The 55,520-nt window shown below is 74.2% G+C and carries 55 protein-coding genes (2 of these 55 cut by a window edge); 22 read left to right on the top strand and 33 right to left on the bottom strand.

All coding sequences use genetic code 11. The annotated features are described in order from the left end of the window. Together ACWEPX_RS21695 and ACWEPX_RS21690 are read left to right on the top strand one after the other, a co-directional pair. A protein-coding gene (locus ACWEPX_RS21695) for a hypothetical protein (protein ID WP_451899026.1) crosses the window boundary here: on the top strand, positions 1-393 show its 3' portion. It extends 150 nt beyond the left edge of the window; 393 of the gene's 543 nt are visible here — the last part of the coding sequence; the start codon falls outside the window, past its left edge; the stop codon is at positions 391-393. Positions 394-451: 58 nt separating this feature from the next. Continuing rightward, complete coding sequence (locus ACWEPX_RS21690; protein WP_451899025.1) at positions 452-1,045, top strand: DUF4232 domain-containing protein; 594 nt, start codon at positions 452-454, stop codon at positions 1,043-1,045. On the opposite strand, the gene ACWEPX_RS21685 is transcribed toward ACWEPX_RS21690, so the two are convergent. The 12 genes from ACWEPX_RS21685 to ACWEPX_RS21630 form a co-directional block, all read right to left on the bottom strand. Beyond that, positions 1,042-1,662, bottom strand: coding sequence for a trimeric intracellular cation channel family protein (locus ACWEPX_RS21685; protein WP_451899024.1), 621 nt, complete (start codon positions 1,660-1,662; stop codon positions 1,042-1,044). The two genes, ACWEPX_RS21690 and ACWEPX_RS21685, sit on opposite strands and share 4 nt — an antisense overlap. Further along, complete coding sequence (locus tag ACWEPX_RS21680; protein WP_451899023.1) at positions 1,659-1,982, bottom strand: cation:proton antiporter; 324 nt, start codon at positions 1,980-1,982, stop codon at positions 1,659-1,661. The genes ACWEPX_RS21685 and ACWEPX_RS21680 overlap by 4 nt, the downstream gene beginning before the upstream one ends. After that, on the bottom strand, positions 1,979-2,248 hold the full coding sequence (locus ACWEPX_RS21675) for a monovalent cation/H+ antiporter complex subunit F (RefSeq protein WP_451899022.1): 270 nt from the start codon (positions 2,246-2,248) through the stop codon (positions 1,979-1,981). Before ACWEPX_RS21675 ends, ACWEPX_RS21680 begins: the two co-directional genes overlap by 4 nt. A gap of 5 nt (positions 2,249-2,253) precedes the next feature. After that, on the bottom strand, positions 2,254-2,742 hold the full coding sequence (locus ACWEPX_RS21670) for a Na+/H+ antiporter subunit E (RefSeq protein ID WP_451899021.1): 489 nt from the start codon (positions 2,740-2,742) through the stop codon (positions 2,254-2,256). Between the two features lie 14 nt (positions 2,743-2,756). Beyond that, the gene (locus tag ACWEPX_RS21665; RefSeq protein ID WP_451899020.1) at positions 2,757-4,139 is read right to left on the bottom strand and encodes a complex I subunit 5 family protein; all 1,383 of its coding nucleotides are present in this window, start codon (positions 4,137-4,139) and stop codon (positions 2,757-2,759) included. Continuing rightward, positions 4,139-4,573, bottom strand: a complete 435-nt coding sequence (locus ACWEPX_RS21660) for a sodium:proton antiporter (RefSeq protein ID WP_451899019.1) — start codon at positions 4,571-4,573, stop codon at positions 4,139-4,141. The genes ACWEPX_RS21665 and ACWEPX_RS21660 overlap by 1 nt, the downstream gene beginning before the upstream one ends. Then, on the bottom strand, positions 4,570-5,031 hold the full coding sequence (locus ACWEPX_RS21655; protein ID WP_451899018.1) for an MnhB domain-containing protein: 462 nt from the start codon (positions 5,029-5,031) through the stop codon (positions 4,570-4,572). The genes ACWEPX_RS21660 and ACWEPX_RS21655 overlap by 4 nt, the downstream gene beginning before the upstream one ends. Beyond that, complete coding sequence (gene mbhE, locus ACWEPX_RS21650) at positions 5,028-7,298, bottom strand: hydrogen gas-evolving membrane-bound hydrogenase subunit E (protein WP_451899017.1); 2,271 nt, start codon at positions 7,296-7,298, stop codon at positions 5,028-5,030. Before mbhE ends, ACWEPX_RS21655 begins: the two co-directional genes overlap by 4 nt. A gap of 352 nt (positions 7,299-7,650) precedes the next feature. Further along, the gene (locus ACWEPX_RS21645) at positions 7,651-7,794 is read right to left on the bottom strand and encodes a hypothetical protein (RefSeq protein ID WP_451899016.1); all 144 of its coding nucleotides are present in this window, start codon (positions 7,792-7,794) and stop codon (positions 7,651-7,653) included. A 442-nt stretch (positions 7,795-8,236) separates the two neighbouring features. Next, the gene (locus ACWEPX_RS21640; protein ID WP_451899015.1) at positions 8,237-9,430 is read right to left on the bottom strand and encodes a Cmx/CmrA family chloramphenicol efflux MFS transporter; all 1,194 of its coding nucleotides are present in this window, start codon (positions 9,428-9,430) and stop codon (positions 8,237-8,239) included. Positions 9,431-9,724: 294 nt separating this feature from the next. Beyond that, positions 9,725-10,543 carry a lipase family protein gene (locus tag ACWEPX_RS21635; protein ID WP_451899014.1) on the bottom strand — a complete coding sequence of 273 codons (819 nt, stop codon included), beginning with the start codon at positions 10,541-10,543 and terminating at the stop codon, positions 9,725-9,727. Positions 10,544-10,649: 106 nt separating this feature from the next. Next, on the bottom strand, positions 10,650-11,150 hold the full coding sequence (locus ACWEPX_RS21630) for a MarR family winged helix-turn-helix transcriptional regulator (protein WP_451899013.1): 501 nt from the start codon (positions 11,148-11,150) through the stop codon (positions 10,650-10,652). A gap of 87 nt (positions 11,151-11,237) precedes the next feature. Here ACWEPX_RS21630 and ACWEPX_RS21625 point away from each other — a divergent pair, with 87 nt between their 5' ends. After that, the gene (locus ACWEPX_RS21625; protein ID WP_451899012.1) at positions 11,238-12,119 is read left to right on the top strand and encodes an EamA family transporter; all 882 of its coding nucleotides are present in this window, start codon (positions 11,238-11,240) and stop codon (positions 12,117-12,119) included. After that, positions 12,116-12,982 (top strand): SDR family oxidoreductase, encoded by an 867-nt coding sequence (locus ACWEPX_RS21620; protein WP_451899011.1) that lies wholly within the window; start codon positions 12,116-12,118, stop codon positions 12,980-12,982. The genes ACWEPX_RS21625 and ACWEPX_RS21620 overlap by 4 nt, the downstream gene beginning before the upstream one ends. A 7-nt stretch (positions 12,983-12,989) precedes the next feature. On the opposite strand, the gene ACWEPX_RS21615 is transcribed toward ACWEPX_RS21620, so the two are convergent. From ACWEPX_RS21615 to ACWEPX_RS21605, 3 genes are all read right to left on the bottom strand, one after another. Then, positions 12,990-13,454 carry an SRPBCC family protein gene (locus ACWEPX_RS21615; protein WP_451899010.1) on the bottom strand — a complete coding sequence of 155 codons (465 nt, stop codon included), beginning with the start codon at positions 13,452-13,454 and terminating at the stop codon, positions 12,990-12,992. Next, positions 13,451-13,789, bottom strand: coding sequence for an ArsR/SmtB family transcription factor (locus ACWEPX_RS21610; protein WP_451899009.1), 339 nt, complete (start codon positions 13,787-13,789; stop codon positions 13,451-13,453). Before ACWEPX_RS21610 ends, ACWEPX_RS21615 begins: the two co-directional genes overlap by 4 nt. A 373-nt stretch (positions 13,790-14,162) precedes the next feature. Beyond that, positions 14,163-14,735 (bottom strand): EF-hand domain-containing protein, encoded by a 573-nt coding sequence (locus ACWEPX_RS21605; RefSeq protein WP_451899008.1) that lies wholly within the window; start codon positions 14,733-14,735, stop codon positions 14,163-14,165. A gap of 118 nt (positions 14,736-14,853) precedes the next feature. On the opposite strand from ACWEPX_RS21605, the gene ACWEPX_RS21600 reads away from it, so the two are divergent. The 7 genes from ACWEPX_RS21600 (at position 14,854) to ACWEPX_RS21570 (ending at position 23,493) form a co-directional block, all read left to right on the top strand. After that, on the top strand, positions 14,854-15,390 hold the full coding sequence (locus tag ACWEPX_RS21600) for a hypothetical protein (protein ID WP_451899007.1): 537 nt from the start codon (positions 14,854-14,856) through the stop codon (positions 15,388-15,390). A 194-nt stretch (positions 15,391-15,584) separates the two neighbouring features. Next, complete coding sequence (locus ACWEPX_RS21595) at positions 15,585-16,367, top strand: lysyl endopeptidase (RefSeq protein WP_451899006.1); 783 nt, start codon at positions 15,585-15,587, stop codon at positions 16,365-16,367. 90 nt (positions 16,368-16,457) lie between these two features. Continuing rightward, a complete protein-coding gene (locus ACWEPX_RS21590) occupies positions 16,458-17,201 on the top strand; it encodes an AfsR/SARP family transcriptional regulator (RefSeq protein WP_451899005.1) in 744 nt (247 codons plus the stop codon). 84 nt (positions 17,202-17,285) lie between these two features. Beyond that, positions 17,286-17,474, top strand: a complete 189-nt coding sequence (locus tag ACWEPX_RS21585; protein ID WP_451899004.1) for a DUF6229 family protein — start codon at positions 17,286-17,288, stop codon at positions 17,472-17,474. 7 nt (positions 17,475-17,481) lie between these two features. Next, positions 17,482-20,307 (top strand): type 2 lanthipeptide synthetase LanM family protein, encoded by a 2,826-nt coding sequence (locus ACWEPX_RS21580; RefSeq protein ID WP_451899003.1) that lies wholly within the window; start codon positions 17,482-17,484, stop codon positions 20,305-20,307. Beyond that, on the top strand, positions 20,304-22,163 hold the full coding sequence (locus tag ACWEPX_RS21575; RefSeq protein WP_451899002.1) for an ABC transporter ATP-binding protein: 1,860 nt from the start codon (positions 20,304-20,306) through the stop codon (positions 22,161-22,163). Before ACWEPX_RS21580 ends, ACWEPX_RS21575 begins: the two co-directional genes overlap by 4 nt. After that, positions 22,156-23,493: an FAD-binding oxidoreductase gene (locus tag ACWEPX_RS21570; protein ID WP_451899001.1), complete on the top strand. Its 1,338-nt coding sequence runs from the start codon at positions 22,156-22,158 to the stop codon at positions 23,491-23,493. The genes ACWEPX_RS21575 and ACWEPX_RS21570 overlap by 8 nt, the downstream gene beginning before the upstream one ends. Here the strand turns inward: ACWEPX_RS21570 and ACWEPX_RS21565 are convergent. Both ACWEPX_RS21565 and ACWEPX_RS21560 read right to left on the bottom strand, forming a co-directional pair. Beyond that, entirely contained in the window at positions 23,490-24,179 is a 690-nt protein-coding gene (locus ACWEPX_RS21565; RefSeq protein WP_451899000.1) for a response regulator transcription factor, read from the bottom strand. The two genes, ACWEPX_RS21570 and ACWEPX_RS21565, sit on opposite strands and share 4 nt — an antisense overlap. Next, positions 24,176-25,384: a sensor histidine kinase gene (locus ACWEPX_RS21560; RefSeq protein ID WP_451898999.1), complete on the bottom strand. Its 1,209-nt coding sequence runs from the start codon at positions 25,382-25,384 to the stop codon at positions 24,176-24,178. The genes ACWEPX_RS21565 and ACWEPX_RS21560 overlap by 4 nt, the downstream gene beginning before the upstream one ends. A gap of 171 nt (positions 25,385-25,555) precedes the next feature. Between ACWEPX_RS21560 and ACWEPX_RS21555 the strand changes: the two genes are divergently transcribed. Then, positions 25,556-26,644, top strand: a complete 1,089-nt coding sequence (locus ACWEPX_RS21555; RefSeq protein ID WP_451898998.1) for a UDP-N-acetylglucosamine 2-epimerase — start codon at positions 25,556-25,558, stop codon at positions 26,642-26,644. A gap of 7 nt (positions 26,645-26,651) precedes the next feature. On the opposite strand, the gene ACWEPX_RS21550 is transcribed toward ACWEPX_RS21555, so the two are convergent. Beyond that, positions 26,652-27,080: a nuclear transport factor 2 family protein gene (locus tag ACWEPX_RS21550; RefSeq protein ID WP_451898997.1), complete on the bottom strand. Its 429-nt coding sequence runs from the start codon at positions 27,078-27,080 to the stop codon at positions 26,652-26,654. Between the two features lie 245 nt (positions 27,081-27,325). Between ACWEPX_RS21550 and ACWEPX_RS21545 the strand changes: the two genes are divergently transcribed. Further along, a complete protein-coding gene (locus ACWEPX_RS21545) occupies positions 27,326-28,582 on the top strand; it encodes an NAD(P)/FAD-dependent oxidoreductase (protein WP_451898996.1) in 1,257 nt (418 codons plus the stop codon). Here the strand turns inward: ACWEPX_RS21545 and ACWEPX_RS21540 are convergent. After that, positions 28,560-29,147 carry a protein NO VEIN domain-containing protein gene (locus ACWEPX_RS21540; RefSeq protein WP_451898995.1) on the bottom strand — a complete coding sequence of 196 codons (588 nt, stop codon included), beginning with the start codon at positions 29,145-29,147 and terminating at the stop codon, positions 28,560-28,562. The genes ACWEPX_RS21545 and ACWEPX_RS21540 overlap by 23 nt on opposite strands. Positions 29,148-29,378: 231 nt before the next feature. On the opposite strand from ACWEPX_RS21540, the gene ACWEPX_RS21535 reads away from it, so the two are divergent. After that, positions 29,379-30,914, top strand: coding sequence for an amidase (locus tag ACWEPX_RS21535; RefSeq protein WP_451898994.1), 1,536 nt, complete (start codon positions 29,379-29,381; stop codon positions 30,912-30,914). On the opposite strand, the gene ACWEPX_RS21530 is transcribed toward ACWEPX_RS21535, so the two are convergent. Continuing rightward, positions 30,911-31,054 carry a hypothetical protein gene (locus ACWEPX_RS21530; RefSeq protein ID WP_451898993.1) on the bottom strand — a complete coding sequence of 48 codons (144 nt, stop codon included), beginning with the start codon at positions 31,052-31,054 and terminating at the stop codon, positions 30,911-30,913. The genes ACWEPX_RS21535 and ACWEPX_RS21530 overlap by 4 nt on opposite strands. Before the next feature lie 154 nt (positions 31,055-31,208). Between ACWEPX_RS21530 and ACWEPX_RS21525 the strand changes: the two genes are divergently transcribed. Then, complete coding sequence (locus ACWEPX_RS21525) at positions 31,209-31,760, top strand: carboxymuconolactone decarboxylase family protein (RefSeq protein ID WP_451898992.1); 552 nt, start codon at positions 31,209-31,211, stop codon at positions 31,758-31,760. Beyond that, positions 31,757-32,080, top strand: a complete 324-nt coding sequence (locus tag ACWEPX_RS21520) for a hypothetical protein (protein ID WP_451898991.1) — start codon at positions 31,757-31,759, stop codon at positions 32,078-32,080. Before ACWEPX_RS21525 ends, ACWEPX_RS21520 begins: the two co-directional genes overlap by 4 nt. A 4-nt stretch (positions 32,081-32,084) precedes the next feature. Here the strand turns inward: ACWEPX_RS21520 and ACWEPX_RS21515 are convergent, their stop codons facing one another. Together ACWEPX_RS21515 and ACWEPX_RS21510 are read right to left on the bottom strand one after the other, a co-directional pair. Further along, positions 32,085-32,573, bottom strand: a complete 489-nt coding sequence (locus ACWEPX_RS21515; protein WP_451898990.1) for a beta-class carbonic anhydrase — start codon at positions 32,571-32,573, stop codon at positions 32,085-32,087. 67 nt (positions 32,574-32,640) lie between these two features. Then, positions 32,641-33,219: a TetR/AcrR family transcriptional regulator gene (locus tag ACWEPX_RS21510; protein ID WP_451898989.1), complete on the bottom strand. Its 579-nt coding sequence runs from the start codon at positions 33,217-33,219 to the stop codon at positions 32,641-32,643. 77 nt (positions 33,220-33,296) lie between these two features. Here ACWEPX_RS21510 and ACWEPX_RS21505 point away from each other — a divergent pair, with 77 nt between their 5' ends. Continuing rightward, on the top strand, positions 33,297-33,611 hold the full coding sequence (locus ACWEPX_RS21505) for a DMT family transporter (protein WP_451898988.1): 315 nt from the start codon (positions 33,297-33,299) through the stop codon (positions 33,609-33,611). Further along, positions 33,611-33,958 (top strand): DMT family transporter, encoded by a 348-nt coding sequence (locus ACWEPX_RS21500; RefSeq protein WP_451898987.1) that lies wholly within the window; start codon positions 33,611-33,613, stop codon positions 33,956-33,958. The genes ACWEPX_RS21505 and ACWEPX_RS21500 overlap by 1 nt, the downstream gene beginning before the upstream one ends. An 877-nt stretch (positions 33,959-34,835) precedes the next feature. Here ACWEPX_RS21500 and ACWEPX_RS21495 read toward each other — a convergent pair. From ACWEPX_RS21495 to ACWEPX_RS21485, 3 genes are read right to left on the bottom strand one after another with little or no spacing between them, the layout of a single operon-like run. Further along, positions 34,836-36,242, bottom strand: coding sequence for a sensor histidine kinase (locus ACWEPX_RS21495; RefSeq protein WP_451898986.1), 1,407 nt, complete (start codon positions 36,240-36,242; stop codon positions 34,836-34,838). Beyond that, a complete protein-coding gene (locus ACWEPX_RS21490) occupies positions 36,239-36,925 on the bottom strand; it encodes a response regulator (protein WP_451898985.1) in 687 nt (228 codons plus the stop codon). Before ACWEPX_RS21490 ends, ACWEPX_RS21495 begins: the two co-directional genes overlap by 4 nt. A 38-nt stretch (positions 36,926-36,963) precedes the next feature. After that, the gene (locus ACWEPX_RS21485; protein ID WP_451898984.1) at positions 36,964-37,518 is read right to left on the bottom strand and encodes a D-alanyl-D-alanine carboxypeptidase family protein; all 555 of its coding nucleotides are present in this window, start codon (positions 37,516-37,518) and stop codon (positions 36,964-36,966) included. Positions 37,519-37,704: 186 nt separating this feature from the next. On the opposite strand from ACWEPX_RS21485, the gene ACWEPX_RS21480 reads away from it, so the two are divergent. Continuing rightward, a complete protein-coding gene (locus ACWEPX_RS21480) occupies positions 37,705-39,447 on the top strand; it encodes a hypothetical protein (RefSeq protein ID WP_451898983.1) in 1,743 nt (580 codons plus the stop codon). Here the strand turns inward: ACWEPX_RS21480 and ACWEPX_RS21475 are convergent. The 8 genes from ACWEPX_RS21475 to ACWEPX_RS21440 all read right to left on the bottom strand — a co-directional run bounded on the left by ACWEPX_RS21475 (position 39,413) and on the right by ACWEPX_RS21440 (position 47,645). Continuing rightward, positions 39,413-40,855: a phytoene desaturase family protein gene (locus tag ACWEPX_RS21475; RefSeq protein WP_451898982.1), complete on the bottom strand. Its 1,443-nt coding sequence runs from the start codon at positions 40,853-40,855 to the stop codon at positions 39,413-39,415. The genes ACWEPX_RS21480 and ACWEPX_RS21475 overlap by 35 nt on opposite strands. Before the next feature lie 3 nt (positions 40,856-40,858). Next, on the bottom strand, positions 40,859-42,580 hold the full coding sequence (locus ACWEPX_RS21470; RefSeq protein ID WP_451898981.1) for an ABC transporter ATP-binding protein: 1,722 nt from the start codon (positions 42,578-42,580) through the stop codon (positions 40,859-40,861). After that, the gene (locus ACWEPX_RS21465; protein ID WP_451898980.1) at positions 42,573-43,328 is read right to left on the bottom strand and encodes a class I SAM-dependent methyltransferase; all 756 of its coding nucleotides are present in this window, start codon (positions 43,326-43,328) and stop codon (positions 42,573-42,575) included. Before ACWEPX_RS21465 ends, ACWEPX_RS21470 begins: the two co-directional genes overlap by 8 nt. Then, positions 43,325-43,876, bottom strand: a complete 552-nt coding sequence (locus ACWEPX_RS21460; protein ID WP_451898979.1) for a hypothetical protein — start codon at positions 43,874-43,876, stop codon at positions 43,325-43,327. Before ACWEPX_RS21460 ends, ACWEPX_RS21465 begins: the two co-directional genes overlap by 4 nt. Continuing rightward, entirely contained in the window at positions 43,857-45,674 is a 1,818-nt protein-coding gene (locus ACWEPX_RS21455) for an alpha/beta fold hydrolase (protein ID WP_451898978.1), read from the bottom strand. Before ACWEPX_RS21455 ends, ACWEPX_RS21460 begins: the two co-directional genes overlap by 20 nt. Before the next feature lie 57 nt (positions 45,675-45,731). Further along, positions 45,732-45,959 (bottom strand): hypothetical protein, encoded by a 228-nt coding sequence (locus ACWEPX_RS21450; RefSeq protein ID WP_451898977.1) that lies wholly within the window; start codon positions 45,957-45,959, stop codon positions 45,732-45,734. Positions 45,960-45,976: 17 nt separating this feature from the next. Beyond that, positions 45,977-46,195 carry a hypothetical protein gene (locus tag ACWEPX_RS21445; protein WP_451898976.1) on the bottom strand — a complete coding sequence of 73 codons (219 nt, stop codon included), beginning with the start codon at positions 46,193-46,195 and terminating at the stop codon, positions 45,977-45,979. A 667-nt stretch (positions 46,196-46,862) separates the two neighbouring features. Then, positions 46,863-47,645, bottom strand: coding sequence for an alpha/beta fold hydrolase (locus ACWEPX_RS21440; protein WP_451898975.1), 783 nt, complete (start codon positions 47,643-47,645; stop codon positions 46,863-46,865). A gap of 170 nt (positions 47,646-47,815) precedes the next feature. On the opposite strand from ACWEPX_RS21440, the gene ACWEPX_RS21435 reads away from it, so the two are divergent. The 3 genes in view from ACWEPX_RS21435 to ACWEPX_RS21425 are tightly spaced (each overlapping or abutting the next) and all read left to right on the top strand, a layout consistent with a single transcriptional unit that may run on beyond the window. Continuing rightward, entirely contained in the window at positions 47,816-49,156 is a 1,341-nt protein-coding gene (locus ACWEPX_RS21435) for a hypothetical protein (RefSeq protein WP_451898974.1), read from the top strand. After that, positions 49,153-51,273, top strand: a complete 2,121-nt coding sequence (locus tag ACWEPX_RS21430) for a CHAT domain-containing protein (RefSeq protein ID WP_451898973.1) — start codon at positions 49,153-49,155, stop codon at positions 51,271-51,273. The genes ACWEPX_RS21435 and ACWEPX_RS21430 overlap by 4 nt, the downstream gene beginning before the upstream one ends. Then, on the top strand, positions 51,270-55,520 hold the 5' portion of the coding sequence (locus tag ACWEPX_RS21425; protein WP_451898972.1) for a hypothetical protein. The gene runs 258 nt beyond the window's last position; 4,251 of the gene's 4,509 nt are visible here — the first part of the coding sequence; the start codon lies at positions 51,270-51,272; the stop codon falls past the right edge of the window. The genes ACWEPX_RS21430 and ACWEPX_RS21425 overlap by 4 nt, the downstream gene beginning before the upstream one ends.

Raw genomic sequence — 55,520 nt, 5'->3', positions numbered from 1 at the left:
GAGATCCTCATCCGCACCTTCCTGCGCGACCCGGTGAACGTGGTGGCCAAATCCGCCGTCGTCGCCTTCATCGACGCAGTAGCCCCCACCATGCCCGACCCGGCCGCCTTCCACCGCTGGGCCGCCGCCCTGACCCCGGAGCTGGCCCACCTCACGACACCGTCCGAACGCGACTTCGTCACCCGCCGCATCCACGACTGGACCATCTACCTGACAATCGCCGCGGGCGACGTCCCCTCCCCCGCGGAGCTGACCGCCACCACGGATTGGATGCAACGCATCCTGGCGACCGAATCCACCTCCCACCCGGTCCTCACCACGCTGGCGGAGTCGGGCAGCACCAAGAAGATCCGCAACATCGCCCAGAACCGCGCGCGGCAGCTCCCAGGCTGAGCTCACCTCGGTGGGACCACGTGAGGGGCTTGGAGCGGGGCGGTGCGGTGGGCGTGACATGCTCGGGTTGATGTGCGCAGCAGAGAGCCAGTTCCGTCGGTCGTCCTTTCGCCGCCTGGGTGGGGTGGTGTGCGGGGTCGTTGTGGTTGTGGGGTGTTCGAGTCCTGCGCCGGGGCCTACGCCGCCGCCGGGGCCGACGTCGACCGGGGTGGTCGAGGGGTGTCCGGAGTCCGGGGTGGAGATCACCGTCGGGCAGGTCGACACCGCCAGCGGGCTCAGGGCGGTGGGCGTTGTGCTGACCAATTGCGGTCAGGCGGACTACACGGTCAACGGCTACCCCGTCGTCCGGGTGCTCGATGGGGATCGGCGGCCGCTGGAGGTCACCGTGGGGAACGGGTCGCAGCCGGTGAGCTCGCCGGACAGCTATGACGCGCCGCCCGAGCCGGTGGTGGTGAAGGCCGGGGAGCACGTCACGGCGCGGGTGCTGTGGCGGAACACGGTGGATGACACGTCCGTCCCCGCCCTCACCGGGCAGTACCTGGAGATCGCCCCCGCGGCTGGCGAGGCCGCGCAGGTCGTCGCCGTGGATGGGGGGATCGATCTGGGGACCACGGGGCGGGTGGCGGTCAACGCCTGGGCGGATCGGGACTAGGGCGGTCGGGGGGCGTTGAGGCCGAGGGCAACGCCGAGGATGCGCAGGGCGAAGCAGGCCGCGGCGGCGGCCAAGGCGGCGGGAAGGCCGTAGATTCCCAGCTCGATCGCGCCGACGGTCAGGGCGGCGGCGAGCAGGGCCGGGATCGCGTAGAGGTCGCTGCGGAGCACGGTCGGGATCTGGCGGATGAGGACGTCGCGAAGGGTGCCGCCGCCGACCGCGGTCACCGCGCCCAGGATGATCGCGGGCGCGATGCCGAGGCCGTGCGCCACCGCCTTGGCCGCGCCCATCACGGCGAACACGCTCAGGCCCACCGCGTCCAGCACGGTGATCGGCGTCTCCAGCCTGCCCAGCCGCCTGCTCAGCGCGAACGCGATCAGCGCGCCGCCGACGCCCAGGGCCAGGTAGCGCCAGTCGCGGAAGGTGGCCGGGGGCACGTCGCCGATCAGCACGTCGCGCAGGACGCCGCCGCCCATCGCGGTGATCACCCCGAGGGTGACCACGCCGACGATGTCGAGCTGGGTGGAGCGCACCGCGGTCAGCGCCCCGTTGAGGCCGAAGGCGAAGGTGCCGATGAGGTCGAGGGCCAGCAGCAGCGGCGGCGCCCCGCCGCTCATCCCCCGTCCGCCCCGGTCCCGCCGTCGGCGGCGCGCTCGGCGCGGCGGTGGGCGGTGCGGGCGATCACGTGGCTGGACACCGGCGAGGTGAGCGCGACGAACACGATCGCCAGCCCGGCGAAGGTGATGATCGCCGGGTCCTCGGTGGCCACCGACGACGCCAGGACGGCTACCACGCCCGGCCCGGTGGCCAGGCCCTGCGCGTGGAGCTGGTGGTAGGTGTCGGGCAGCCGCAGGACGCCGACGAGGCTGACCGTCAGCAGCACCAGGCCGAGCAGGAGCAGCGCCCCGCCCACCACGTCGAGCACGACCGAGATCATCCGAACGGACCCCCCACGTCGAGGAACCGGATCGCCGCCAGGGTGGCGACGAAGGACAGCAGGGCCAGGGCCACCGCGGCGTCGAAGTAGTACGCCTCGCCGCGCAGGTAGCACAGCAGGGCCAGCAGCGAGATGACGATGGTGGCGAGCAGGTCGAGCGCGACGATGCGCTGGATGACGCCGCGGGCGCGCACCAGCACGAGGCCACCGGCCACCAGCAGCAGGGTGACCCAGAACAGGGCGGGGATGATGACCCAGGTGGGCATGGCCGTCAGGGGAAGACGCGGCGCTGGCGCCTGCGGTAGGAGTCGTGCTGGGCGGCGACCACGGCGTCGGGATCGGTCGCGTCGAGCACGTGCAGCAGCATCAGCCCCCGCTGCTCGTCGATGTCGACCACGACGGTGTCCGGCACTAATCCGACCCGCACCCCCCATGCCGCGGCCGAAGCGGGCGCGGAACTCGGTATCGGGACCTCGACCAGGCCCGCCCGGCTCGCGCCCGGCCCGATGAGGCTCGCTGCCGTGTGCCAGGTGCCGCGGGCCAGGTCCACCAGCGTGCCGCCGACCAGCGCGGGCACCCCGGCGAGCCTGCGCGGCACCGTGCCTGCGGGCAGCGGCCCGGTCCGGCGCACCCGCACGCCCGCCGTGGCGACCAGGGTGGCCAGGGCGAGCCCGACGAGGACGTCCGCCGGGTGCAGGCTGGTCAGCACCAGCAGGTACACCGCGGTGAGCGCGGCGATGCGGAGCAGCAGGGCGGCCATGCGAGCCTCCGTGGTCAGGTCGGGTCCTCCGCCAGCAGGGCGGTGACGGCGTGATCGGTCATGGCCAGCAGCGGCTCCGGCCACAGGCCCGCGGCGAGCACCAGCACGGCCAGCCCGGCGGTGAGCAGGCGCTGCGGCAGCGGGCTCGGCGCCTGGGCGACCAGGTCGTCCGGCCGCCAGAAGCGGCGCTGGTAGACCTGGAACAGGTAGACCAGGGAGAGCGCGCTGCCGACCACCAGCAGCACCACGAGCGTGGCGCTGCCCGCGGCGATCCCGGTGCGGAACAGTTCGAGCTTGCCGACGAACCCCGCGGCGGGCGGCACCCCGGCCACGCTGAGCGCGCCGATGGCGAACGCGCCCGCCACCAGCGCGCCGCGCACCCCGGATGCCAGGAACAGCAGCACCTTGTTCAGCGAGTTGACCACGCTGTAGAGCACCGCGGCGGCGACCCCGACCGGTCCGCCCACCCCGAGCGCGACCAGCACGTACCCGACTTGGCCGATGGCGGAGTAGGCCAGCATCTCGGCCACGTCGCCGCGCCCGACCGCCAGCACGCCGCCGTAGAGCATCGACGCGACGCCCAGGATGATGATCGCCACGCCCGCGAACCGCAGCTGCTCGGGGAACAGGCCCATGCCGAAGCGCAGCAGGCCGTAGGCGCCGATGTTCGCCACCGCCCCGGCGAGGATGGCCGCGACGGCGGGCCGGGCTCCCGCGTAGACGGTGGGCAGCCAGAAGTGGAAGGGGAACAGGCCGAGCTTGACGCTGAAGGCGATGAAGAAGCCGACGGCGATCATCATGGCCGCGTTCGGGTTGACCCCGCCCATGCGCTCGGCCACCTGCTGCATCGACAGCGCGCCGGTGACCCGGTAGGCGCCCGCGACGGCCAGCAGGAAGATGAACGACCCCAGGAGGTTGACCGCGGTGAACACCAGCGCGGCGCGGAGCTGGCGCGGCCTGCCCCCGTAGGCGCTGAGCGCGTAGGAGGCGGTCATGGCCAGCTCGAAGAAGACGTAGAACGAGAAGACGTCGGCGGTCACGAACAGCCCGGTCAGCCCCGCGCCGACGAGCACGACCAGGCCGGGGAAGGTGCGCGAGCGCACGCGCGCGATCGCCTCGTGGGCGGCGGCGGCCAGCAGCACGAAGGTCGAGAGCAGGGCGAAGGTGACGCTCAGCGCGTCGGCGCGCAGGTCGATGCCCACCCCGGCGGGCCAGCCGCCGGTGACGACGCGCTCGCTGCCCGCGGCCAGCACGTCGACGGCGAGCGCGGCCTGCGCCACCAGGCTGGCCGCGAGCGCGGCGACGGCAAGCCAGGCGACCACCCGCTTGCGCCCGTCGAGCGCGACGAGCAGCACCCCGGACGCCCAGGGCAGCAGCATGGCCAGCGACAGCAGCATCAGCGGCCCCGCTCGCCCGCGGGTTCGTCCGCGTCGTCGTCGGCCCGGGACTCGATCTCCTCGCGGTCGGCGGCGCGTTGCCGCTCCAGCCCGGCGTCGTGCTCGGCCTCGCTGGCGGCGATCTCGTCCTGCTCGGCGGTGCGGAAGACCACGATGGCCCGGCGCACCAGGGCGAGCAGCAGCGCCACCGTGGCCAGGCCGATGACCAGCGCCGTGAGCGCGAGCGCCTGCGGCAGCGGGTCGCTGACCACGTCGCCGGGGCGCACGGCGATCGCCGCCCGCCCGCGGCTCAGGCTCGCGGCGATGATGGTGATGACCGCCGACTGCGAGATCAGCATGATGCCCGCGACCATGCGGATCAGGTCGCGCTTGAGCAGCAGGTAGGCCCCGGAGCCGAACAGCACGGCCGCGGCCAGCGCGCAGGCGAGGTTCACCGCCGCCCCTCCCGCCCCGGCGTGCCGAACTGGTGCAGCAGCACCGTCAGCACGCCGACGACCAGCAGGAACACCCCGATGTCGAACAGCAGCGGGGTGAACAGCTCCAGCGTGCCGACCTTGACCACGGATTCGCCGGGGCCGGGCTTGTGCGACACCGGCGGGTCGCCGAGCACCAGGCCGAAGAACCCGCTGCCCAGCGACAGCAGCAGCCCGCTGACGGCCACCGCGGGCGCCCGGCGCAGGACCGGCAGCGTGGCCTCGGCCTCGGCGACGCCGAGCGCGACGTAGATCAGCGCGATCGCCAGGGCGACGATCACCCCGGCGGCGAACCCGTCGCCCACCTCGGCGTAGCCCTTGGCGATCAGCGCGGCGGCCATCATCAGGCTGGGGCCGGGCAGCAGCCGGGCGACCCCCCGCACCACGGCGGTGGGCGCGGTGTCGCCGCCCGGGGTCACCACAGCCGCCGCCGCATCAGCGTGGCCACGCCGACGACCGCGACCAGCAGCACGGTGATCTCCACCAGCGTGTCCAGGCCGCGGAAGTCGGCCACGATCACGGTGACCACGTCGGCGCCGTGGGCGTCGGGGGTCAGCCGGATCTCCTCCTCGGACACCGAGCTGGGCGCGGGCTGGGACAGGAACCCCCACACCGAGACGAAGATCGCCAGCCCGGCGACGCCCGCGGCGACCGGGTCGCGCCAGCGCTGGCGGGGGTGCTGGGGCTGCGCCCAGTCCCGCTCGGCGGGCGTCCTGGCCAGGGCGGCGACGAAGACCAGGGTGAGCATCGTCTCGACCACGACGGCCACCAGCGCCACGTCCGGCGCGCCGATCAGCGCGTACACCGCGGCCAGCGCGAAGCCGACCACCGACAGGGCGAGCACGACGACCAGCCGGTCGCGGGCCTGGGCGACCACCACGGTGGCCACGACGACCAGCCCCAGCAGCGGCAGGACCAGCCAGTCGGCCCCGGTGATCGCGCCCGCGAGGTAGGCGCCGACCGTCGGGGTGGTGAAGAACCCGACCCCGACCAGCACGCCCGCGGGCACCAGCACCGCGGCGATGCTGGTGCGCAGGTCGCGCACCTCCCGGTCGTGCAGGGCGGCCGAGGCGCGGTTGAGGCCGTGCATCGCCGCCTCGTAGGCCCGCCGCGGGCCGAACCGCTCGCCCAGCACGGCCACCGTCAGGGACAGCCGGTTGGTGACCGCGGGCAGGAGCAGCAGCAGTCCGCCGAGCGCCCACGCGGTTAGGGCGAGCAGGTTCTCCGGCCGGGCGTCGAGGTGGTAGGCGGGGGCGAGCGGGACCGGTCCCCCGGTCGAGGCGCTCGCGGCGTCCTCGGCCAGCCGCGCCAGCGGCTCCACGACGATGCCGCCGAGGACGGCGATCGCGGCCAGCACGACGATCGGGGCGACGAGCAGCACGGGCGTGCCGACCAGCGTCCCGCGCGGGCTGCCGAGGAACAGCCGCGCCCAGAACCGGGTGATGTAGGCGAAGGTGAGGGCAGCGGCGACGACGGCGAGCACCGTGGTCACCGGGCCGTGGCCGATGGCGGCGGTGAACAGCAGCTCGTCCTTGAAGAACCCGGCCGTCAGCGGCAGGGCGGCCAGCGTCGCCGCGGCCACCCCGGCGGTCGCGGCCAGCACCGGGGCGCGGCGGCCGAGCCCGCCCAGCCGGGACAGCCGGTCCTCCCCGGTGCCCATCGTCACCGCCCCGGCCGCCATGAACAGCGCGCTCTTGGCCACCCCGTGCACCAGCACGTAGAACGCGGCCGCGCCGTTGGCCTGGGCGCCGCCCATGCCGTAGAGCATGACCACGTAGCCGTACTGGGAGATCGTGGAGTAGGCGAGCACCTGCTTGAGCACGTCGCGCCGCAGGGCGAGCGCGCCGCCGACCACCACCGACAGCGCCCCGATGACCACCAGCCCGGTCAGCACGAGGTCGCTGCGCGCCAGCAGGGGGTGCACGCGCCCGATCACCAGCACGCCCGCGGCGACCATCGCCGCCGAGTGCAGGTAGGCCGACACCGGCGTGGGGGCCGCCATCGCCCTGGGCAGCCAGAAGTGCATCGGGACCTGGGCGCTCTTGGCCAGCGCCGCGACCGCCAGCGCCACCCCGGCCAGCGTGGTGGTCGTCGACGGCTGGGCGCGGGCCAGCAGCTCGGGGATGGCGAAGGTGCCGTGCTCGACGTAGAGCAGCACCGCGCCGACCAGCATGGCCACCGCGGCGACCACGGTGACCATCAGCGCCATGAGCGCGGCGCTGCGGGCGTCGCGCTCGGAGCGGTCGAAGCCGATGAGGAAGTAGGAGCAGACCGCGGTCAGGTCGAAGAACACGAAGACCAGCACCAGGTCCTGCGCGGTGGCCAGGCCGACCATGCCCGCGGCGAACAGCGCCATCCACGGCCAGAACCGCCGCCGCTCCCCCGCCGTGCGGCCCTGGTGGGCCAGGTGCAGCCGCAGGTAGCTGGTGGCGTAGGCGAAGACCAGCGCGCCGACGCCGGTGGCCAGCAGCCCGTAGAGCACGCCGATCCCGTCGACGGCGAAGCTCAGCCGCAGGTCGAGGCTCGGCGCCCACGGCAGCTCGACCGCCCCGCCGCCGACCAGCCAGGCGACCAGGCACCCGCCGAACCCCGCGAGCGCGGCCCCGCACGCGGCGAAGCCCGCCCAGTCCGCACTCGACCGCCGACCGGCTGCGGGCGCCGCCGCATCACCGCCACCGACGACCACAGGCCACTCCTCCGGCAGGAAGCAGACCTCACGGAAAGTACGTGATCCGGCCCGCCGACGCAGGTCATGCCGACCCCCGCCCGACCGGCCGCGCGATGGCGGCGGTAGACGCCCACGGGATCACAAGTCACCCGGTCGAGGCGTATTTCCAATGGTTCAGCAGTCGCGTTTGGACGGTGTGCGGGTCCACCTTGGATCACCTGATCGTGGATCTATCCGGCGGTCGATCACCGTGGGTGATCTGCACTCAGGCGACGGCGACCGCCTCCACGGCGGGCCCGCCGTGGAGGGTGCGGTCCAGATGCGCACGCAGTGCCGGGCCGACCTCCTCCGGCGTGGACACCACCGCACCTCACGCGCCTGCCGCGCGGGCCTCGGCGGCGAAGTCGGGCAACGGGTCGCCGCCGGGGTAGCCCGCCGCCTGGGCGTGCCCACCGGGGTAGAACTGGCCCACCTGGTTGGTTCCGGTGCTGTAGCGGCCGTTGGCGAAGACCACCGCCAGGTAGGGCGCCCCTGCGTGGCGCGCGGTCGACAGCGCAGCGCTGGGACGCCGAACCGGTAGAAGCCGTCGCCGATGGCGAGGACGACGTCGCGGCCCGAGTCGGCGAGCTTGGCCCCGACCGCGACCCCAGCCACTCGCCGACCCGCTCTGCGCGAAGTACGACCCGGGCCTGCTCGCCGGTGGTGGGCGCGCACCAGCAGCCCGGCCAGCTCGGCGATCGCCAGCGGGTCCGGGTGGTTGGGCGCGGGCAGGCCGAGCGGCCGCGCGTCGGGGAAGGGCCGCGGCTCGCACCCCGGCCATCACCACGTCACGGGGCAGGGTGAAAGCGCCCCGCCCGCGGACTCGCCGCGCGCCACCTGCTCGGCCACTGCTCACCACCAGGCCGGGTTGTCCTGGGTGGACAGCCGCCAGTTCCCACTTGGTGCTCGTCCTGACGTTAGGAATCGGCCATCCGCACGTCCGACGCACGATTCCGATGCGCGCCACGGGTGTTCCCGATGGTTCGGCGCGTGGCGGCGACCAGCAGCGCCAGTGCCACGAGCCCGGCGCTGACGAGCATCGGGGAGCGGAAGCCGCCGCCTGCCGCGATGGCGAGCCCGGCCAGCGCCGGACCCGCCGCCGCGCCGACGTTGAGCGCGGCGGTGGCGAAGCCGCCCGCGATGGTGGGGGCGCCGGTGGCGGCGTAGAGGGCCTGGGAGATCAGCGTGGAGCCGACGGCGAAGGACAGCGCCCCCTGGACGAACATGCACGCGAACGCCCACACCGGATGGCCCGCCACCGCGGCGAAGACGAGCCACCCGGCCAGCAGCGCGGGGCAGGCGACGGCCAGCAGCCGCGTCGGGCCGCGGTCGGCGAAGCGGGCGGCCGCGGTGACGCCCGCGAACGAGCCCAGGCCGAACAGCAGCACGGCCAGCGGCACCCAGCTCGACCCCACCCCGGCGACCTCGGTGACCACCGGGGCGAGGTAGGTGAAAGAAGCGAACGTTCCGCCGTTGACCAATGCCCCGAGCACCAGCACGACGATCACCCGCGGGGTCCGCAGCGCCCGCAGCTCACCCCGTGCGCTCGGCGCGGCCGGGTCGGGCGCGGTCGCGGGGACCGAGCGCAGGATCGCCACCACCGGCGGCACCGACAGGGCGGCGACTGCCCAGAACGCCGAGCGCCAGCCCCACAGCTCGCCCAGGTACGCGCCCGCGGGCACCCCTGCAATGCACGCGACGGTCACCCCGCCGACCAGCACGGCCGCCGCCCTCCCCTTGGCGTTGGGCCCCACCATGCCCGCCGCGGCCGCGATGCCGACCGCCAGGAACCCGGCATTGGCCAGCGCCGCAACGACCCGCGTGGCCACCAGTACCGGAAAGCTCCCAGTCAGCGCCCCGATGACGTGCATCAGCAGGAACGTGACGAGGCAGACTAGCAACGCTGCCCGCCGCGGCCACCGCATCCCCAGCACCGCCACCACCGGCGCCCCAACGACCATCCCGACGGCGAAGGCGGAGATCAACGCCCCCGCCGCGGGAACCGACACCCCCAACTCGACAGCGATGTCCGGCACCAACCCGGACAGCATGAACTCCGACATCCCCATCGCGAAGACCGCGAGGGCAAGAACGTACACAGCGAAAGGCACGAGAAGGCTCCTGAGACGCGCGGAAAGGCAGCGGTGATCCCCTCGGAGCGGCTCCGGGGGGTGCGAGGAACCTCAGCTGCGGTGGCGTGCCCGAACAGCGGGCAGGACTGCGTCAGCACCAACAGGGCGCGACCGCGGAGAACGCCACCGGAGAGGTCCGGTGGCTACCTATCAGAAGCCTCAGGACTAGACACGCCCCCACGCTACCGACCCCATGCGTGCACAGTCCAGCGAGCATCACCGGGCGAGCGGCTCGGGGCCTCAGTCCACGTCATCCCCGGCTGGGCGCGAACATCACTGGGCCAGTGGTTTGAGGGCGTTGATGTAGTTGTTGATGTAGTGGTCGCGGATGCCGTCGGAGGCGGGGGCGAAGGGGTCGGAGGTCATGCCCTTCGCGCGGTCGAACAAGGCGTTGACGACGGGCATGGTGTCGCGGACTCGGCCGTTGGCGTCGATGTGGTGCAGGGACTTGGTGTGGTGGAAGGCGGGGGCGGGTGGGACGAGGGGGACGATGTCGCTGTTGTTGACGAAGCGGTGGGTGCGGCCCTCGAAGGCGGTGTCGTGGGCCTCGGCGAGGCCTGCGTCGCAGACGCGGGGCTGGCCGAAGGTGTAGACGCCGTCGGCCAGCAGGCGGGGGTCCTCGAAGTACAGGTGCAGGGCGGCGAGGGCGGCCAGGGCACCACCGAGGCTGTGGCCGGTGAACCAGATCGTCTGGTCGTTGTCGCGCCACTCGATGACGTTGTCGCGGACCTTCGGGTAGATCGACTTCAGCGCCTCGGCGAAGCCGTAGTGGACGTACCCGTTGCCTGCCGGGCCCGGCCACGGCGGGGTGCTGGCGTCGGAGAGCCAGTCCTGGATTTTCTTGGGCTCGGTGCCCCGGAACCCGACCAGGATCATCCGGTCGGAGGCGGCGACGTAGGCCTGGGTGTCCTCCAGCGGGAACGGCGGCCGGAACGCGGTCTCGTGGTGGCGGACGCGGTCGAACCCCCACTCGCGGGCGGTGCGCTCGATCTCCTCCTGGCCCTTGTAGGCCAGGCGCGCGGCCTCGGCCATCCAGTACGCCTGGCGCAGGCTGTACCCGGTCGCTGTCTGGTCGAACGTCAACACGGGCATGGCGGCGTCCCTCCGGCAGGTGCGAATCCCGCACCAGACCTACCAGCCCGCCCGCGAAGCCGCTGGGCCCCGGCGCACCGATCACCCGACTGTGCGGTGTGGACCGTCAGTCGGCCGGGGCGTCGCCCAACCCGATGAGCAGGGTTCGGAGCAGGGCGGCGAGCTGGCGGCGCTCGTCGGCGGTCAGGCAGGACAGCGCCTCGTCCTCGTGGGCGACGTGGGCGTCCAGCACGTTCTCCACCGCGGTCCAGCCGCTCTCGGTGAGCGTGATGACGACGGTGCGGCGGTTGTCCGGGTCGGTCTCCCGGGTCACCAGGCCGCGGGCGACCAGGCGGTCGATGCGGTTGGTGATCGCGCCGGAGGTGACCATCGAGCTGGCCGACAGCGCGCCCGCGGTCAGCCGGTACGGCGGGCCGGAGCGGCGCAGGGTGCCGAGGATGTCGAACTCCCACAGCTGCAGGCCGTGGCGGGCGAAGTTCTCGGTCAGCCCGCGCTCCAGCAGCCTGCTCGCCCGCTGGATGCGCCCCACGACCCCCATCGGCTCGGCCGCGAGGTCGGGGCGCTCGGCGGCCCACTGGCGCAGCACCCGGTCGACGTGGTCGCCCATCCGCGTCCTCCTTCGCACCCGGTTGACGAGGGTAGCAACCACCCTTAAAGTCTTCGACGTTGAACAGTTCAATGTTGAGAGGTCTGCATGTCCCGCTCGCCCGCGGCGGCCGCCACCGCGATGGCCGCCGTCGCGCCCCTCAGCTGGGGCACGACCTACCTGGTCACCACCGAGTTCCTGCCGCCCGACCGGCCGCTGCTCTCCGCCGTCCTGCGCACGCTCCCGGCCGGGCTGGCGGTCCTGGCGCTCACCCGGGTGCTGCCGCGCGGCACGTGGTGGGGGCGCGCGGCCGTGTTGGGGGTGCTCAACATCGGCGCGTTCAACGCGCTGCTGTTCGTCGCCGCCTACCGGCTGCCCGGGGGCGTCGCGGCGACGCTCACCTCGACCCAGCCGCTGCTCGTCGCCGGGCTGGCGCTGGTGCTGCTGCGCGAGCGGCCGACGGCATGGCGGCTCGGCTGGGGCGTCGCGGGCGTGGTCGGGGTGGCCATGATGGTGCTGCGCGCGGAGGCTGGCTTCGACGCGCTGGGCATCCTCGCGGGCACGGCCGCCGCGGCGTCGATGGCCGCGGGCGTCGTGCTCACCAAGCGCTGGGGCAAGCCCGCGGGCGTCGGCCTGCTGCCGTTCACCGGGTGGCAGCTCACCGCGGGCGGCCTGCTGCTCGTCCCGTTCGCCGCCCTGGAAGGGCCCCTGCCCGCCTTCGACGCCGCCGCGATCGGCGGGTACCTGTGGCTGGCCGTCGTCGGCACGCTGGTGGCCTACGCGCTCTGGTTCCAGGGCGTCGGGCGGCTGCCGGTCACCGCGGTGTCCTTCCTCGCCCTGCTTTCCCCCGTCGTCGCCACGGTGCTCGGCTGGGTCGTGCTCGACCAGCCGCTGACCGCCCTGCAAACCGCCGGGTTCCTCCTGGCCCTGGCGTCCATCTGCGCCGCGCAGCTCACCCCGCGCGCACTCCTGAAGGGATCCGCCCGATGACCCGAACCCTGCTGATCACCGGGGCCACCGGCACCGCGTCGAGCGCGCTGCTGGCCGAGCTGGCCGGGACCGACCTCCACCTCCGGGCGATGGTGCGCGACCCGGCCGCCGTGGCGCTGCCGGCTGGCGTGGCCGTCGTGCGCGGCGACCTCGACGACCCGCGCTCACTCGCCGCGGCGTTCGACGGCGTGCACGACCTGTGGCTGCTGGTCCCGAACGGGCCGCGGGCGGCGGAGAACAGCATGAACGCGGTGTGGGCGGCGCGGCAGGCGGGTGTGCAGCGGGTGGTCCGGCTCTCGGCCGTCGGCGCCGCGCACGACGCCCCGACCCGCAGCGGCCGCCTGCACGCCCTCTCCGATGCCGAGCTGGCCGCCAGCGGCATGGCCTGGACGATCCTGCGTCCACATTGGTTCATGCAGAACCTGCTGCACGAGGCGCCAGGCATCGCCGCGCGCGGGGTGTTCGCCTCCAGCACGGCCGACGGCCGCATGGGCATGATCGATGTCCGGGACATCGCGCGGATGGCCGCCCGGGTGCTCACCGCCGATCCCGCGCGCCACCACGGCCGCATCTACACCCCGACCGGACCGCGCCCGGTGTCCTTCGCCGAGGTCGCCCGGCTGCTCACCGGGATCACCGGCAGGCAGGTCGACTACGTGCCGATCTCCGACGACGAGCAGCGCCGAACCCTGCTGTCCCACGGGACTCCGGAGTGGATCGCCGACATGCTGGTCGAGTACTCCCAGGCGTACGCGACCGGTTGGGGCGACTACACCACGACCGACTTCCTCGATGTCGTGGGCCATCCGCCGCGCGGCATCGAGGAATTCCTCCGCGACCACGCCGCCGCTTTCACCGCATGAGCCGGTGTCAGGCGAGGACCTCGTCCAGCCGCTCCATCGACTCGCGCAGGCCGTCCTCCATGCCGGTGGCGACCATCGCGTCCCGGGCCTCGACCGAGGTGCAGACCGACTTGGAGCGCAGGCGGGTGCGGTTGCCGTCGAGGGCCTCGAAGGTCATCATCTCCAGGCTGATCTCGTTCGGCGCGCCGTCGAACTCGAAGGTCTGCACGATCAGCTCGTCCTTGACGACGTTGTGGAAGACGCCGCGGAAGCCGTACTCGCCGTTGTCGTCGGACTGGATGTAGCGGTAGCTGCCGCCGGGCGTCGCGTCGAATTCGAGCACCTTGGTGGTCATGCCGCGCGGGCCGAGCCACCGCGGGACCAGCTCGGGGTCGGTCCACGCGCGGAACACCCGCTCACGCGGCGCGTCGAACTCCCGGACGACCTCGATGAACGGGGTGCCCGGCTGGGCGGTGATCGTGGTCTCGTTCATTGCTCCTCCATCGCTTCCAGTACGGCGTCGAGCCTGCGGTGCCGCCGCTCGACCTCCAGCCGGTAGGTGTCGATCCAGCTGGTCAGCTCCTCCAGCGCGGCCGCGTTCAGGTGGCACGGCCTGCGCTGGGCGTCCCGGCTGCGGGTGATCAGGCCCGCCGCCTCCAGCACCTGGAGGTGCCGGGAGACGGCCTGCTTGGTGATGTCGAACGGCTCGGCGAGCTCGTTCACCGTGGCGTCCCCGCGGGACAGCCGGGCGATCAACGCCCGCCGGACGGGATCGCCCAGCGCGGCGAACCCCCGGTCCAGCCGCTCGTCCACCTCGTCAGCCCCCATATGATCAACCATTCCCTTTATCAACCGTTGTGTTGACTATAGGGCGGCGGCCGGGCGGAGTCAACGGGGGCGGTCATGGTGGGGCGGCTGGGGGGCGGGGTTAACAGGTGGTCACGGCGGGCGGCTACTGGGCGAAGTCAACGGGTGGTCACGGCGGACGGCTGCGGGGCGCGGTCAACGGGTGATCTCGGTGGGCGCGGCTGGGCGCGGTCAACGGATGGTCACGGCAGGGGCGGCTGCTGGGGCGAAAGTCAACGATGGTCACGGCGGGGCGGCTGGGCGCCGTCAACGAATGGTCACGGCGGGGCGGCTGCGGGGCGCGGTCAACGGGGTGTTCACGGCGGGGCGGCGGCCGGGCTCGGTCAACGGGTGGTCATGGCTGGGGGGCCGCCTCGGGGTCGCCGAGCCACCAGTTGCCGGGGGACGCCGGGTCGGCGCTGGTCCAGTAGTCGATGGTGGCGCGGATGAACTCGGCGGGCGAGAGGTGCCCGTCGCCGTCGGTGTCGAGGTGGGTGAAGGCGGTCCGGGCGGCCTCCTCGGTCATGCCGGGGAAGTGGCCGTGCTGGAAGGCCAGGAACTCGCGGAAGGCCACCTGCCCGTCGGCGTCCACGTCGGCGATCTCCAGGAACGCCTCGGCCAGCGCGCCCAGCGTCGCCCGCGCGGCCTCGGGGTCGTCGGCGAGGGCGCTGGTCGATGCCACGAAGGCGTCCCGCGAGATCCCCGGCGCCCCCGGCTCGACGTGCGGCAGGTGCACCTCCCGCCAGATCCGCAGGTACCGGTCCACGATCCGCCGCTCCTGCTCCGACCCACCCGCCCACCCCAACGACGCCGCGACCCGCCGCCCCATCAGCACGTGGTCGTCCTCATCGATCCAGCCGTCCCCATCCGCATCCAACTGCTCGAACCCGCGGCGGATCTTGGCCAGGAGCAGCTCACCGGAAGTCATGCCCCGAGCATCGAGTGATCACCACCAACGGGACAACCCCGCTCACCGAATCGTGTCTCCTCCAACCGGCCCTCAGCGACTTGAGTCGTACCCCCATCGGGCCTTGCCGTCCTTGCCCATGAAGCACTTGGCGGGCCGCCCCTCCACATCCCAGGCGAGCGCCCCCACCGGCGAGCAGAAGGACCCGAACACGATCCCCGCGGGCTTCGGCGGCGCCGCTTTGGTGGTGGTCCTCGGCTGCGTCCGCGTGGTGGCGCGCGGCGGCGGTGGCGCGGGCTCCTTCGTGGTGACCGCAGGCTTCGGCGCAGGCCGCCCTGTCCCGACGACGACCCGCGTCGTCGGGATCGTGGTGGTGGTAGTCGTCGTGGTTGCTGTCGTTGTTGTCGTCGTGGGCGCGGTCGTGGTGGTCGTTGTCATCGTGACCGCGGTGGTGGGGCTGGGAGCCGAGGACGTGGGACGCCCGCCGACGCCGGTGCCGCAGGCCGACACCGCCAGCAGGGCGAGACCGGCGATGGACAGGCTCCGGAAGGTGAACGCAGGTGGCACGCTGAGAACATCTCCGCACCGCCGCAGGTGTTACAGCCGCGTGCACGCAATGCCATTCCCCGTACTCACCCACGAAGGGTCGCACATTCCGGTGGATTGCCCCATGTAGTGACTCCGGCCGCGGGGCGCGTGGCGATGTTGGGTGGGGTGGGTGACAGTGGGGCGACGCATGCAGATGGGAGGGCTGAGATGGAGACGGACGGGCGGGCGGCGGTTTATGTTGGTGGGCCGGTATATCCCGACGGCGACGGCGCGGGGGCTGAAGGTGTTGTGGCGGACTTGCGGCAGTCGGGGTTTGAGACCGTGATCCTGTGGAGCATCCACATCGCGGATGGGGCGGCGAGTGGGCCTCGGGAGGGGGATTTGGTCTACAACGACAAGCTCATCGTCTCGCAGGGGGAGTATGTCGGGGATCGACGGTGGCCTGAGCTGGTCAAGCAGTTGAAGACCGGGGCGGGGACGTCGGTCAAGCGGGTTGAGGTGTCCGTGGGGTCGTATTCGACCACCTATGATTCCGCGGATTGGGTGAAGATCAAGCGGCTGATCAACGAGAAGGACGGGGACCAGGAGAACTCCGTCCTCCACCGCAACTTCAAGGCCCTGTTCGACGTCCTCCAGCCCGACGCCATCAACAGCGACGATGAAACCTGCTACGACGTCGAATCGACGCTCAAGTTCGCGCAGATGGCCAAGCGGATCGGGTATCCGAAGTTCACCTTCGTCCCCTTCGAGCGGAAGGGCTACTGGGCGGACGTCAGGCTGTCCCTCGGCGACTACGTGGACCGCGTCTACCTCCAGTGCTACGCGGGCGGAGACGTCAACGCGAACAAGGAAGCGATCGACGAGTGGTCCGACGCCATGAGCGGCCTCCGGATCACCCCCGGACTGTGGTGCAGGCACGGCGACAAGTGCGCCGAGGACTGCTCCCCCACCGAGGTCCACGACCTGCTGACGAGCTGGCGCGGGGCCAAGATCGCGGGTGGGTTCATCTGGTACTACGACGACATCCGCAAGTGCGCGCGCACCGGCTTCACCGCCAAGGACTACGCCGAGGCCGTCACCAGGGCCACGGCTGACGCCATGTGACCGGAAGTGGCGAAAACTGCCTGTCCCTGAACGCTTTCCCGCACCCCGATGCTCTCCAGGCGAGAGGCCAGCGCGGCGTGGGGTGGTCGGATGGCGGTCCTGGTGCTGGGGCGACCGGTGGTGCAGGCGGGCGCGGTCGTGCGGCAGCCCGCCCGGCGGATGGCGCGGGTGTTGCTGGGGCTGCTGGCGGTGCGGGCCAACCGGGCGCTGCCGCTGGACTGGGTGATCGACGCGCTGTGGGCCGCGCGGCCGCCGCGGTCGGCGGCGGCGAACGTGCGGTCCCACCTGGCCGAGCTGCGGCGGGTCCTCACCGAGACCGACCCGGACGGGCCGGGCATCGCCACGACGCGGGACGGGTACGTGCTCGTCGCCGCGGTCGAGGGCATCGACCTGACGTGGTTCCGGCGGCTGGTCGCCGAGGGGCGCCAGCTGCGGGAGCGGGGCGCGGACGTCGAAGCCGCGCGATGCCTCGGGCGGGCCGTGCGGCTGTGGCGGGGGCCGGTGCTGGCGGGGGCGCCGATCCCGGAGGCCATCCGCCCGGACGTCACCGTGCTCGAGGAGCAGCGCCTCTGCGCCATAGAAGACCTCGTGGAGGTGCGGCTCGCGCTAGGCGGGCACGTCGAGCTGGTGCCCGTGCTGGCCGGGCTGGTGGTGGAGCACCCGCTGCGGGAGCGCCTGTGGCGGCACCTGGTCGCCGCGTTGGCCGCCTCCGGCAGGCGCACCGAGGCGGTGGCGGTGTACCGGCGGCTGGTGCGGGTGCTCGACGCCGAACTGGGCGTCGCGCCGAGTGCCTCGACGCAGCAGCTGTACGACGCGGTGCGAGGGCGTGGTTGACCACCGGAAGGCGGCGTCGTTGTGTGCGCTCCCGTATACGGCCCATTTCTACACTTCCCGGACTTGTCCAGGGAAGGAGTTCCGATGACCACCGCACTGCTCGACGGCGTAGAGGAACTGGTGGCCCGCTGGCGCGCGGGCCTCGACGCGGACAACCCGGCCGGGCCGGTGTTCGCCAGCGGCGAGTTCGCCGAGGGCGACATCGTGGCCTGCAACCCGCCCGGCAGCCGCTGCTCGGGCTGCTCGGCGTCCCGGCCCGCCGTCTGCTGCTGACCCGGCGATGACGGCCGCCGAGGTCGGCGAACTCGACCGGACCCTGGACTGGCTGACCGGCCCGGCTGCCGACCGGCTGGCCCACCGGCTGGCCGGGGTCGCCGGCCTCGGCGGCGCCGAGGCCGACGCGGTGCTGACCGCGACCCGCGCCGGGCTGGCGGAGGTGCTGCGGCGCAAGGTGGTCCGCGTCCTCGTGCTGGAGCTGAACGCCGCCCGGCTGACCGGCAGGCTGACCGCGGCGGACCCGCAGGCGCGGTGGGCGCAGTTCCTCGACCACGCCGCCGACCCGGCGTTCTGGCACGACCTCACCCGCCACTACCCCCACCTCATCTCCCGCCTGCGCACCTTGGTGGACAACCGGATTGAGGCCGTGCACACGATGGCGGCCCGCTTCGCCGCCGACCGCCCGCTGCTCGGCGACCTCCTCGGCGGCGACGTGGGCGCGCTATGCGCGGTGGAGTTCGGGGCCGGCGACAGCCACCGCGGCGGGCGCACCGTCAGCGTCGTCCGCTGCACCGGCGGGACCGTGGTCTACAAACCGCGGCCCATGCAGGTCGATCTGCGGCTCGCCGAGCTGCTGGCCCGCCTGGCCACCGACGAGCACCCGATCCGCGTGCCCCGCGCGCTGGCGCTGGCAGGCTACGGCTGGGCCGAGCACGTCGCCCACCGCCACTGCGCCGACGACGCCGAGCTGGCGGTGTTCTACCGCAACCTCGGGCACTGGCTGGCGGTCATGCGGCTGGTGTCCGGCACCGACCTGCACGCGGAGAACATCATCGCCTGCGGGCCGGTGCCGGTCGTCGTCGACTGCGAGAGCGTGTTCACGCGCCTGCCCCCGCACCCGCCGACCGGCGCTGGCGAGGCCACCGACCGGGTCGCCGAGCAGCTCAACCACACGGTGCTGCGGACCGGCCTGCTCCCCGGCCGCGGCGCTGGCCTCGGCTGGCGCGGGGTGGACGGCTCGGCGATGGGCGGGCTGCCCGGCGAGCAGCCGGACGTGGGCCTGCCCGACCTGGTGGGCGCGGGCACCGACACCGCGCGGGTGGCGATCGTGCCCGCCCAGCCGCCGCCGGCGCACAACCTGCCCAGCCCGCACCCGCGCCTGGCCCGGCACTGGCCCGCGGTGCTCGCGGGCTTCGACGAGATGGCCGGGCGCATCACCGCGCTGGACAAAGCAGGCGCGCTGGAGCCGCTGCTGGCGGCCTTCGCCGACTGCGTGGTCCGGGTCGTCGTGCGCGACACCGAGTCCTACACCGAGCTGGCCCGCCTGCTCTGGCACCCGGCGGGCCTGCACGACCAGCCCGCCGCCGAGCGCAAGGCCCGCGCGCTGCTCGCCCGGCACTCGATCAACACCCGCGGCCCCGGCGACCCGGACGTGCACGCGGCCGAGGTCGCGGAGCTGCTGGTCGGCGACATCCCGGTGTTCACCACCACCCCCGGCGACGGCACCCTGCGCACCCCGGGCGACCTGCGCTGCATGCCGCCGGAGGACCAGGTCGCGGTGGCGCTGCGCCGCTGGCGGACCGCGGACCTGGCGCTGGAGCGCCGGGTGACCCGGGCCGCGCTGGTCAGCGCCTACCTCAACCAGGGCTCGGAGCCGGACCTGCGGCAGATGCCGCCCGCGGACCCGGAGCTGTCCGAACTCGACAGCCGCAGGCGGGCGCTCGCGGCCGGGCTGATGCGCGAGCTGGCGGCCGAGGCCGTGCGCGGGGACGACGGCACGGCCACCTGGTTCGCCCCGATCCTCGACCGCGACGGCTGGCAGACCTCGCCGCTGACCCCGGACCTCTACGGCGGGACGCTGGGCGTGGCCGTGCTGCTCGCGGCGTACGGGCGGGAGGCAGCGGCCGGGCGGGCCGACCCGGTCGCCGGGGTGGCGGACCTGCTGGCCGGGACCGTGCGGACCGCGCGGCTGACCCAGCGGTGGTGGGCGGCGCAGGCCGAGCACACCCGCCGCAGGCCCGACCCGCCGGGCGGCTACATCGGGCTGGGCTCGCAGATCTGGTGCTGGCTGGCGCTGGACCGGCTGGGCGGGGACTGCGCCGCCGACGCGCTGTTCCTCGCCGAGCAGCTGCCGGCGGCGCTGGCGGCGAGCGAGTCGCCGGACATCGTCGTCGGCGCCGCGGGCGCGATCGTGCCGCTGCTGCACCTGGCCGCGCGCACCGGCGAGCAGCGCTGGCTGGACCTCGCCGTGCGCGCGGGCGACCAGCTGGCCGACGCGGCGGTGCTCGTCGGCGGCACGGCCCGCTGGCCAGCGCCGACCTGGCCCGCGGGCATCGGCGGGTTCGCCCACGGGGCCACCGGCATCGGGTGGGCGCTGGCCAAGCTGGCGGCGGCGACGGGCGAGCAGCGCTTCGCCGAGCTGGCCGGGGCCGCGGCGGCCTTCGAGGAGACCGGGTACGACCGCGGCCGCGAAGCCTGGATGGACCCGCGGGAGCCGGACACCGCGGCCGCCGCCTGGTGCCACGGGGCCGTCGGCGTCGGCCTGGCGGCGGCCGACGGGCTGGGCGGCCCGGACGTGCTGCGCCGCGCCGCGGTGTCGGCGCTGCGCGACGGGATGGGCTGGACGCACACGCTCTGCCACGGCGACACCGGCGTCTGGGAGCTGCTGAGCACCGCCATCGCCCGCGGTGTCCACATCGGACTCGACCGTCCGACCCTCGACGCCCTGGTGCTCGGCGGCCTGGAGACCCACGGCGTGACCACCGGGCTGGCCCGCGAGGTGTACTCCCCGAGCGTGCTGTCCGGGTCGGGCGGGGTGGCCTACCAGCTGCTGCGGATGCACCCGGAGTGCGACCTGCCCTCGGTCCTGCTGCTCGGCGCGGCCCGATGACCGGCGACGCCGACCCGCGCGAGGGCAACCTCGTCACCCCGCACTGGCAGCTCGACACCGCCGACACCCCGCGCCGGACCGTCCGCGGGCTCCCGGCGGCCACCTGGCCGGTGCTGAGGATGATCTGGGACGCCGCGCCGGGGGCGGCCGCCGCGATCGCCGCCATGCAGGTGGTGTCCGGGATGGCCGCGGCGTTCGGGCTGTTCGCCACGACCGGCGTGCTGACCGAGCTGCTGGCGGGCGGCCCCACCGCCGACCGGGTGCTCGCCGCGCTGCCCGAGCTGCTGCTCGTCGGCGGGGCGTTCGCGGTGCGCGGGACGATGGACGTGGGCGTCGGGCTGGCCAGGGCCCGGATCACCCCGTCGGTGCGGCGGCTGGCCGAGGAGCGGCTGTACGCGGCCAGCCTCGGCGCGGACCTCGCCGCCTTCGACGACGCCCGCTTCTACGACCGCATGCACCGGGCCCGCGACCGCGGCCTGTTCTTCATCGAGCGCGCGGCGGACAACCTGGTGGAGCTGATCGGCGCGCTGGCGGGCATCGCCGCCGCCGCGGGCAGCCTGGCCGCGCTGCACCCCGTCCTGCTGCCGGTGCTGCTGCTCGCGGTGCTCCCCGACGGCTGGGCGGTGCACCGCTCCGCGCGGCTGGCCTACGCCAGCGTCGGCCGCACGGTCGTGCTGGACCGGCGGGTGCAGATGGTGTCCGACCTGGCCACCGAGCGCGAGCCCGCCGCCGAGATCCGCGCCTACCAGGCCGAGCCGTTCGTGCTGCGGGAGTACCGGATCGCCGCGGACCCGCTGCGCGAGGAGGACGTGCGGCTGGGCACCGCGCAGGCGCGGGTGCGCGGGGTCGGGCGGGCATTCGCGGGCCTCGGCCTGGTCGCCACCTACGTGGTCCTCGGGCTGCTGGTGCGCGCCGACTGGGTGCCGCTGGCGGTGGCGGGCACGGCCGTCATCGCCATCCGGGTGGCGACGACCGCGCTGAACCGGCTGGTGCTCTCGGCCAACCAGCTGGTCGAACAGGGCATGTACGTCGCGGACTACCAGGAGTTCCTGGCCTCGGCCAGCAAGCAGGCCACCGGCGGGCCAGCGCCGACTCCGCACGGGGTGCAACTCGACCACGTCGTCTTCCACTACCCGGAGAGCACGCGCACCGCGATCGATGACGTCACGCTGACCATCGAGCCGGGCGAGACGGTCGCGCTGGTCGGGGAGAACGGCTCGGGCAAGACCACCCTGGCCAAGCTGATCGCCGGGCTCTACCCGCCCACCTCGGGGCGAGTCTGCTGGGGCGGGCACGACCTCGCGCACGCCGACCGGTCCCGCGTCGCCGACCAGGTGATGATGGTGCTGCAGGACCCGGTCCGCTGGCCGCACACCGCCCGGGTCAACGTCCGCGTCGGCCGCCACGACCGGCCCGACCCCGACGGCGCCGCCCTCGCCCGGGCGGCCGGGCAGGCCGGGGCCGACGAGGTGGTGGGCGCGCTGCCCGCGGGCTGGGAGACGCTGCTGTCCAAGCAGTTCCGCGGCGGGGTGGAGCTCTCCGGCGGCCAGTGGCAGCGCCTCGCCGTCGCCCGCGGGCTGTTCCGCGACGCGCCGCTGCTGATCTGGGACGAGCCCACCGCGCCGCTGGACGCCAAGGCCGAGTTCGCGGTGTACGAATCGCTGCGCGCGCTGGCCGCCGACCGCACGGTCGTGCTCATCACCCACCGCCTCGCCAGCGTCCGGCACGCCGACCGCATCCTGCTGCTGCACGAGGGCAGGCTGGTCGAGCAGGGCACGCACGCGGAGCTGATCGCGGCGGGCGGGCGGTACGCCGACCTCTACGCGCTGCAGAGCCGGATGTACGCCGATGCCTGACCTGATCTTCCCCGACGACCCGCGCTACGCGCTCTCCCGCACCCAGTTCATCGGACGACCGCGGGAGACCCTGCCGCGCGCGGTCGTCCGCTGCGCCGACACCGACGCCGTGGTCGAGGCCCTGGCATGGGCGCGGCGGGCGGGATGGCCGTTCGCGGTGCGCGGCGGCGGGCACAGCAACGCCTGCCACTCCAGCACCGACGGCCTGCTGATCGACCTCACCCCGCACGACGCCATCGAGGTGTCGGGGGAGTTCGCCACCGTCGGCGCGGGCGTGCGCGCCGGGGACCTGGCGGCCGCCCTCGGCGCCCGGGTGGTGCCGCTGGGGTCGTGCCCCTCGGTGGGGGTGGTCGGGGCGGCGCTGGGCGGCGGGTTCGGCAGCCACGGCAGGCTGCACGGGCTGACCTGCGACGCCCTGGTGTCCGCCGCGGTCGTGCTGGCCGACGGCCGGGTCGTGGACACCGCCGACGAGCCGGACCTGCTGTGGGCGCTGCGCGGGGCGGGCGGCGGCAACTTCGGCGTGGTGACCGCCGCGACCTTCCGGACCGCGCCCGCCGCGGCCCGGACCCACTTCCGCGTGGTGTGGCCGGTCCGGCACGCCGCCGCGCTGCTGCGGTGGTGGCAGCGCTGGGACGCCGACGACGCGGTGTCAGCGGAGATGGTGCTGCTGTGCCCGCAGTACCCCGACGAGGAGCCGACCGCCCTGCTCGTCGGCGCGGCCCCGGACCGGGCGGCCGTCGACGCCTTCCTCGCCGCGACCCCGGAGCCCGCGGAGGTGGAGATCGTCGACCTCTCCCCCGCCGACGCCGCCCGGCTGCGCGCGACCCCGTACGCCGCGGCCGCGCACGACCCCGCCAGCCTCCCGCTGACCAACGACCGCCCGGGCATGCACACCGCGAAGACAGAGTTCTTCGACCACCCGCTCCCCGACGAGGCCCTGGCCGCGCTGCTGGAGCACTTCACCGCCCGCCGCGAGTACGGCGAACTGCGCGAGATCGCGTTCACCCCGTGGCGGGGCGCGTACGCCCGCGTCCCGGGCGACGCCACCGCCTTCGCCCACCGCACACCCGCCTTCCTGGTCAAGCACACCGTCCTCGTCGGCCCGGTCGGCGCGGCGCGGCGCGGGCAGGACGCGCTGGCCTGGCTCGCCCGGAGCTGGGCGCTGACCCATCCGTGGGGCACGGGCGCGGTCTACCCCAACTTCCCCGACCCGGCCCTGCCCGACTGGCTCACCGCGTACTACGGCCCCAACGTCGACCGCCTGCGCGCGCTGAAGCGCCGCTACGACCCGGACAACGCCTTCCGCTTCGCCCAGTCCATCCCGCCCTAGCCGCGGGGTGGCTGGTCGGGCGCCAGGTGCAGCTGGTGGGCCAGCAGGGCGGCTTGGACGCGGTTGTCCAACTGCAGCTTCGACAGGGTCCGGGAGACGTAGGTCTTCACCGTCGACACGCTCATGAAGAGGCGTTCGGCGATCTCGGCGTTGTTCAGGCCGAGGCCGACCTGGCCGAGCACCTCCCGCTCCCGCTCGCTGAGCAGGTCGATGCGGTCGGCGGCGTCCGGGAACGCGGTGCGCGGCGCGACGGGCTCGCCGGTGATGCGCCGGAGCATCCGCTTGCTCAGCTCGGCGTTGAGCACCGAGGCCCCGCCGCGGACCGCGCGGACGGCGCTGATGAGGTCCTTCGGGCTGAGCTGCTTGAGCAGGAAGCCGTCCGCGCCCGCGGTCAGCGCCTCGATCATCAGCAGGTCGTCGTTGAAGGTGGTCAGGGCCAGGACGTAGGGCGGCTCCGGCTCCCGCTTCAGCGCCGCGGTCGCGGTCACCCCGTCGACCCTGGGCATGCGCAGGTCCATCAGCACGACGTCCGGGCGGTGCGCGCGGCACACGGAGACCGCCTCGGCGCCGTCGCCCGCCTCCCCCACCACCGCGATGTCGGGCGCGGACTCCAGGATCGAGCGGGTCCCCGCGCGGATGAGCGCCTGGTCGTCCACGACGACGACCCGGATCGGCTGGTCGGTCATCGGGCGGCCCCCTCGTCGTCGGGTCCGGCCAGGGGCAGCTCGGCGCGCAGGACGAAGACGTCCCCCTCCGGGCCCTCGGCGAGGCTGCCGCCCGCCCGCGCCACCTCGTCGGCCAGCAGCCGCAGGCCCCGGCCGGTGCCGGGCAGGGCGGGCCGCTCCGGCGGGGCCAGCGGGCTGGTCACCGCCACCTGCGCCATTCCGCCTGCGCAGGTGAGGCGGACCTCGACCTGCGACTCCCCCGCGTACCGCAGGGCGTTGGTCAGCCCCTCCCGGACGATCCGGTAGCACAGGTCCACCGCGTCGCCCTCGGCCGCGGCGCAGGCCGGGTCGGCCGCGTAGGCCACGTCCACCCCGAGCGAGCGGTAGTCCTGCACCAGGTCGGGGACGTCGTCGACGGCGAACCGGGTGGGGGCGGGCACCGGGCTGGGCCCGGCGAGGGTGTCGAGCACCTCGGCGAGCTGCGCGACGGCCTTCTGGCCGACCCCGACGATCAGCTCGGCGCGCTCCCGGATCGAGGCCGTCGCCGCGGCGTCCACGCTGATCGCGCCCGCCGTGGTCACCATCACGCTGACGTGGTGGCCCACGCCGTCGTGCATCATCGACGCCATCCGGGCTCGCGCGGTCAGGCTGCGCTCCCGCAGCGTGCTCTCCCGCAACCGCCGCTGCCGCTCGGCGGCCTGCGCGGCGTGGTGCTCGCGCTCGATGGACGCCTCCTCCAGGCTGTTCTTGGCCAGGCCCATGACGAACGGCGCCACCGCGGCGAGCGCCCAGTAGACCAGCCCGTTGATCCCGCCGCCGGGCAGCAGCCCGGTCTCGGGCTCGAACAGGTCGGCCGAGCTGCTCCTCCGCTCGATGATCGCCTGCTGCGCGGGCAGGGCCAGCAGCACGGCCATGCACACGACGGCGGGCGTCCAGCGCCGCCGCCGGGACAGGGAGAAGGTCATCACGTAGACCGGGTAGGGCAGCTCCGTCAGCACGAACGTGGCGCAGGCCACCACGACGGCCACCCAGTCGTGCGTGCGCCGCCACAGCGCGACGACCACCGCGCACACGCCCGCGACCACGGCGAACACGGGCGCGGAGGCCGGGGCCGCCCGGTACAGGCCGGACAGCAGGCCCACCGCCGCCGGACCGGCGATCACCACCGCCGCGATGGCGTTGCGCGAGCCGCGCCTGCGGAACAGGCGCTGCCAATGGTCGATCACCCATCCCATCGAAGCAGCTCGGCCAGGCCGGGGCGCTCGGACCACACCATCGGGTGGTGTCAACCGAGGTCTACACGCAGGGCCGAGCCGTCACCGCGGGTCCACGCGCGCGCCTGCCGGGGCCGGGTTCGCTGGAACCGTCAACCACCGACCCCCTGGAGGTCAACCCGCATGACCACGATCCCGCAGCAGCTCCGCTCCTCGGCCCCGGAGCCGCGCCCGGGCGGCGTGGCGACCGTGCTCGGGTCCCGACGCGAGGTGCTCGCCCTCGCCCCCGTCCTGTGCGAGCTGGGCGAGCTGGCCAAGCCGGTGCGCGTCGGGCGGCGCGACACCGACGGGCAGGACGGGCTCGCGGGCGCGCTGGAGCACCTGGAGCACCTGGAGCGGACCTTCGCCGCCGACCGCCCGGACGCCGTCCTCGTCCGGGGCGCGACCGGCACCGCCCTGGTGGGGGCGCTGGCCGCCCGCGCGTCCGGCATCCCGCTGGTCCACGTCGAGGCGGGCCTGCGCTGCGGCGACCCCGCCCACCCCGACGAGCACACCCGGGTGCTGCTCGACCGCGCCGCCGACGTGCTGTGCGCGCCGACCCCGACCAGCGTCGACAACCTGCGCGCCGACGGCCTCGGCAACCGGGAGATCCGGCTGACCGGGACCACCGCGGTGGAGTCGGTCGGCCACCGGCTCCTGCCGCTGCGCGAGCGGCTGGACCTAGTCCGCCGGTGGGGCCTCGAACCGGACGGCTACGTGCTGGCCACCATCGACCGCCCGGAGAACACCGACGACGCCAGCCTGCTCGCCATCACCGACCAGCTCTCCCGCATCGGCGACGCCGGGTACCCGGTCGTGCTGGCAGCGCGCCCGCAGACCCGGGCCGCGGCGATCCGCGTCGGCGTGCTGGGCTCGGGGATGAACCTGCGCGTGGTGAACCGGCTCTGGCACTCGGAGTTCCTCGCGCTGGCCAAGCACGCGGGGCTGCTGGTCTCCGACTCCAGCGCCGTGCAGGAGGAGGCGACCGTGCTGAAGCGGCCGATCCTGGTCGTGGGCGGCTCGACCGAGCGCCGGGAGGTGCTCGACGACTTCGGCAGCCTCGTCGGCCCGCGCGACGACCTCACCGGGATCGCCCTGGACTGGCTCGCCGACGGCGACGACCGCCGCGCCCGGCTCGCCACCCTCCCCTCCCCCTTCGGCGACGACCGCAGCTGCGTGCGCATCGCCGAGGCGGCGCGCCACGCCGTGCCCACCCAGCGCTGGGTCCACTGAGGACGGATCAGGCCAGGTCCCAGCCGGAGCGCATGGCGAAGGCGTCGACGTAGACGTCCTTGCGGGCGACCTTGCCCGCGGCGAAGCGGAGGACGTCCATCGCCTCGAACCGGGCGCGGCGCCCGGCCCTGCCGGTGAACCGGCCCAGGGGGAAGGGCTCGGCGAGGGTGGCGGTGATGGCGTACTCCACGACCGCGATGCCCTCGCGCACGTCGATGCGGATGGTGTCGGCGTGGTAGTCGGGCATCACGTGGAAGAACGCCGCGAACTGCGCGCGGACCGCCTCGGCGCCCGCGACCTCGGCGACGCCTTCCAGGTGCAGGTGGAACACCATGTCGTCGGTCTGCATCGCCATCAGGGCGGCGAGGTCGTGGTCGTTCCACGCGGCGCAGTAGCGGTCGACGACCGCTTCCAGGTCCGTGCCGGTCACCGTCATCGCGTGCTCCCATCGCGTCGGCTCGATGATCCAACCCTCCCAGCCGCTTTGCGCGCGCGGTAGTGATGATGCGGGGCAGCAATCAATTGGCTGCACGGGATTCCGCTGACCGCGCCTGCATTTGAGTGAATGTCGCCCGGCGATCGGCGCACGCTGATCCGGCGCTGACACCATCGGGGGTCCGCCCGCGGCAGCGGGGATGCCTTGTCCCATCCGCGGTTGGGTCGCCGAGGAGAGGTGGAGCGATGGCTGGGATCGGTGTAGCCGTGGTGGCCGGTGCGTCGATGGGCGGGTTGCTCGCCGCGGCCGCGGTGGAGCCCTTCTGCTCGCGCGTGCTGGTACTCGACCGGGACAGCCTGCCGGTGGGGCCGGTGGCGCGAAGAGCGGTCGGGCAGGCGCGGCACGCGCACGGGCTGCTCGCCACGAGCGTGGACGTGTTCGACGAGCTGCTGCCGGGGCTGAGCGAGGACATCGTCGCCCACGGCGGCCGCCGGGAGGACCTGTCGGCCGACGTGGCGTGGGTGGTCGGCGGGTACCCGCTCGCGGTCTCGCCGGGGTTCCTGCACGGGCTGTCGGTGAGCCGTCTGCTGATGGAGCAACGGCTGCGCGCGTGGGTGTCGGCCCTCCCGGGTGTCGAGGTGCGGCAAGGCGTTGCCGTGGACGGGCTTGAGGTCGAGGGCGGCCGGGTGCGGCGGGTGCGGGCGGGCGACCGGTGGGTGGACGCCGACCTCGTGGTCGACGCCACCGGCCGGGGTTCACGCCTGCCCGACTGGATCGCGGGCGCCGGGTACCCGCGCCCGCCGGAGGAGCGGATGCGGGTCGACCTCTACTACGTCAGCCGCACCTACACCCGCGAGCCCGACCGGATCGACAACTTCCTCATCGCCCCGACCCCCGCCGCCCCGCGCGCGGGCGCGCTGCTGTGGCTGGAGGGCAACCGCTGGATCGCGTCGCTGGCGGGCTACGGCACCCGCCCGCCGCTGGACGAGCCCGCCTTCCGCGACTTCGCCGCCACGCTCCCCGCGCCGCTCATCGCCGAGAACCTGGCCCCCAGGACGGCCATCGAGGGCCCGCACGTCTTCCACATCCCGGACAACCTGTGGCGGCGCTACGACCAGCTCACCACCTGGCCCGCCAATCTGGTGCCGCTCGGGGACAGCATCTGCGTCCTCAACCCGGTCTACGGCCAGGGCATCACCCTCGCCGCCCTCCAGGCCCGGCTCCTGCGCGCGCTGCTGTCCGACACCGCCGACGACCTCGCCGCCCGCTACTTCCCGCCCTGCGCCGACACCATCGGCAACGCCTGGTCCATCGTCACCACCGGCGACGCCGCCCTGCTCTCCCCGGCCACCCCGACCCCCGAAGCCCAGCACCAGGCCCGCTTCTTCCAGGCCGCCAGCACCGACCCCGCGCTGTCCCGCCTCTTCCTGGAGATCATCAACTTCAAGCAGCCCCCGACCCGCCTCGCCGACCCCGACGTCATCCACCGCTTGGCGAGCTGACCTTCTCGGTGCGGTACTGGTAGGAGATGGGCGTCAACCGCTCGGGCTCCACGCGCCAGGGGTGGTACACGTCGAGCACCCCACCCCTGGCGACCGGCGTCTCCCCGGAGCGGTCGAGCTCGATCCCGTGCACGACGATCAGCATGGTGTGCGGGTACTCGTCCGTCATCAACTCGACCTCCCGCCGGGTCAGCACAACCTCCTCCCCCGCCGACGTGGTCCCCTTGACCTCGACGAAGAGGTGCTCCTCACCCCGCGTCGCGTCGATGTCGTAGGACCGCGTCGCCCCGACGTCCTCGACATCCCAGCCCTGCCCGACGAGGTGCTCCCCCGCCACCTCCATCGCCCGCCGCTCCACCGCGGTCTTCTCCGCCGCCGTCAACCCCCGCCCCTGCCGTCGCGTGCGGCCAGCCGCGCGCTCGGCGTCGAGGACAGCGTCCATCACGTCCGGGTCTGGGGAGGCGCCCTCCGGCTCCGTGGTGACCATGACCGGGTTCATGGTGAACCGGGCTCCTGGAAGGGTGGCGAGGACAGCGCCGACGAAGGTGCTGCGGTGGCCGAGCACCGACGGATGTTCACCTCGACTCCGAACTCCGCGTTGAGCGCCACACCGTCGTCACGACGAACCTGCATGCGCCACAGGGTGGCACGGCTGGCCGACAAACCCCGTTCGGCCCCGTCTGGTGGTACTGGCGTCGGGGTGGCTGCACGAGAATCGGCCGGGCGTGGGAGGGAGGCCGGGATGGGCGGACGGCGGGTGTTGGGACTCGTGGCGAGTGCGCTCTGCCTGGCGGGGATGGAGGTTCCCGCCCACGCCGACGGCCGGGGTGATCAGGTCGCGCGGTGGGTGGTCGAGCTTGATGCCGGAGGGTTGGGGCGGCTGCTGGCCAGCGGGCGGGTCAGCTCGGTGGAGTTGGTGAAGGCGTACCTGGCGCGCATCGACGCCTACGAGCAGGCGTACGGCGACCAGCCCGGTGTCAACGCGGTGATCCGCGAGGACCCCACCGCCATCGCCGATGCCGCGCGGATGGATGCCGAGCGGCGGCGCGGGCACGTGCGCGGGCCGCTGCACGGCGTGCCCGTGCTGATCAAGGACAACTACGACACCGCCGACCTGCCGACCACCAACGGCTCCCTCGCCCTGCGGCGCTGGTGGGCGCCCGATGACGCCGAGCAGGTCGCGCGGCTGCGGGCGGCGGGCGCGGTCGTGGTCGCCAAGATGAACCTGCACGAGTTCGCCTCCGGGATCGAGACCGTCAGCTCGCTCGGCGGGCAGACCCGCAACCCCTACGACCAGAGCCGCCACCCCGGCGGCTCCAGCGGCGGCACGGCCGCGGGGATCGCGGCCGGGTTCGGCGCGGTCGGCCTCGGGTCGGACACCTGCGGATCGATCCGCAACCCCGCGGCGCACAACGGCCTCGTCGGGCTGCGGCCGACGCAGGGGCTCTCCAGCCGCGACGGCATCGCGCCCCTGTCGGACACCCAGGACGTGGGCGGACCGATCGCCAAGTCGGTCGCCGATGTCGCGCTGGTGCTCGACGCCACCGCGGGCTACGACCCGAAGGACCCGTCCACCGCCGCATCCATCGGCCGCATTCCCGCGACCTACACCGCCGCGCTGGACGACACCGCCCTCACCGGCGCCCGCATCGGCGTGCTCATCGACTACCTCGGCACATCACCGGTGACGACGGCGCTGATCCGCGCAGCAGCGGCGGACATGGCAGGGCAAGGCGCGACCGTCGTGGACCTGCCCGCCCAGCCCGCGCTGATGGCGGCCGTCGGCGCGTCCAGCGTCTACGCCGACGAGTTCGAGCGCGACCTCAACCGCTACCTCGCCGCGCCGGGCTCGCGCTTCCCCCGCCCGCTGGCGCGGCTGGAGCCCCCGGCCGACGTGGTGACGCTGGCCGACATCATCGCCAGCGGCCAGGTCGAGCCGGTCGTGATGGAGCGGATCAAGAGCAGGCGCGGGCGGCTGAGCGGGCCGCTGGACGAGTACCACGAGCGGCTGGCGCAGCGGGCCCGGGCGCAGCAGCTGCTAGGCGCGCTGCTGGCGGACAACGACCTCGACGCCCTCATCTACCCGACGGTCCAGCACCAGGCCGCGCGGATCGGGCAGCCGCAGCCGGGCGGCAGCACATGCGCCCTCGCGGCGAACACCGGGTTTCCGGCCCTCTCGGTCCCCGCGGGCTTCACCCCGGACGGGCTGCCCATCGGCGTGGAGCTGCTGGGCGCCCCGTTCAGCGAACCGGCGCTGCTGGGCCTGGGCCACGACTACGAGCAGGCGACCCACCACCGCAGGCCGCCTGCCAGCACACCGCCGCTGCGCTAGGGGGCGCTGCTCTCGGACTTGTCGGGCACGACGCCCCCCGTCGGCTCGGACGGGCCGGCGGAGCTGCCGGGCGTCCAGTCCGGGCCCAGGCGCGTGCGGCGCGGGTTGGCCACGCCTCGTCCGACGTCGATGCTGCTCATCATGCCTCCAGCGGGTATGTCCACCTCATGGTTACCGGCGCCGGGCGGTGGTCAAACGGTGAGGTGCGCCACCGCAGCACGAGGGGAGTTGTCCGGCCTGGGCCGTCGTCGCCAGGGTGTGACCAAGCCCCCTGACGAACGGAGCGGACCCCCGATGGCCCACATCGATCTGGGCGTGGACGAGAACACCTTCCCCGGCATCAACGGACCCATGCGGTTCCGTCCGGAGACGGCCAAGCCGCTTGAGGAGCTCGCCGAGGTCCTGCTGCGCCGCGAGCCGCACCCGCTGACCCCGGGCGAGCGCGAGCTGATCGCCACCTACGTCTCCGGCCGCAACGAGTGCACCTTCTGCTGCTCCTCCCACGCCGCCTTCGCCGCCGCCCAGCTCGACGAGGGCATGGCGCTGGTCGACCAGGTCCGCGCCGACCTCGACACCGCCCCGGTCTCGGCGAAGCTGCGCGCGCTGCTGCGCATCGCGGGCGCGGTGCAGGAGAGCGGCCGCAAGGTGACCACCGAGCTGGTCGAGGCCGCCCGCGCGGAGGGGGCGACCGACCTGGAGATCCACGACACCGTGCTCATCGCGGCGGCGTTCTGCATGTACAACCGCTACGTCGACGGCCTGGGCACCTTCGCCCCCCAGGACCCCGAGCGCTACGCGCAGGCGGCCGCGCGCATCGTCGAGCACGGCTACCTGGGCCTGGGGTGAGCGCGGTGCACTTCCACATCACCGCGGACGGCGTGGACCTGGTGGACCCCGAGGACGTCCGCGCATTCCACGCCGTCCGCGCTCCCGGCCTCACCGACGCCGAGTTCGCCGCTGCCACCCGCGGCGCTGGCCTCGGTGAACCGCTGCCCGGCGGCACCCACCTCATGGTCCCGGTCGAGACCATCCGCGCGCTGGCCGCGGGTCGCGTCGGCCCGACCTGGGCCGACGACCTCGCCGGGATGATCGCCTACGCCACGCGCAAGGGCTGGACCGACGAGTCGGGCAGCCGCATCCGCGCCCACGTGGAGCAGGCGGGCTGACCCCTCACACCACCTCGGTCAGCGCCCCGGTCGCCACGTCGAAGACGAACCCGCGGACGCTGTCCTTGCGCGGGATGAACGGGCTGGTCAGGATGCGCTGGAGCGACTGGCGGACGTCGGCCTCGATGTCGGTGAACGACTCCGCGGCCCACGCGGGCTTGATGCCGGTCTCCCGCTCGATCTCGGTGCGGAAGGCGTCGTCGGTGAAGGTGAGCATGCCGCAGTCGGTGTGGTGGATGAGGATGATCTCCTCGGTGCCCAGCAGCCGCTGGCTGATCGCCAGCGAGCGGATCTCGTCCTCGGTCACCACGCCCCCGGCGTTGCGGATGACGTGCGCGTCCCCCTCCTTCAGCCCGAGGGCGGCGTAGACGTTGATCCGCGCGTCCATGCACGCCACGACCGCCAGCCGCCGCGCGGGCGGCAGCGGCAGGGGCCCGGCGAACCCCTCGGCGTAGCGGGTGTTGTTGACCAGCAGTTCATCGGTGACCGTCATTGGCGACCTCCACGTCCCGGTGGAGCACCAGTTGATCGCTGCCCGCCCGCCAGGGCAAACCATTCCGCTATATGGGATGGCTTTCCATCGTCCGTTCGAGGTGGCCGTCCAAGACCCGAACGGCCCAGTCGACGGACTCCCCGTGGGTCCGGCGGACCAGGTGCAGGGCGAGGCCGTCCACCAAGGCGTGCAGGTGGTCGACGGTTAACTCGTCCCTGCGACCGAGAGTGTTCGCGGCCTGCACGCAGACATCCCGAACAACCGAGTTCACCGCGTCGAAGGGCGCGCGCAGGGCGGGGTCGGTCATCGCGGCCGTGCCCAGGGCCAGGAGGACCTCCATCTCCGTGCGCCTGCCGTCGTCCAGGGGGAGCAGCTCCATCAGCGCCGCCCTGGCCCACTGCCGCGCGCCGAGCTCGCCAGGGATCGCGGCGACGCGCTCGCGGAGGCGCTCGATGACGGCCTCGACGGCGCGTTCGCGCACGCTGGCCTGGGTGGGGAAGGTGTAGCGCAGCGAACTGGGCGCCAGCCCCGCCTCGGCGGCGATGTTGCGCACCGACAGCGCGGCCAGGCCGTCCCGGGTCAGCACCCGCCACACCGCGTCGACCACCACCCGGTCGCGCTCCTCGGCGTCCAACCTCCTGGGCACTCCCCCATTCTCGCACAGTCGTACGAGAAGGCGTAGCCTTGTAGTCGCACAGTCGTACGAAGAAGCGGGGTACGCACATGGCCTGGGCGGTGCTGATCGCCTCCGGAGCGCTCGAAGCGGTGTGGGCCACCGCGCTGGGCGCCTCCCAGAACTTCCGCAAGAAGGGCCCCACGGCGGTCTTCGCCGTGGCGATGGTCCTGAGCATGGTCGGCTTGGCCTACGCGATGAACGAGCTGCCCACCGGCACCGCGTACGCGGTGTGGGTCGGCATCGGCGTGGTGCTCACCGCCATCATCGCCGTCGCCCGCGGCCAGGAGCGCCTGAGCCTGGCCCGCGCCGGGCTGCTGGTCGTCCTGATCGGCTGCGTCGTCGGCCTGAAGGCGGTGGGCTGATGCCGTGGCTGATCCTGATGGCCAGCGCCCTGCTGGAGGCGGTGTGGGCCACCGCCCTCGGCCACAGCAACGGCCTCACCGAACTCCTCCCCACGATCGTCTTCGCGGTCGCGTTGACGCTGAGCATGGCGGGGCTGGGGTACGCGGCCAACCACATCCCCATCAGCACCGCGTATGCGGTCTGGACGGGCACCGGCGCGGCGTTGACCGTGGCATGGGCGATCCTCACCGGGGAGGAAGCCGCAACAGCCCTCCGCCTCCTGTTCCTAGCAGGCATCATCGGCGCCGTGGTCGGCCTCAAACTCCTCAAACCACCAACCGACGAGCCTCAACACGGCGGCGCGTAGTCGGTGTTGACCACCCAGCGCTCCCACTGCTCCCGGGTTATCGGCGCCTCCGCCCACTCGCACACCCTTCGAGCGATGCGCTCCAGATCGAGGTCCCAGTAGTGGACCGTCGAGGGACCGTGCGGGAGTCGGCGGTGAAGACGGCGTCCTCGACCACGCCTGAGTGCCCAGGCAGCTCGCGGGGCCGTCGGGTCGGTGCTGTCCCAGAGCCGGGCGATCCCCGCGTCCCCGGTCCCAGTCGTCACCATGCGCTTCCCGTCCGGGTTGATCTGCGCCCGCAGGACGTCCCGGGGATGCACCTTGCTGGTTGGCAGCCGGGGTCGGATCCCGCTGCCGCCACCGGGTCATGGCCTGCCGCAGCCCGCTGTCCCACCGGCCGGGATGCCGCGGGGGGTGCGGATGTGCCTTCAGTGTGGGTCTAAGTGGTGTTCGTGGTTGCGGCCGGGTCGGTGATGGCTGGCGTTGACGCGGTGGGCTGGATCGCTGCGGGCGCACGGCTTTGGGCTGGGGCTGGGTGGTCTCGCCGCGGGGGCGGCGTCAGCAAGCGAAGTCCAGGGGCGTCGGTCGAGGGTGGGTGAGTGGTGGTTGGCGGGTGCGGCCGTGATCGGTGGGGTGGGGTTTGGTGGGTGCGTAGTCGGTCGAGTGGATTGGTGAGCGCGGGCGCGGTCGGTGAGTGGGTTCGGCGGGTGCGGCCGCGATCGGTGGAGTGGATTGGTAGGTGCGGCCGTGATCGGTGGAGTGGATTGGTAGGTGCGGGCGTGGGCGGTGGAGTGGATTGGTGGGTGCGGGCGTGGGCGGCGGGGTGGGTTGGTGGGTGCGGGCGTGGGCGGTGGAGTGGGGGGTCGGTGGGGTGAGGGGTGGTGGAGGGCGGGGTGGGTCAGGTGGGGGTGCCTCGGGGGATGGTGAGGACGAAGGTGGAGCCGCCGGTGGCGTGGAGGGTGCCGTGGTGGAGGGCGGCGTTTTCGCGGGCTATGGCCAGGCCCAGGCCGCTGCCTTCGGAGCTGGTTCGGGCGGGGTCGCCGCGGACGAAGCGGTCGAAGGCGTAGGGGAGGAGGGTGGGGGGTAGGCCGGGGCCTGCGTCGGTGACGGTGGTGGTGACGTGGGTGGGGGAATCGCCGTTGATGGTGACGGTGATGGGTGGGGCGCCGTGGCGGGCGGCGTTGGAGAGGAGGTTGCGCATGATCGTGTGGAGGCGGCGGGGGTCGCCGATGACGGTGGGGTTGCCGGAGGTGGTGATGGTGACCGGCTGGCCGGGGGCGGCGAGGGCGGCGGCGTCGGCGGTGAGGGCGGGGAGGTCGACGGGTTCGGGGCGCAGGTCGGCTCCGCCCGCGTCCAGGATGGACATCTCCAGCAGGTCGTCGACCAAGGTGCTGAGCCTGCGGGCCTGGGCGGTGACCAGCTGCGCCGAGCGCTCGCGGTCGGCCGGGTCGGTGCTGTCGAGGCTCTCGGCGGCGGCCAGCATCGAGGCCAGCGGGGTGCGCAGGTCGTGGGCGACGTCGGCGATGAAGCGGCGCTGCTGGCGCTCCTTGGCCCGCAGCGCGGCGATGGAATCGCCCAGCCGCGCGGCCATACTGTTGAAGGAGCCCGCCAGATCGGCCAGCTCATCCCGCCCCCGCACCGGCACCCGCACGTCCAGCTCGCCCTCGCCGAAGCGGCGCGCCGCCGACGCCGCGATCCGGACCGGGCGCTGCACCAGCCCCGCGGCCAGCACGCCGAGCAGCGCGGCCGCCGCGGACACCACCGCGGCGACGACGATCAGCCGCGAGCGCAGCCAGGCCAGCTCCTGGTCGATCTTGTCGCGGTTGTAGAACTCCACCAGAACGATGTCCGGGAACACCGACCCCGCCACCGCGTACCACGCGCGCGAGCCGTCGTTGGAGGTGTAGGTGAGCGTGTTGATGCCCTGCCCGACCGCATCGATCTCGCCGATCCGCAGGTCCTCCGGATGCCCCGGCGAGCCCGCCGCGGCGGTGTACCAGATGCCGTCCACCGTCGTGGTGTCGCGCAGGTCCACCACCGCCCACTCGACGCCGAGGCGCCCGGCCATGAAGTCGGCGACCCGCTTGACCCGCGGCGCGCCGGGCGCACCCGGCAGGTCGGGCGCGGCGTTGTGCTTGGCGGCCTGCTGGGCGTCGGAGCGGAAGCCCGCGAGGGCGGAGGCGGCGAAGCGGTCCCACGCCGGGCCGGACTGCATGCGGTAGGAGAACGCCGAGACCGCGATCGAGGCCGCCACGGTGATCAGCATGACCGTCACCGCGATGCTCGCCCGCAGGCCCAGCCTCACGGCTTGACCAGCCGGTACCCCAAGCCGCGCGCGGTGCGCAGCAGGGTGGGGTTGGCCGGGTCCGGCTCGATCTTGGCGCGCAGCCGGGCCACCGCGGCGTCGACCAGCCGGGAGTCGCCGGAGTAGCCGTAGTCCCAGACGTTGCGCAGCAGGGTCTGCCTGCTGAGCACCTGGCCGGGGTGGTCGGCGAACTCGATGAGCAGGCGCAGCTCGGTCGAGGTCAGGCCCAGCTCCACCCCGTCGCGGGTGACCAGCATCGCCGCCCGGTCGATCACCAGGTCGCCGACGCGGGTGACCGGGGACGGCGCGGGCGGGGCGGCGGCGCGGCGCAGGATCGTCTTCACCCGCGCGTCGAGCACCCGCGGCTCGGCGGGCTTGACCACGTAGTCGTCGGCCCCGCCCTCCAGCCCCACCACCACGTCCACCGGGTCGCCGCGCGCGGTCAGCAGCACGACCGGGACGGTGGCGCGGGCGCGGATGCGCCTGCACACCTCGAACCCGTCGATGCCGGGCAGCATGACGTCGAGCAGCACCAGATCGACGGGCAGCGCGGCGTCGAACAGCTCGGCCAGCGCCTGCTCCCCCGACCCGGCCACCGCGATGTCGTGGCCGAGGCCGCGCAGCGCGCGGGCGAGGGCTTCAGCGAGCACTGCGTCGTCCTCGACCAGGAGGAGTCGGGGCACCGGTGCTCCCTGCCGTTGAGTGGGTTGACCTGGACATATTAACCACCGCTTGAGCAGGGTCGACCGCTGCGCGCCGCCCCCGGATGGGGCAGCCGGGGCGGCGGCGGCCCGGCGGTGGCCGGGTGATGCTCGAAGTGCCACCACTCGTTGTCGTAGGTGCGGTAGAGGCCGTACCGGCCGCCGTTCACCTCCAGCCAGCGGGCGCCCTCCACCGGCCGCACGTCCAACGCCGTGCCCGCCACGTGCCGGGACTCCTCCGGCGGCAGCACGCGCAGCCGGGCGGCCGCCACCGACCCCGCGCGCCGCACCTCGGCGGTGAAGAGCCGGTGCTGCTCCCCTGCGTCCCGGTGCCCGGAGGTGAGCCCGATGAGCACCCCGTCGCGCCAGAACGCCTCGGCCCGCGCCGCGGCGAAGGCCGCCCGCGCGCCCGGGGCCAGCCCGGTCAGCGACTCCCGGGGGAACCGCACGGCTAAAGCCCACTGGCAGGCCCGGCCGCGGGCCCCGCCCGGGCCGACCGCCCAGGCGACGGGCAGCAGAACGATGGCGATGACGATGGTGGCGACGTGGAGGAGCCGCTCTCGCAAGATCCGCATGGGACCACCGTGCCCGCGCACTGTGCGACCCCATCCGCAGCCTTGTGACACTGCTTCGATGAAGTGTGACGAAACCGCACGGCGTGCGGACCTGAAGCGATTTGTCGGGATTGGGTGGTCCACGGCGGGGCCGATGACCATAATGGCGGCCTCATGGCGACCGAACCGCTGATCAGAGACCGTCCCGTGGGCGCAGCGGCGCCCACCGGGCGGATGGTGAACCTCGTCGGCGGCCTGGGCACGGGCAAGACGTGGGCGGTCCGCGGACTCCCCGCCGACACCTATGTGGACCTGTCCGCCTTGCGTCGATTACCGCAGTGGACCGGGTCCGAACGGCTGATCGTCATCGACCACGTGGACAGCCCGGCCACGGCGAAGATCGCGCGCCACCTGGTCGACCAGACCCAGGCCGACGTCCTGCTGGTGAGCAGGCGACCGCTGCGTGCCCGCCCCGGCTGGCAGGACACCGGCCTGGCCGAGTCGCGCGCCAGACCGCTCGCCGACGAGCGCATCGACCAGATCGCCCTCGCCTCGGGGGTGACCGACCCCGCCGCCCGCGCCCTGGTGCGCACGCTGGCCGCGGGCGTCCCCCTGCTGGCCGTCGCCGCCTGCCAGGCGCTCGTCGCCGGGACCGACCCGACCCCCGGCCCGGTCGCCGACCACATCGCCGACGTCGTCCTCGACCGCCTCGGCACCGAGCTGCCGGGCACCCGCTGGCGGCACGCGCTGCGCCTGCTGGCCTGCGTGCGCGTCGGCGACGAGCACCTGCTGCGCGGCGGCCCTGACCTGTTCACCGCGGTCAGCGGGCTGAGCCTGGTCCGGCGCACCCGCCTCGGCCTGGCCGTCGACGAGCCGTACCGGGCGGTGCTGGAGGCGGCCTACCGCTGGCGCAGGCCCGCCGCCCACACCTCGACGCGCACCCGGGCCGCCGCCTACCGGCTCGACCAGCTCCGCTCGACCACCGACCCCGCCGAGGCCGTCGAGCTGACCGACCAGAGCCTGTTCCTCACCGACGAGCCGGTGCTGCGCAGCACGCTCTACCCGCCGGGCAGGCCCGACGTCCCGATCCGCCAAGCCGGGCCGGACGACGCCGAGGCGATCCTCGCCCTCAGCGCGCGGTGGGCGGCCAGCAGCGACTTCGACACCCGCCGCTGCCAGCGGCTCACCGAGCAGTGGCTGACCGACGAGATCACCGGGTTCTGCGTCGCCCTGGACGACGACGGCGGCATCGCGGGGATGATCCGGCTGGCCGACATCTCCGACACCACCCTGCCGGGCATCGAACCGGTGCTCCAGCAGCACACCGGCAAGCTCATCGGCGGCAAGCGGGCAGGCGGGCTGTTCCTGGGCGCGGCCTACTGCCCCGACCGGGCCATCCACGCCCAACTGCTGCGCCACATCCTCATGCGCGCCGTCGGGACCTCCCAGCTGATCGTGTCCACGGCCAACCCGACCTACCAGGCGCTCCTCGGCGCGCTGCGCTTCACCGCGCACGGTCCCACCCGCGACGACGTCTACCGCTGCGGCAAGCCGCCCGGGGTCTACAGCACCACCCAGTTCACCCGCGGCGCGCTGCCCGGCTGGCTGGTGGGGCTGGGCAAGCGCGACCAGGGGCTCACCGTGAACGACGTCGCCGACCTGATGGGCGCCTTCCACGACCCCGCCGCGCTGATGGCCCACCCGGCCGCGGCCCTGGGCGCGGGCGCAGCCGAGCTGCGCGAGCTGCTGCGGACGGCGGTGTCGGCGCTGGCCGACAGCCCGGTGCGGGCCACGGCGGAGGCCGGGCGCATCCTGCACGACTACTACATCGCGGGCCGCCGCGCCCGGCACGAGGTGATCGCCCACCGGCTGCACCTGAGCCGGGCCACGTACTTCCGCAGGCTGCGCCACGGCCTCACCCTGCTCCACGAGCTGCTGACCCGGGGGTGACGCCGAAGACCTCGCGCAGGGCGTGCCGGGCGGCGTGCCTGCCGCACATGCCGTGCACGCCGGGCCCGGGCGGCGTGGACGACGAGCACAGGTAGACGCCGCGCATCGGGGTGGCGTAGGGGTTCCAGCGCGGCACCGGCCGGAACACCGTCTGCCACACCGACAGCGCCCCCGCGGCGATGTCGCCGCCGACGTGGTTGGGGTTGTCCCGCGCGGACTCCGCGGCCGTGGTGACCCGGCTGGCCAGCACCAGGTCGCGGAACCCGGGGGCGAAGCGGGAGATCTGGGCCGTCACCGCCGGTTCGATGTCCACATCGGACCCCGCGGGCACGTGGGCGTAGGCGTAGAGGGTGTGCGCGCCTGCCGGGGCGCGGGAGGGGTCGACCACGCCGGGCTGGGCCACCAGGACGTACGGGCGCTCGGCGTGCCTGCCCGCGGCCACCGCCGCTTCCGCGGCGACGGCCTCGGCGCGGGTGCCGACCAGGTGCAGGGTGCCCGCGCGGGCGCAGTCCGGGTTGGACCAGGGAACCGGGCCGGACAGGGCGTAGTCGACCTTGGCCGCGCCCGGGCCGTAGCGGAAGCGGCGCAGGGCGCGGGCGTAGGCCGGGGGCCAGTCGGCCAGGTCCGCGACGGCGCGCGGGGCCAGGTCGAGCAGCACGGCCCGGGCGCGGGGCAGCTCGCCCAGGGCGGTGATCCGCGCGTCGGTGTGGATCTTCCCGCCGTTGGCGAGCAGGTCCGCCGCGAGGGCGTCGGCGATGGCCTGGCTGCCGCCCTCCGGGATGGGCCAGCCGACGGCGTGGCCCAGCGCGGCCAGCAGCAGGCCGACGCCCGCGGTGGCCAGCCGCCGCGGCGGGGTGACCGCGTGCGCGGCCACCCCGGTGATCAGGGCGGGCGCGACCTCCCCGGAGAACCGCGCGTTCCACAGCGGACTGCCCTGTTCGAGCATCCGCGCGCCGAAGCCGAGCGCGGCGACCAGATCGCCCGGCGGGGTGCGCAGGTCGGACATGGCCAGGTCGACCACGCCCCGCCACCGGCGGGCGAGCGGGCCCATGAGCCGCTGCCACGCCCGGCCGTCCACGCCGAGGCCGTCTGCGGTGCGGGCGAGGTCGTGCCAGGCCACGCCCGCCCGGCCGCCGTCGAGCGGGTGGGCGTAGGAGACCTCCGGCACCAGCATCCGCACCCCGTGCGCGGCGAGGTCGAAGTCGCGGAAGAACGGCGAGGCCAGGGCCATCGGGTGGACCGCGGAGCACACGTCGTGGCGGAAGCCCGGCAGCGTGGCCGCCGCGGTCCGCGCGCCGCCGCCGACGGTGGGCGCGGCCTCGAACACCTCGACCCGCAGCCCGGCGCGGGCCAGGGTGACCGCGGCGGCCAGCCCGTTGGGGCCGGACCCGACGACGATGGCGTCCACGGCTCAGCCGACCAGCTGCTCGGCGGCCAGCCGCGCGTACAGGCCGTCCTCGCGCACGAGGTCGCCGTGCGTGCCGCTGGCGCGCACCACGCCGTCGTGCAGCACCACGATCCGGGAGGCGGCCAGCACGGTGGAGAGCCGGTGGGCGACCACGATCACCGTCGTGCCCCTGGCCACCACGTCCTGCACCACCTCGCGCAGCGCCGCCTCGTTCACCGCGTCCAACTGGGACGTGGCCTCGTCGAGCATGAGCAGCCGGGGCCTGCGCAGCAGGCTGCGGGCGATCGCCACCCGCTGGCGCTCGCCGCCGGACAGCGACACCCCGCGGTGCAGGATGGGCGCGTCGAGGTCGCCGCCGAGCCGGGCCAGCAGGCCGTCCAGGCGGGTGGTGGCGATGATCTCCCGCAGGTCGTCGTCGGTGGCCGACGGCGCGGCGTAGGCGAGGTTCTCCCGCAGGGTGCCGCCCAGGACCGGGGTGTCCTGCTCGACGTAGCCGATCGCGGCGCGCAGCGCGGTGAGGTCCTGCTCGGCGACGTCGACGCCATCGACCAGCACACGCCCGGAATCGGGCTGGTAGAAGCGCTCGATCAGGCCCAGCAACGTCGTCTTGCCCGAGCCCGACGGGCCGACGACCGCAGTCAGCGCGCCCGGCTCGACCCGCAGGTCGACCCCCGACAGCGCGGGCTCGTCCCGGCCGGGGTAGGTGAAGGACACCGACTCGAACACGACCTCGGCCGGGCCGCCGGGCGGGGCGGGGGCGGCGGGCTTGATCTCCAGGGGCTCGGCGGGCAGCGCGGCCACCTCGCCGATGCGCCCGGCGGCCGCCCGCGCCGCCTGGAAGTACGCGCCCGCGTTGACCATCTGCATCAGCGGCGCGGTCAGGTAGGCGACGTAGAGCAGGAACGCGACCAGCGCCGAGACCGACATCGCGCCGCTGGCCACCCGGGCCCCGCCGACGCCGAGCACGACCAGGAACGCCACCTGGATGGCCAGCCCGGCCGCGGTGCCCGCCACCGAGCCCCAGGTGGCCAGCCGGATGCCCTGCCGGTAGGCGCGGGTGGCCGCCGCCTCGACCCGGCCCAGCTCGGCCGCCTCCGCCCCGGACGCCTTGACCGTGGTGAACGCGCCGAGCACGGGCTCGAACGCCGCGCCCAGCTCGCCGACGGACTGCTGCGCGCGCAGCGCCGAGCGGCGGATGACGGGCATGACCAGCATGATCAGCCCGCCCAGCACGACCACCACGGCCAGCGTGCAGATGAGCAGCACGATGTCGACGGTGCCCATCAGCGCCAGCGCGCCGACCAGCATGACCAGCCCGGTGAGCACCTGGATCACCGCCTGCCCGGCGACCTGGCGCAGCACCGCGGTGTCGGCGGCGACCCGGGACAGCAGGTCGCCGGGGGTCTGGGTGCGCATGGCCGGGACGGTCAGCCGCAGCACGTGCCGGACCAGGCCGACCCGGCCGCTGAGCGTGACCCCCTCGGCCGCGCGCAGGACGAGGAAGTCGCCGCCGCCGAGCAGCAGCGCGGCCACCACGACCAGCAGCGTCAGCTCCACCAGCGCACCGGCCAGCCCGGACCCGGCGCCCAGGGCCTCGATGACCGCCTTGGCCGCCAGGGGTTGCAGCAGCCCGAGCACGCTCGACGCGACGAGCAGCACCGCACCCGCGATCAGCCCGGCCCGGTGCTGGCGCAGGTGCTCGGCGAAGAACCGGGCCTCACGCATCGCGGGCTGCCCGGTACTCCGAGATCACCATCGATTCCACGCCGGTGAACGGCGCGCCCGACCAGTCGCCGTAGCGGCCAGCCAGCCGCAGCCCGGCGGCCTCGGCGTAGGCGTCGACCTCCTCGGGCGCGGTGAGCCTGCTCAGCTCCTGGGCGATGCGCGCGCGGCCGTCGTCGAACCAGATGTGGGCCAGGTGCCAGATCTGGTTCACGGTGTCCACTGTGGAGTAGGACAGCAGGCCGGTGTCGCGGCCGGGGTAGGGCACGAAGAACGAGTCGCGCGGCCTGCCCTGGTTCAGCGCCTCGGCGACGGCCGGGTTGTGCGTCTCGACCACCAGCGCGGCGCCGGGGGCCAGCCGCGCGGCGGCAGCCCGCACGGCCGCGGCCTGGTCGCCGGGGTCCAGCAGCATCGACAGCGTGCCGCACACGCAGTACACCAGGCCGTACTGGAGCTCGTCGGCGTAGTCGCGGATGTCGCCGTGCACCGCGGTGACCGGCAGCCCGGCTTCGGCGATGCGGGGGGTGAGGATGTCGAGCATCTCCGGGGAGGAGTCGACCCCGACCACCCCGCCGACGCGGGCCGACAGCGGCAGCGCGATCCGGCCGGTGCCCACGCCCAGCTCCAGGCTCGGCCCACCGACGTGGCGCCCGGCGAGGAAGTCGACGGCCTGCTCCACCGCGGGCCCGCCCGGGAACAGCTTGTCGTAGAAGGCGGCGAACTGCGCGCCGTAGCCGACGTCCTGGATCATGCGGGCACCTGGTTTCCGGTCAGCGGGACGAACGGGGAGACGAGCAGGTAGTCGGGGTCGGGCTCCTCGTCGTAGCCCGCGCTGCGGGCGATGACGAACTGGAAGCCCTTGGCCGTGGCGTGGTCGGTGCGCACGCGGCGCTCCACCGAGTCGACGACGATCTTGTAGGCGGCCGTGCCGGTGATCTTGGTCTCCGGCCGCCCGACGTACTGCAGCAGCTCGTGGCAGACGTCGAACAGCGCCTTGTCGCCGCGGCGGTCGGGGAACCACACCGCCTGCCGCCAGCGGCGCTCGGGGATCTCGGCGGTCAGCGTCCACGGCGAGGTCACCCCGTCCACGCCCAGCACGCGGTGCAGCACGTGCAGGTCGTGCTGGGCGGGCTCGGGGGCGAAGAAGCGCCAGTTGGCGATGCCGAGGCCGGTGACGTCGTACTCGCGGAAGCGGTCGAACATCGGGTGCGGGTGCTGGCTGGCGACGGTGATGCCGAACCAGGCGGCCAGGCCCGCGGTGATCGCGGTCGTCCAGCCGTCAGCCGACGGGAAGGGCACGGCTGTCCTCCTCTCGCAGGAAGTCGGTGATGAGGTCGGCGACCCGGCAAGCCCCGACGGGGTCGGTGAGCACCTCGTCGTGGTCGAACCCGGCGAGGGTGACCCGGCGCGAGCGCGGGTCGGTCGCGGCGAGCTCGTCGTGCAGCTCGGCGTGCACCGGATCGATCTCGACGGTGGTGCCCGCGCTGATCACCAGCATCGGCGCGCCGGGCGCGGGCAGCGGGCCGTCGAAGGCCGCGAAGTGCGCCTGGGTGGCCTTCCACTCGCGGGTGGCGGTCGACCACAGCCGCGCGTCGCGGTACTGCGCCAAGGCCAGCCCGCGCACCGACGTCGGCATCCGGTCGATCCAGGACGGCCGCTTCAGCAGCCAGCCCAGGCCCGCGCGCAGCGACGACGGCATGAGCGCGAACGCCTTGTCCAAGCTCTCCGCGCCGCGCTTCTGGGCGGGCGAGCGGCGCAGCTCGGCCGGGTGGCTGGAGTCCACCAGCACCAGGCCCGCCACCTGCCCGCCGAGGCGTTCGGCGGCGCGCATGGCCAGGTAGCCGCCGAGGGAGTGCCCGACGAACACGCAGCGGTCGCCGATCGCGCGCACGAGGTCGACCAGGTCGTCGACGGCGGTGTCCAGCTGGTAGTCCGCGCCGCCGCGGTAGCGGCTCGCGCCGTACCCGGCGCGGTTGTAGGTGACCACCTCGTGGGTCTGGGCGAGCTGGCCCGCGATCCACTCCCAGTGCTCGGCGGTGGAGGCAAGGCCGCTCTCGAAGACCAGCACGGGCTTGCCGGGGCTGGGAGTGCCCGTGCGGCGGTAGGACAGGACGTTGCCGGAGGAGGCGGTGATCGTCTGCTCGTCGCCGCGGCCCGCGGCGATGGCCTTGGCGCGGCGACGGGCGGCGACCTGGCCCGCGGCGAGCGCGCCGCCCAGCACCGCCAGGCACAGCCGCGGCATCGTGTCGTCGCGCCGCTGGGACGGGCCGCTGGTGTAGAGCACCGACGGGTAGGTCGACACGAACGCCCAGAAGAACCGGCCCAGGCCCATCACCCGGGCGTTGACCAGGTGGAACGCGCCCGCGGAGCCGAGGAACAGCGGCGCGAGCCTGCCCCGGAAGGCGTAGACCAGCGGGAAGGAGCACTCCATCGCCAGCACGCCGTGCGCGGTGAGCTTGGTCAGCCGGGGGTAGCGGCGCATGAGCGTCCACACGGCGCGGTCGCCGTAGGTGCGGGTGCGGGTGATGCCCGGGAGCGCGCGGCCGCTGCGCCAGGTCTCACTGGGCAGCTTGGCCCAGCCGGAGACGGTGTAGGACAGCACCGACTGCAGCGCGAGGAACCACATGCAGGCGTCCACCAGCTCGGGCTTGCGCTGCCCGGCGCGGGCCAGCGTGGCCACGGTCTGCACGAGGAAGGAGACCTGGTCGGCGCCGTCGGTGCCGTAGAGGTGGCGGGCGTAGAGCGCGACCTGCGAGGCGGCCAGCACGCCGTTGGCCGCGACCTTCGCCCCGCGCGGCAGCGGCGCCCACAGCGAGGCCGCGGCGACCACCCGCGCGATGTGGACGGCCTTGGTGACCCGCGGATCGGCCACCACGTCGAGCAGCTTCCCGTAGCCCGCCGAGCGCTCGTGGAAGGTCTGCCTGGTCACCGCCCAGTTGTTCGGCCCGCCCCAGTCCTTGAGGTTGCCGCGGGCGAGGTATTCGAGGCTGGACACCGCGTGCGTGACCGCGCCCAGCCGCTCGGTCAGCCCCACCGCGGTCGAGGCGTCCCGCACCGCGCGCAGACCCGGGCGCAGGAGCCTGGACAGTCGTCCCACCGTACTTTCGCCTTTCTGGTCGATCGGCGGGCCGGCGCGAACCGGCCCGCCGATGTGCTACTGCGGCCTCGGCGACGGCGTGCCGACGACCTTGCCCAGGGCGTAACCCGCCCCGAACAGCCCGGCCACGCCGCCGATGAGACCCACACCCGCGGCCACCGTCACGATGGTCGCGGGCGTGGCCAGCACGGGCATCCCGCCGACGACGGCGACGGCCTCGGTGCCTTCGATCGGCACGGCGGCCAGCGCCGGGTCCGCGTTCACCCGGTCCTGCAAGCGGTTCATCTCTTCCCTCGTCTCTGCTAGCGCGGCACGGGGTGCTTGCCTTCGGCCATGGCCCTGGCCACCCCGAACATGTAGCCGGCGTGGAACGCCGCGGCCCCGACGGCGACCCCGAGGGCAATCGCCGTGGTGGCCAGCACCGGCGCCGTCACCGAGACGGCGTCGGGCGCGGAGTTCTCGTCGAGCTCCCCGAAGAGCTGGTCGGACACCGAGTTGGCGTGCGCGATGAGCGTGTTCATTTCCCACCTCCTTCCCTGTTGCGTGGCGTGGACGCTATCGACGGCAGACGGCCCGGGAGTCTCAATGGAGTCTCACGATCACCGGCCCGAACAGCAGGGAGCCGCCGAACCCGTGGGGGGGTTCGACGGCTCCTCTGAGGTCGGGTTCAGTTGTGCGGCTCGGGGCGGAGCGTCCTGCCCCTTGGTCGCCACCGCGTGGTGGGCCAGATGGCAGCTCGCGGTGGCGCGCGCTGCGACGGGCGATCGACAACCCGGGCGCCAGCCCGGTTCGCTTCGGACGGGGCGTTGAAGGTCCCGAGCACCGCTCCGCGCCCAGCCGGTGTGCCTTCAAACAGGGCGGGTCAACCGGAAGCGGCCGTCAGGTGATCCCTTGGCCACCACGAGCGCACGCTACGTCCACCACCTCGCGGCGGCAGGTGCCGCTCCGGTCGCCCACGCGCGAGCATGCCGGGTCCGCCAGCAGGCGCCCAGTCGACCGAATCGACCAGGAGTTCGTTGCGGACAAGCTCTGTTACCCCACCGAGACCTGTTCACGAGACAGCCAGTTCGACCGGTGGTCCGGCGCAGCCGCCATCCGCGCAGGCCTGCCGAACCTTGCGGTGAGCGGCAGCCGGCCTGCGTCGGAGGCGAGCAGTCACGCGGTGAGGCGGGGCGATGCAGGCAGGCGCTAAGCGATGAAGTCGATGACCACATCGCTGGCTTGGGGGCGCATTTCCTCGAAGTAGGCGTGGCGGGCGCCGGGGAAGATGTGGGAGCGGGCGTTGGGGATGCGGGTGGCCAGGAGGGGGGCGTTGGCGGCTGGGGTGATCAGGTCGTCGGAGCCGTGGAGGATGAGGGTGGGGGTGTGGATGCCGGGGAGGGCGTCCCAGGCGTCGTGGGTGTTGCTGGCGGTGAGGTGGCCTCGGGAGGCGTGCGGGGGCATCGAGGGGTCGCCCAGGGTGGTGCGTTTGCCGGGGTGGGTGGCGCGCCATTGCGGGGTGTACATCATGTCCTCCAGCGCTTCCCGGCGGGCCGAGGCGTTGGGCTGGGCCAACGCGCGGCGGACGGACATGGTGCGCTCGTGGGCGTGGGGGCCGCCTGGGGAGGTGCAGCCGAGGATGAGCCTGCGGACCCGGTCGGGGTGGTTGATGGCAATCCACTGGGCGACGCGGCCGCCCATCGACGTGCCGTACACGTCCGCCCGGTCCACCCCGAGCGCGTCGAGCACGGCGATGACGTCCTCGGCGAATCCCGGGGTCGAGTAGGGGGAACGGGGTTTGCCGCTGTCGCCGGTCCCCCGCCAATCGGTCGTGATCGTGGCGTGCGTGCCGTGGAAGTCCGCGCGCACCGGGTCCCACCACGTGTGGTTGTTGGCCTGCCCCGCCAGCAGCACGAGCGGACGCCCGTCGCCGCGCACCTGGTAGGCGATGGGGGTGCCATCGGTGGCCTGGGCGTACCCATCCTCGATCATCTCTGCTCCGCTCCGCCGCGCCTGATCGCCCAATCAGACCATCCGGCGGCAGCGGGTTTCCAATTCCGCCGATGCGGCCCCGCGGGCGCGCGGGCGTGCCATGATCACCGGATCCAACGCTGGTAACCGATCACCGCCGGTGGCCGATGCGAAGGGGGATGGACGCCGAGGTGCGAGTGCCCTTCGAGGTCAGGGAGGACCGTTGGCTGCGCAGGTACGCCCGCGCGCGGGCGGGGTCGGCCGCGCTGCGCGCGACGGTCGCCGACTGGATGGCCGAGCACCGGCGCGACCACGGGTTCCGGCGGTTCGGCCGCCACTTCGACCTGATCGAGCGAGCGGTGTCCGCCATGCTCGACCGCGTTGACGAGGACCTGGCCGCCCCGCGCGAGCCGTACGCCGAAGGCTACGAGCACTGCCGCGCCGCCGACACCCGGGTGGCGAAGGTGCGGGCGCTGTTCCGGTGGTACGCCGACAAATACGACCAGCGCGCCGATCCCGGCACCGGCGCGATCCTGCGGGCCGCCGACGAGGTCGCCCTCAGCTGCTGGCAGGAGGCGTTCCTGGCGGCCGGGCGCCCCGCGCGCAGCGGACCGCTCTGCTACCTGCGCAGCCCGGAGCGGATCGACTGCCTGCAGCGCGGCTGGGTGCCCAGGGACCTGGGCGTCGCCGCCGCCGACCCGCTGGCCCCGTTCCTGGCCGAGCTGCCGGTCCCGGTGATCGGCCTGCCGGAGTCGGTCGCGGGCGAGGCGTGGTGGCTGGCCGCCGTCGCCCACGAGACCGGCCACCTCGTGCAGGCCGACCTCGGGCTCGGACCGGCGACCCGGGACGCGCTGGCCGCCGCGGTCCCCGGTCCGCTCGGCGGGACCTGGGCCGGGTGGCACGCGGAGGTCTTCGCCGACGCCTTCGCGGTGCTGCTGCTCGGCGACGCGCTCGTCTGGGCGGTCACCGAATCCCAGGCGGGGACGCCTGCCCGGCTGGTCGAGCCGATCCCCGGCTACCCGCCCGCAGCCGTGCGGACGGTCCTGCTGGGCGAGCTGATCAGGCGGCTCGGCGGCACGACCACCGCGCCCGACGTGCCCGCTGCCGCCGCCTGGCTGGCGGACCTGGCCTCCCCCGACGCGAAGGACGCCGCCGCATGCCTGGCCGCCGTCCCCGCGGTTGCGGAGGCGGTGCTGGGCATCCAACTCGGCGACCGCCCGCTGCGCGAGGTGGCCGACGCCGCGGTGCTCGGCGGCGATCGCAGGCTGGCGGACTGGGCCTGGCTGCTGGGCGAGGACGACCCCGTCTTCGGCGCGACGGCGACCCGCTCGGCGGTCCGGCTGCTGCTCGCCGCCGGGGTCTCCCGCTACGACGGCGCGACCGCGGACCCCCGCCTGCTCAACTCCAACCTGGTCGCCGCGCTGGCCGCAGCAGGCGCGCCCGGCCTGCTCGCCGACCCGGGTCCGGACCCGGCCGACGCGGTGGCCGACCGCCTGGCCGACCTGCTGTTCGCCGACGGGGAGGCCCGATGACCCTCCCCCGCGTGCTGGTCGACGTGACCCGCCCCGACGCCGCGGGCGGCTGGTCGGTCGACGTGCTCGGGGTCGGGGTCGAGGCGAGCTACCCCATGCCCGCCGCCCAGGTGGAGTCCGACGGCAGGCGCTACCGCGTGCCGGGCCCGGCCGCTCCGGAGGTGGGCAAGCTCCTCAAGCGCATCCGCGACCGGGCGGCCGAGGACGGCGACGTGGCCGAGCTGGGCCGGTGGCTCTTCCGCTGCCTCATCGCCCCGGTGTGGGACCAGATCCGCCAGGCGCAGGAGACCAGGGACGCGCGCGGCGTCGAACTCGCCCTGCGGTGGTCGCCCGACGACACCGACCTGCACCAGCTGGCGTGGGAGGCGATGCACGACGGGACCGGCTTCCTCGCGGGCGACACCGGGCTGCTCATCGCGATCACCCGGGTGGTCGCGGGCGCGCGGACCGAGCAGGCCACGATCACCGGCATCCCCCGGGTGCTCTTCGCCGTCGGCGAGGAGCTGGGCAAGGAGACGATCCGCGCGGGCGCGATGTTCATGGGCCTGCTGCGGGGGTTCGAGACCGACGGGGTGTGCTCGACCACCGCCGTCGACCACGTGACCCTGGACTCGCTGGCCAAGCACTGCGCCGAGGAGCGCCCGGACCTGGTGCACCTGGTGGCCCACGGCGAGCCGGACGGCGCGGTGCGCCTGGGCGGCGAGCGGGTCGACGCGGAGAGCCTGGCCGTGGCGCTGACCCCGACCCACCGGCCGCTGGCCGCGGTGGTCAGCGCGTGCGGCAGCGGCGCCTCCGCCGACGGCGGCCGGTCGCTGGCCGCGCGGCTGGTCGCCGCGGGCATCCCGATCGTCTCGGCGGTCGTCGGCGACGTGAGCGAGCAGGCGTGCAGGCTCTACACCAAGCGCTGGGTGCAGGCGGTCACCGACGGGCTGCCGCTGGCCGTGGCCGTCGCCGCAGGCAGGCGGGCCGCGGTGCAGAACAGCGGGGGCGGCGGCCGGGCCCAGCTGGACTGGGCGATGCCCGCGCTGTTCGTCGCCGACACCGTCGAGGCGTCGTTCCAGCCCTTCGACAGCACCAGGGCGCGCTGGCTGGTCAACGCGGCCAACCGCCTGCACCTGCGCGACCTGCCGCTGTTCTTCGGCCGCGAGCGGATCATCCAGACCATCGACAAGGTCTTCGCCCCGGTGCCGACCGAGGAGCTCGACGTCATCGGCGCGATCACCGCCGACGACATCCACGGCCTCGGCGGCACCCGGCTGCTCCGGGAGATCGGCTACCGGCTCCTGCTGCGCGGGCACCTGCCGGTCATGATCGGCCCCTACCCGGCCGCCGACCCGCCCGCCTCGGTCCGCGACCTGGTGGCCCGGATCGCCCAAGGCATGGCGCTGACGGCGAACGCGCTGCAGATCCCGCCGCTGCCCTGCGCCCTGGCCGAGCGGTACCTGCCCGAAGGCGTGGTCTCCCCCGACAAGTACGACCTCGCCGACGCCCGGGAGCGGTTCGCCGCCGACCCCGCCCCGCTGTCGTGGGAGCGGGCGCGCATGGGGCTGGTCGACGACGCCCAGGCGTTCCGCGCCGCCGCGGCGGCCAAGCACCCGGACCTGTTCGGCGACCACACCACGCTGGTCGTGCTGGCCGACGACCTGCACCGGTGGGGTGTGCTCGACGAGGTCGTGGCGTGGTTGCAGGCGCCGGGCAGCCGCGGCTTCGGCGACGGGGACGAGCGGGTGCCCGCGATCTTCGCCGCGTCGACCCGCGACGCCAAGGCGGCGTCGTTGAAGTCGATGGTGGAGCGGCACTCCTCGCTGCGGTTCGCGTTCCCGGAGCTGACCGGGCTGACCGATGTGGAGTCCGTCATCGGCTACCAGTGGGTCCTGCTGCACCCGTGGAAGTGCGAGGGCGAGACCGACGACCCGTGCCGCTACGTCTACACGGCCCGGGCCGGGATCTCCGACGACGAGCTGGCCTACTCCTTCGAGACGCAGTACGGCCGCAAGCCGGTGGCGGTCAAGCACCCGATGTTCCACCGCCGCGCCATGCAGATGGTGTTGGCCATGCAACTCGTCCAAGGGGACGACGAAGCCGCGTGGACGGCCTACCAGAGGAAGTACCCGTGAGCGACGACCTCGCCGCGAGCCGGCGCGAGCGGCTGGCCAGGCTCACCGCGGAGCTGGACGACGACCCGTACGCCGGGCTCGACCCCGGTCTGCTGTGCCTGGTCAGCCTGCTGCCGCGGTGGACGAGCGAGCTGGTCCAGCGGCTGGACCGGGACCGGCCCGAGCAGCTGCGCCGGTTCATCGAGCAGCTCTTCCACCGCGACATCGTCGACTCCGGGATGGACGATGAGCCGTCGGGCGTCGACGGGCCGCCGCGGACGCTGTTCTGGGTGCGCGAGCGGTGCCGCCGCGACATCGGCGAACTCGTCCGCGACCGCTTGGGCGCGGCGGTGCAGCGGGAGTACGCCTCGCTGTGCGCGCGGGTCGAGCGCCACCAGCCCGAGCGGCTGGGCCTGCGGCTGTGGCTGGAGGTCCGGCAGTTCCACGGCGACCCGTCCGGCCGCAGGCTCATGGACCGGATCGAAAGCCTGCTGAAGGCGGGCGACGTGGCTGCGGCGGAGAGCACGGTCGCCACCGCGGAGGTCGTGGGGGACGTCCTCGGCGGCAGCCTGGACGTGTCGGTGAAACGCGCGCAGTGGCGGCTGGACCGCCAGTACCGCGACAACGACGACCTGCGCCACCTGGAGGGCTACTTCCGCCGCCGCGGCATCGAGTCCGCGCTGCGCGAGCTGGTGACCTCGCCGGACGGCAGCCCGACCTGGGCGCTGCACCTGCGCGGGCACGCGGGCGTCGGCAAGACGATGGTGCTGCGCTACCTGGGGTCCTCCCAGTTCGCCAGGGACCACGGGATCGCGCCCTTCCCGGTCGCCCGGGTCGACTTCGACCACCTGAGCCCGCGCTACCCCGAGCAGCGGCCGATGGAGCTGCTCATCGCGCTGAGCGACCAGCTGCTGCGGTTCGCGCCCTCGCAGGCCAGCGAGTGGTACTACCAGGAGGTCCGCCGCTCCGCCGACGACCTGGCCACCGCGATCGCCGACCCGGACGGCCTCGGCGAGGCCCGCCGCGCCGAGCTGCTGGCCGCGGGGGTGCGGCAGTTCGCCGAGCTGGCCAACGCGATGGACGCCCCGGTCGTGCTGGTGCTCGACACCTGCGAGGAGATCGGCAAGCACTACGCGCCCGGGGTCGCCGCGCCCGCGATCGACCGGACCTTCGAGCTGCTGGAGCAGCTGCGGGCCGCCGCGCCGCGGGTGCGCGTGGTGTTCGCGGGGCGGCGCTGGCTGGTCCCGCCCGAGGACCCCGGGCAGAGCGGGCCGAGCCTCCAGCACCGGGCGTACCTGACCGAGCTGCCGATCACCGGGTTCACCGAGGCCGAGGCGCGCGAGTTCCTGCGGCTGCGCGAAGTGCCCGAGCGCCTGGTCGGCGCCGTGCTCCGGCTGTCGGTCATGGGCGTGCCCGACCGGTACATCCCGTTCGACCTCGACGCCTTCAGCGCGTGGGTGCGCGACGACCCGGACCTGACCGAGGCCGACCTGCTCGGCGCGGGCAACGACCCGTACATCCAGCGGCGCATCGTGGCCCGGATCAGGGACGCGGCGGTGTCGCGGGCGCTGCCGGTCGCGGTCGCGTACGGGCGCTTCGACCAGGCCCTGATCACCCCGGCGCTGACCCGGCTGCGGGTCGACCCGGCCGCGGCGTTCCACGGCCTGGCCGGGCAGGAGTGGGTCACGACGCTGGCCACCGCGCACGGGCGGCCCTCGGTGCTGGAGGTCAGCGACCACATCCGCGACCGGCTGCGGAAGGTGCTCGCCCCCGACTCCCCCCTGCTGGCCAACCCCGAGCAGCTGGGCCGCGACGCCGCGGCGGTGCTCGCCGCGAGCCCGCTGGCCGAGGTCGCCGCCGAGACGGCCGAGGCGGCCATGCGGCTGCTGCCCGCGGCCGAGTCGTGGCGGGTGTGGCAGGACGTCGAGCGGCGGGTGGTCGAGGAGGGCGAGTGGTGGTGGGCCAACCACGTCGCCAACCGGGTCTGCGACGCCGAACCCGCCCGCAGCGGCGGGACGGTCCTGGCCGCCGTGCGGGCAACCCAGGCCGCGGCGGTCATCCACTCCGCCAACCGCGACGACCTCGCCAGGCTGTGGGACGAAGTGCTGCGGCACGCGGGCCACCACCCCGATCGCGAGCACCAGCGGTGCTTGGCGCTGCGGGCGGCGCTGGGCCGGATCGCGGCAGGCGAGCCGATCCACGCCGCGGACGACGCGAGCGTGGTCAGCGAGGGGGGCACCCCCGAGGCGCATTTCGCCGAACTGGTGAGTGAGGCGGTGGACCTGCGGCTGGTCGACTCCGCCATGGCCGCCATCGACACCGTGGCCGCCACCCTGGGGCCGGAGCGGGCGGCCCCGTTCATCGACGGCCCGCTCGACGCGCTGACCCGCGACCCCGACCCCCATGTCGCCGCGCACGCGGAGGTCTGGCTGAACGCGCTGGGTCTGGCGCGCGGCCAAGCCGACACCGGGCGGATGCTCGACGCGGTGCGGCAGGTCGAGGCGGCCGGGCCGCCGCGCCCGTGGCGGGACTGGCAGCCCGCGCCCGGGCTGCTGCACCGCGCCCGGCTGCTGCCCGTGCTCAACGCCCTGCGCGGCGGCGATCCCGTCGCGGAGGACCTGCTGCGCCGCTGGCGCGACGACGCCCTCCCCCACGCCGCCAAGGACATCGATGCCGACCGCCTGGTCGCGGCCGTCCTCGACCACGAGCTGACCCGCTCCCCCGCGTCCCCGGTCCGCACGCGGCCGGCGGCGCGCCACCCCGGCGCCGTCCCCTGGCTGCACTTCCGGCTGGGCCGCCCGCTCGCGATGGCCGTCGCCGACGCCATCGCCGACCCCGCGGACGCCGCGGCGCTGCTGCGCAGGCTGCGCGACGCGGCGGACCCGATGACGGCCGACTCCTGCGACCTGGCCCTGCTGCGGCTGTGCCGCAGGCAGCGCACCACCCGCTACGCGCGGGACGTGCACCGGATGGCCGCCGACGGCAGCCCGCCCCGGGTCCGGGACGAGGCCCTGCTCGTGCTGCGGATGGTCAACGGGACGCTGCCGCGCCGGGAACGGCCGCAGGCGAGCCCCTACGGCCACTGGCGGTGCTTCCCGGACAGCACCCCGCCCGAGGCCCCCGACTGGCCCGCCGACCACATCGACGAGTGGGAGGTCGCCGCCCTCACCTCCCGGGAATCGCAGCGGATCCCCGACGGCAGTCGCGCGCAGGGCTTGGCGGCGCTGATGGCGGCCGAGATCCTCCACGGGTCGGCTCCAGAGCAGGCGGCGCGGTTCCTCAGCTCGGCGGAAGCGGCGCTGCGGGCGGCTGGTGACGACTCGCTGGCGGCCAGCGCGGCCCGGTTGGCCGCCGGGGAGGTCGAGCCCACCGAGGACGAACCGGTGGCCGTGCCGGAAGCGGAGCCGGGCTACGACCTGCCGCGGCTGCTGCGCCCGCTGTCGGCGCTGGTGCTGGTGATGGGCGTCGCCGCGGTCTTCGTCTGGGTCGACGGCATGCTGATCCGCCTGGCCGCGCTCGGCCTGGCGCTGGTCGCCGTCCTGCCGACGCTGGTGCCGATGCGCTCCCAGCAGTTCGGCCTCGGCAGCCTGGTGACCATCCGGCACAGGCGGCGCGGCTCGATCGAGCTGACCACCGCCGCCACCGCCATGTCGTTCTGGCCAACGTGGGGGCAGGCCGGGTTCCTCAACCGGCTGACCCACGCCCCAACCCGGTCGCACGAGGTCTTCCCCGCCGCGCCCAAGCGGATCGGGCGCCACCCGCTGACCACCTCGCTGGTGATCTCCCGCTCGCTGCTGGAGCCCCGCGGCACCCGGTACCCGGTGTGCCTGGACATCGCCGAAGACCTGCACCTCCACGACTGGGAGCGGTGGATCGGGCAGGCGCGGTTCCGGCGCACGTTCCCCTTCCGGCTCGTGCCCGGCGCCCGCCGCCCGCTGCGGCCGGGCGAGTGGCGCGCCCGGTCCGCGGCCTTCGCCGGTCCCGGCGAGCTGCTGCCCGCCGACGCCGACCCGGGGTGGCGCGGCGACCGCCGCCTGCTCTACCTGGTCGGCGCCCCGGTGCGCGTGGCGCGGGGGCTGCGCTTCGCCGTGCACGGCGGATCGGGGCCGCCGTCGGAGGACGCGGTGTCCGACGACCGGGTCAGCAGCGATGTCGGCCAGCTGACGACCACGCCGACCTCGGTGCTGGTGCTGCAAGCCCCTCCCGTGGTGGGCGGGCCGATGCCGCTGGCCACCGCGCGCAACGACTACCTGCGGTGCGCCGTCGCA

This window comes from Actinokineospora sp. NPDC004072, from assembly GCF_053604195.1.
This window is presented reverse-complemented; position numbering and strand designations above follow the sequence as displayed.

Coding starts and splice junctions, on each gene's coding strand:
- ACWEPX_RS21570 (WP_451899001.1), top strand. CDS start 22,156: ATGCCTGACCTGATCTTCCCCGACGACCCGCGCTACGCGCTCTCCCGC.
- ACWEPX_RS21575 (WP_451899002.1), top strand. CDS start 20,304: ATGACCGGCGACGCCGACCCGCGCGAGGGCAACCTCGTCACCCCGCAC.
- ACWEPX_RS21630 (WP_451899013.1), bottom strand. CDS start 11,150: ATGGGCGACCACGTCGACCGGGTGCTGCGCCAGTGGGCCGCCGAGCGC.
- ACWEPX_RS21580 (WP_451899003.1), top strand. CDS start 17,482: ATGACGGCCGCCGAGGTCGGCGAACTCGACCGGACCCTGGACTGGCTG.
- ACWEPX_RS21535 (WP_451898994.1), top strand. CDS start 29,379: ATGGAGGTTCCCGCCCACGCCGACGGCCGGGGTGATCAGGTCGCGCGG.
- ACWEPX_RS21585 (WP_451899004.1), top strand. CDS start 17,286: ATGACCACCGCACTGCTCGACGGCGTAGAGGAACTGGTGGCCCGCTGG.
- ACWEPX_RS21605 (WP_451899008.1), bottom strand. CDS start 14,735: ATGACTTCCGGTGAGCTGCTCCTGGCCAAGATCCGCCGCGGGTTCGAG.
- ACWEPX_RS21680 (WP_451899023.1), bottom strand. CDS start 1,982: ATGATCTCGGTCGTGCTCGACGTGGTGGGCGGGGCGCTGCTCCTGCTC.
- ACWEPX_RS21590 (WP_451899005.1), top strand. CDS start 16,458: ATGGCGGTCCTGGTGCTGGGGCGACCGGTGGTGCAGGCGGGCGCGGTC.
- ACWEPX_RS21500 (WP_451898987.1), top strand. CDS start 33,611: ATGCCGTGGCTGATCCTGATGGCCAGCGCCCTGCTGGAGGCGGTGTGG.
- ACWEPX_RS21545 (WP_451898996.1), top strand. CDS start 27,326: ATGGCTGGGATCGGTGTAGCCGTGGTGGCCGGTGCGTCGATGGGCGGG.
- ACWEPX_RS21505 (WP_451898988.1), top strand. CDS start 33,297: ATGGCCTGGGCGGTGCTGATCGCCTCCGGAGCGCTCGAAGCGGTGTGG.
- ACWEPX_RS21610 (WP_451899009.1), bottom strand. CDS start 13,789: ATGGGGGCTGACGAGGTGGACGAGCGGCTGGACCGGGGGTTCGCCGCG.
- ACWEPX_RS21445 (WP_451898976.1), bottom strand. CDS start 46,195: ATGAACACGCTCATCGCGCACGCCAACTCGGTGTCCGACCAGCTCTTC.
- ACWEPX_RS21430 (WP_451898973.1), top strand. CDS start 49,153: ATGACCCTCCCCCGCGTGCTGGTCGACGTGACCCGCCCCGACGCCGCG.
- ACWEPX_RS21685 (WP_451899024.1), bottom strand. CDS start 1,662: ATGAGCGGCGGGGCGCCGCCGCTGCTGCTGGCCCTCGACCTCATCGGC.
- ACWEPX_RS21550 (WP_451898997.1), bottom strand. CDS start 27,080: ATGACGGTGACCGGCACGGACCTGGAAGCGGTCGTCGACCGCTACTGC.
- ACWEPX_RS21450 (WP_451898977.1), bottom strand. CDS start 45,959: ATGAACCGCTTGCAGGACCGGGTGAACGCGGACCCGGCGCTGGCCGCC.
- ACWEPX_RS21670 (WP_451899021.1), bottom strand. CDS start 2,742: ATGGCCGCCCTGCTGCTCCGCATCGCCGCGCTCACCGCGGTGTACCTG.
- ACWEPX_RS21440 (WP_451898975.1), bottom strand. CDS start 47,645: ATGATCGAGGATGGGTACGCCCAGGCCACCGATGGCACCCCCATCGCC.
- ACWEPX_RS21615 (WP_451899010.1), bottom strand. CDS start 13,454: ATGAACGAGACCACGATCACCGCCCAGCCGGGCACCCCGTTCATCGAG.
- ACWEPX_RS21515 (WP_451898990.1), bottom strand. CDS start 32,573: ATGACGGTCACCGATGAACTGCTGGTCAACAACACCCGCTACGCCGAG.
- ACWEPX_RS21565 (WP_451899000.1), bottom strand. CDS start 24,179: ATGACCGACCAGCCGATCCGGGTCGTCGTCGTGGACGACCAGGCGCTC.
- ACWEPX_RS21525 (WP_451898992.1), top strand. CDS start 31,209: ATGGCCCACATCGATCTGGGCGTGGACGAGAACACCTTCCCCGGCATC.
- ACWEPX_RS21665 (WP_451899020.1), bottom strand. CDS start 4,139: ATGCTGCTGTCGCTGGCCATGCTGCTGCCCTGGGCGTCCGGGGTGCTG.
- ACWEPX_RS21635 (WP_451899014.1), bottom strand. CDS start 10,543: ATGCCCGTGTTGACGTTCGACCAGACAGCGACCGGGTACAGCCTGCGC.
- ACWEPX_RS21690 (WP_451899025.1), top strand. CDS start 452: ATGCTCGGGTTGATGTGCGCAGCAGAGAGCCAGTTCCGTCGGTCGTCC.
- ACWEPX_RS21465 (WP_451898980.1), bottom strand. CDS start 43,328: ATGATCCAGGACGTCGGCTACGGCGCGCAGTTCGCCGCCTTCTACGAC.
- ACWEPX_RS21485 (WP_451898984.1), bottom strand. CDS start 37,518: ATGCGGATCTTGCGAGAGCGGCTCCTCCACGTCGCCACCATCGTCATC.
- ACWEPX_RS21625 (WP_451899012.1), top strand. CDS start 11,238: ATGTCCCGCTCGCCCGCGGCGGCCGCCACCGCGATGGCCGCCGTCGCG.
- ACWEPX_RS21600 (WP_451899007.1), top strand. CDS start 14,854: ATGAAGCACTTGGCGGGCCGCCCCTCCACATCCCAGGCGAGCGCCCCC.
- ACWEPX_RS21620 (WP_451899011.1), top strand. CDS start 12,116: ATGACCCGAACCCTGCTGATCACCGGGGCCACCGGCACCGCGTCGAGC.
- ACWEPX_RS21470 (WP_451898981.1), bottom strand. CDS start 42,580: ATGCGTGAGGCCCGGTTCTTCGCCGAGCACCTGCGCCAGCACCGGGCC.
- ACWEPX_RS21530 (WP_451898993.1), bottom strand. CDS start 31,054: ATGAGCAGCATCGACGTCGGACGAGGCGTGGCCAACCCGCGCCGCACG.
- ACWEPX_RS21555 (WP_451898998.1), top strand. CDS start 25,556: ATGACCACGATCCCGCAGCAGCTCCGCTCCTCGGCCCCGGAGCCGCGC.
- ACWEPX_RS21675 (WP_451899022.1), bottom strand. CDS start 2,248: ATGCCCACCTGGGTCATCATCCCCGCCCTGTTCTGGGTCACCCTGCTG.